The organism is Arthrobacter sp. T572 (assembly GCF_056780115.1).
In genome coordinates this window covers 961,053-1,017,956 of the sequence record NZ_JBRAZQ010000002.1, presented here as the reverse complement: position 1 = coordinate 1,017,956, position 56,904 = coordinate 961,053, and the positions used below count along the sequence as shown (strand labels likewise).

The 56,904-nt window shown below is 65.2% G+C and carries 53 protein-coding genes, 1 tRNA gene and 2 riboswitches (2 of these 56 running past the window's edge); of the genes, 24 read left to right on the top strand and 30 right to left on the bottom strand.

Features of this window, described 5'->3' with window-relative positions; all coding sequences use genetic code 11:
* The 3 genes in view from ACUYMZ_RS05975 to ACUYMZ_RS05965 are tightly spaced (at most 33 nt apart) and all read right to left on the bottom strand, a layout consistent with a single transcriptional unit that may run on beyond the window.
* Positions 1–315 carry the start of a hypothetical protein gene (locus tag ACUYMZ_RS05975; RefSeq protein WP_481602423.1) on the bottom strand. Its footprint begins 366 nt before the window's first position, so 315 of the gene's 681 nt are visible here — the first part of the coding sequence; the start codon lies at positions 313–315; the stop codon falls past the left edge of the window.
* 23 nt (positions 316–338) lie between these two features.
* Complete coding sequence (pcrA, locus tag ACUYMZ_RS05970; protein ID WP_481602422.1) at positions 339–2,873, bottom strand: DNA helicase PcrA; 2,535 nt, start codon at positions 2,871–2,873, stop codon at positions 339–341.
* Positions 2,874–2,906: 33 nt separating this feature from the next.
* Positions 2,907–3,575 (bottom strand): response regulator, encoded by a 669-nt coding sequence (locus ACUYMZ_RS05965; RefSeq protein WP_481602421.1) that lies wholly within the window; start codon positions 3,573–3,575, stop codon positions 2,907–2,909.
* Positions 3,576–3,689: 114 nt separating this feature from the next.
* On the opposite strand from ACUYMZ_RS05965, the gene ACUYMZ_RS05960 reads away from it, so the two are divergent.
* From ACUYMZ_RS05960 to ACUYMZ_RS05950, 3 genes are read left to right on the top strand one after another with little or no spacing between them, the layout of a single operon-like run.
* The gene (locus tag ACUYMZ_RS05960; RefSeq protein ID WP_481602420.1) at positions 3,690–4,874 is read left to right on the top strand and encodes a sensor histidine kinase; all 1,185 of its coding nucleotides are present in this window, start codon (positions 3,690–3,692) and stop codon (positions 4,872–4,874) included.
* Positions 4,871–6,001 (top strand): hypothetical protein, encoded by a 1,131-nt coding sequence (locus tag ACUYMZ_RS05955; RefSeq protein ID WP_481602419.1) that lies wholly within the window; start codon positions 4,871–4,873, stop codon positions 5,999–6,001. The genes ACUYMZ_RS05960 and ACUYMZ_RS05955 overlap by 4 nt, the downstream gene beginning before the upstream one ends.
* Positions 5,998–6,663, top strand: a complete 666-nt coding sequence (locus ACUYMZ_RS05950; protein WP_481602418.1) for a LuxR C-terminal-related transcriptional regulator — start codon at positions 5,998–6,000, stop codon at positions 6,661–6,663. The genes ACUYMZ_RS05955 and ACUYMZ_RS05950 overlap by 4 nt, the downstream gene beginning before the upstream one ends.
* Here ACUYMZ_RS05950 and wsfD read toward each other — a convergent pair.
* The 8 genes from wsfD to ACUYMZ_RS05910 all read right to left on the bottom strand — a co-directional run bounded on the left by wsfD (position 6,637) and on the right by ACUYMZ_RS05910 (position 13,669).
* The gene (gene wsfD / locus ACUYMZ_RS05945; protein WP_481602417.1) at positions 6,637–8,253 is read right to left on the bottom strand and encodes a glycan biosynthesis hexose transferase WsfD; all 1,617 of its coding nucleotides are present in this window, start codon (positions 8,251–8,253) and stop codon (positions 6,637–6,639) included. The genes ACUYMZ_RS05950 and wsfD overlap by 27 nt on opposite strands.
* Positions 8,246–9,115, bottom strand: coding sequence for a septum formation family protein (locus ACUYMZ_RS05940; protein WP_481602416.1), 870 nt, complete (start codon positions 9,113–9,115; stop codon positions 8,246–8,248). The genes wsfD and ACUYMZ_RS05940 overlap by 8 nt, the downstream gene beginning before the upstream one ends.
* On the bottom strand, positions 9,105–9,698 hold the full coding sequence (gene xrtS / locus ACUYMZ_RS05935; RefSeq protein WP_481602415.1) for an exosortase S: 594 nt from the start codon (positions 9,696–9,698) through the stop codon (positions 9,105–9,107). The genes ACUYMZ_RS05940 and xrtS overlap by 11 nt, the downstream gene beginning before the upstream one ends.
* On the bottom strand, positions 9,698–10,336 hold the full coding sequence (locus tag ACUYMZ_RS05930) for a glycosyltransferase family 2 protein (protein WP_481602414.1): 639 nt from the start codon (positions 10,334–10,336) through the stop codon (positions 9,698–9,700). Before ACUYMZ_RS05930 ends, xrtS begins: the two co-directional genes overlap by 1 nt.
* Entirely contained in the window at positions 10,333–11,058 is a 726-nt protein-coding gene (locus ACUYMZ_RS05925; RefSeq protein WP_481602413.1) for a glycosyltransferase, read from the bottom strand. Before ACUYMZ_RS05925 ends, ACUYMZ_RS05930 begins: the two co-directional genes overlap by 4 nt.
* Before the next feature lie 88 nt (positions 11,059–11,146).
* Positions 11,147–11,329 (bottom strand): hypothetical protein, encoded by a 183-nt coding sequence (locus ACUYMZ_RS05920; protein WP_426006199.1) that lies wholly within the window; start codon positions 11,327–11,329, stop codon positions 11,147–11,149.
* A gap of 40 nt (positions 11,330–11,369) precedes the next feature.
* On the bottom strand, positions 11,370–12,686 hold the full coding sequence (locus ACUYMZ_RS05915) for a PVV-CTERM domain-containing choice-of-anchor G protein (protein ID WP_481602412.1): 1,317 nt from the start codon (positions 12,684–12,686) through the stop codon (positions 11,370–11,372).
* A 137-nt stretch (positions 12,687–12,823) separates the two neighbouring features.
* Entirely contained in the window at positions 12,824–13,669 is an 846-nt protein-coding gene (locus tag ACUYMZ_RS05910; protein ID WP_426006197.1) for an inositol monophosphatase family protein, read from the bottom strand.
* Positions 13,670–13,702: 33 nt separating this feature from the next.
* Here ACUYMZ_RS05910 and ACUYMZ_RS05905 point away from each other — a divergent pair, with 33 nt between their 5' ends.
* Positions 13,703–14,326 carry a hypothetical protein gene (locus ACUYMZ_RS05905; RefSeq protein WP_481602411.1) on the top strand — a complete coding sequence of 208 codons (624 nt, stop codon included), beginning with the start codon at positions 13,703–13,705 and terminating at the stop codon, positions 14,324–14,326.
* A gap of 28 nt (positions 14,327–14,354) precedes the next feature.
* Here the strand turns inward: ACUYMZ_RS05905 and ACUYMZ_RS05900 are convergent, their stop codons facing one another.
* Positions 14,355–15,140, bottom strand: coding sequence for a DUF998 domain-containing protein (locus tag ACUYMZ_RS05900; RefSeq protein ID WP_481602410.1), 786 nt, complete (start codon positions 15,138–15,140; stop codon positions 14,355–14,357).
* 109 nt (positions 15,141–15,249) lie between these two features.
* On the opposite strand from ACUYMZ_RS05900, the gene ACUYMZ_RS05895 reads away from it, so the two are divergent.
* From ACUYMZ_RS05895 to ACUYMZ_RS05885, 3 genes are all read left to right on the top strand, one after another.
* A tRNA-Arg gene (locus ACUYMZ_RS05895) sits at positions 15,250–15,322 on the top strand.
* Position 15,323: 1 nt separating this feature from the next.
* On the top strand, positions 15,324–15,767 hold the full coding sequence (locus ACUYMZ_RS05890; RefSeq protein WP_481602409.1) for a DUF6314 family protein: 444 nt from the start codon (positions 15,324–15,326) through the stop codon (positions 15,765–15,767).
* A complete protein-coding gene (locus tag ACUYMZ_RS05885) occupies positions 15,764–16,162 on the top strand; it encodes an NUDIX hydrolase (RefSeq protein WP_442423910.1) in 399 nt (132 codons plus the stop codon). The genes ACUYMZ_RS05890 and ACUYMZ_RS05885 overlap by 4 nt, the downstream gene beginning before the upstream one ends.
* A 59-nt stretch (positions 16,163–16,221) precedes the next feature.
* Here the strand turns inward: ACUYMZ_RS05885 and ACUYMZ_RS05880 are convergent, their stop codons facing one another.
* Together ACUYMZ_RS05880 and ACUYMZ_RS05875 are read right to left on the bottom strand one after the other, a co-directional pair.
* On the bottom strand, positions 16,222–18,135 hold the full coding sequence (locus tag ACUYMZ_RS05880) for an ABC transporter ATP-binding protein (RefSeq protein WP_481602408.1): 1,914 nt from the start codon (positions 18,133–18,135) through the stop codon (positions 16,222–16,224).
* Positions 18,132–19,799: an ABC-F family ATP-binding cassette domain-containing protein gene (locus ACUYMZ_RS05875; protein WP_481602407.1), complete on the bottom strand. Its 1,668-nt coding sequence runs from the start codon at positions 19,797–19,799 to the stop codon at positions 18,132–18,134. Before ACUYMZ_RS05875 ends, ACUYMZ_RS05880 begins: the two co-directional genes overlap by 4 nt.
* Before the next feature lie 201 nt (positions 19,800–20,000).
* Here ACUYMZ_RS05875 and ACUYMZ_RS05870 point away from each other — a divergent pair, with 201 nt between their 5' ends.
* The 7 genes from ACUYMZ_RS05870 to ACUYMZ_RS05840 all read left to right on the top strand — a co-directional run bounded on the left by ACUYMZ_RS05870 (position 20,001) and on the right by ACUYMZ_RS05840 (position 25,979).
* Positions 20,001–20,723 carry a hypothetical protein gene (locus tag ACUYMZ_RS05870; RefSeq protein ID WP_426006190.1) on the top strand — a complete coding sequence of 241 codons (723 nt, stop codon included), beginning with the start codon at positions 20,001–20,003 and terminating at the stop codon, positions 20,721–20,723.
* A complete protein-coding gene (locus ACUYMZ_RS05865) occupies positions 20,720–21,427 on the top strand; it encodes a hypothetical protein (protein WP_426006189.1) in 708 nt (235 codons plus the stop codon). Before ACUYMZ_RS05870 ends, ACUYMZ_RS05865 begins: the two co-directional genes overlap by 4 nt.
* A 250-nt stretch (positions 21,428–21,677) precedes the next feature.
* Positions 21,678–22,496, top strand: coding sequence for an amino acid ABC transporter substrate-binding protein (locus ACUYMZ_RS05860; RefSeq protein WP_426006188.1), 819 nt, complete (start codon positions 21,678–21,680; stop codon positions 22,494–22,496).
* Positions 22,497–23,156 carry an amino acid ABC transporter permease gene (locus ACUYMZ_RS05855; RefSeq protein WP_481602406.1) on the top strand — a complete coding sequence of 220 codons (660 nt, stop codon included), beginning with the start codon at positions 22,497–22,499 and terminating at the stop codon, positions 23,154–23,156. It begins immediately after the preceding gene.
* On the top strand, positions 23,143–23,949 hold the full coding sequence (locus ACUYMZ_RS05850) for an amino acid ABC transporter ATP-binding protein (RefSeq protein ID WP_426006186.1): 807 nt from the start codon (positions 23,143–23,145) through the stop codon (positions 23,947–23,949). The genes ACUYMZ_RS05855 and ACUYMZ_RS05850 overlap by 14 nt, the downstream gene beginning before the upstream one ends.
* Positions 23,950–24,044: 95 nt before the next feature.
* Entirely contained in the window at positions 24,045–24,947 is a 903-nt protein-coding gene (locus ACUYMZ_RS05845; RefSeq protein ID WP_481602405.1) for a hypothetical protein, read from the top strand.
* 3 nt (positions 24,948–24,950) lie between these two features.
* Positions 24,951–25,979: a hypothetical protein gene (locus tag ACUYMZ_RS05840; protein WP_481602404.1), complete on the top strand. Its 1,029-nt coding sequence runs from the start codon at positions 24,951–24,953 to the stop codon at positions 25,977–25,979.
* Between the two features lie 48 nt (positions 25,980–26,027).
* On the opposite strand, the gene ACUYMZ_RS05835 is transcribed toward ACUYMZ_RS05840, so the two are convergent.
* The 10 genes from ACUYMZ_RS05835 to ACUYMZ_RS05790 form a co-directional block, all read right to left on the bottom strand.
* Positions 26,028–29,054, bottom strand: coding sequence for an alpha-mannosidase (locus ACUYMZ_RS05835; RefSeq protein ID WP_481602403.1), 3,027 nt, complete (start codon positions 29,052–29,054; stop codon positions 26,028–26,030).
* A 119-nt stretch (positions 29,055–29,173) separates the two neighbouring features.
* The gene (gene fdhD / locus ACUYMZ_RS05830; protein ID WP_481602402.1) at positions 29,174–30,037 is read right to left on the bottom strand and encodes a formate dehydrogenase accessory sulfurtransferase FdhD; all 864 of its coding nucleotides are present in this window, start codon (positions 30,035–30,037) and stop codon (positions 29,174–29,176) included.
* Between the two features lies 1 nt (position 30,038).
* A complete protein-coding gene (locus ACUYMZ_RS05825) occupies positions 30,039–32,345 on the bottom strand; it encodes an FdhF/YdeP family oxidoreductase (protein WP_481602401.1) in 2,307 nt (768 codons plus the stop codon).
* Between the two features lie 55 nt (positions 32,346–32,400).
* A complete protein-coding gene (locus ACUYMZ_RS05820) occupies positions 32,401–33,759 on the bottom strand; it encodes a molybdopterin molybdotransferase MoeA (RefSeq protein WP_481602400.1) in 1,359 nt (452 codons plus the stop codon).
* Positions 33,756–34,694 (bottom strand): NTP transferase domain-containing protein, encoded by a 939-nt coding sequence (locus ACUYMZ_RS05815; protein ID WP_426006179.1) that lies wholly within the window; start codon positions 34,692–34,694, stop codon positions 33,756–33,758. The genes ACUYMZ_RS05820 and ACUYMZ_RS05815 overlap by 4 nt, the downstream gene beginning before the upstream one ends.
* A gap of 43 nt (positions 34,695–34,737) precedes the next feature.
* Positions 34,738–35,238: an HNH endonuclease gene (locus ACUYMZ_RS05810; RefSeq protein WP_426006178.1), complete on the bottom strand. Its 501-nt coding sequence runs from the start codon at positions 35,236–35,238 to the stop codon at positions 34,738–34,740.
* 248 nt (positions 35,239–35,486) lie between these two features.
* A complete protein-coding gene (locus tag ACUYMZ_RS05805) occupies positions 35,487–36,260 on the bottom strand; it encodes an NlpC/P60 family protein (RefSeq protein WP_481602399.1) in 774 nt (257 codons plus the stop codon).
* A 99-nt stretch (positions 36,261–36,359) separates the two neighbouring features.
* Positions 36,360–37,103 carry a C40 family peptidase gene (locus ACUYMZ_RS05800; protein WP_426006176.1) on the bottom strand — a complete coding sequence of 248 codons (744 nt, stop codon included), beginning with the start codon at positions 37,101–37,103 and terminating at the stop codon, positions 36,360–36,362.
* Between the two features lie 4 nt (positions 37,104–37,107).
* A riboswitch (cyclic di-AMP (ydaO/yuaA leader) is annotated at positions 37,108–37,267 on the bottom strand.
* A gap of 146 nt (positions 37,268–37,413) precedes the next feature.
* Positions 37,414–38,244, bottom strand: coding sequence for a M23 family metallopeptidase (locus ACUYMZ_RS05795; protein ID WP_481602398.1), 831 nt, complete (start codon positions 38,242–38,244; stop codon positions 37,414–37,416).
* Positions 38,245–38,248: 4 nt separating this feature from the next.
* Positions 38,249–38,488, bottom strand: a riboswitch (cyclic di-AMP (ydaO/yuaA leader).
* A gap of 202 nt (positions 38,489–38,690) precedes the next feature.
* Positions 38,691–39,386, bottom strand: coding sequence for an iron-dependent transcriptional repressor DtxR (locus ACUYMZ_RS05790; RefSeq protein WP_426006174.1), 696 nt, complete (start codon positions 39,384–39,386; stop codon positions 38,691–38,693).
* 302 nt (positions 39,387–39,688) lie between these two features.
* Between ACUYMZ_RS05790 and serC the strand changes: the two genes are divergently transcribed.
* A complete protein-coding gene (gene serC, locus ACUYMZ_RS05785) occupies positions 39,689–40,819 on the top strand; it encodes a phosphoserine transaminase (protein ID WP_481602397.1) in 1,131 nt (376 codons plus the stop codon).
* A 79-nt stretch (positions 40,820–40,898) separates the two neighbouring features.
* On the opposite strand, the gene ACUYMZ_RS05780 is transcribed toward serC, so the two are convergent.
* Together ACUYMZ_RS05780 and ACUYMZ_RS05775 are read right to left on the bottom strand one after the other, a co-directional pair.
* Positions 40,899–41,546, bottom strand: a complete 648-nt coding sequence (locus ACUYMZ_RS05780) for a DUF3027 domain-containing protein (protein WP_481602396.1) — start codon at positions 41,544–41,546, stop codon at positions 40,899–40,901.
* Positions 41,547–41,553: 7 nt separating this feature from the next.
* Positions 41,554–41,937 carry a cold-shock protein gene (locus tag ACUYMZ_RS05775; protein WP_216926040.1) on the bottom strand — a complete coding sequence of 128 codons (384 nt, stop codon included), beginning with the start codon at positions 41,935–41,937 and terminating at the stop codon, positions 41,554–41,556.
* 262 nt (positions 41,938–42,199) lie between these two features.
* Here ACUYMZ_RS05775 and ACUYMZ_RS05770 point away from each other — a divergent pair, with 262 nt between their 5' ends.
* From ACUYMZ_RS05770 to ACUYMZ_RS05750, 5 genes are all read left to right on the top strand, one after another.
* Positions 42,200–42,415: a hypothetical protein gene (locus tag ACUYMZ_RS05770; protein ID WP_442423921.1), complete on the top strand. Its 216-nt coding sequence runs from the start codon at positions 42,200–42,202 to the stop codon at positions 42,413–42,415.
* Between the two features lie 116 nt (positions 42,416–42,531).
* A complete protein-coding gene (locus ACUYMZ_RS05765) occupies positions 42,532–44,985 on the top strand; it encodes a helicase-associated domain-containing protein (protein ID WP_481602395.1) in 2,454 nt (817 codons plus the stop codon).
* Between the two features lie 38 nt (positions 44,986–45,023).
* Entirely contained in the window at positions 45,024–46,700 is a 1,677-nt protein-coding gene (locus ACUYMZ_RS05760; protein ID WP_426006169.1) for a DNA repair helicase XPB, read from the top strand.
* Between the two features lie 186 nt (positions 46,701–46,886).
* The gene (locus tag ACUYMZ_RS05755) at positions 46,887–47,360 is read left to right on the top strand and encodes a hypothetical protein (protein ID WP_426006168.1); all 474 of its coding nucleotides are present in this window, start codon (positions 46,887–46,889) and stop codon (positions 47,358–47,360) included.
* Between the two features lie 11 nt (positions 47,361–47,371).
* Positions 47,372–49,651, top strand: a complete 2,280-nt coding sequence (locus ACUYMZ_RS05750) for a multicopper oxidase family protein (protein ID WP_481602394.1) — start codon at positions 47,372–47,374, stop codon at positions 49,649–49,651.
* Between the two features lie 102 nt (positions 49,652–49,753).
* Here ACUYMZ_RS05750 and ACUYMZ_RS05745 read toward each other — a convergent pair whose 3' ends face one another.
* Positions 49,754–49,996, bottom strand: coding sequence for a hypothetical protein (locus ACUYMZ_RS05745; RefSeq protein ID WP_426006166.1), 243 nt, complete (start codon positions 49,994–49,996; stop codon positions 49,754–49,756).
* Positions 49,997–50,083: 87 nt separating this feature from the next.
* Positions 50,084–51,007 carry a LysR family transcriptional regulator ArgP gene (locus tag ACUYMZ_RS05740; protein ID WP_481602393.1) on the bottom strand — a complete coding sequence of 308 codons (924 nt, stop codon included), beginning with the start codon at positions 51,005–51,007 and terminating at the stop codon, positions 50,084–50,086.
* A 69-nt stretch (positions 51,008–51,076) separates the two neighbouring features.
* On the opposite strand from ACUYMZ_RS05740, the gene ACUYMZ_RS05735 reads away from it, so the two are divergent.
* From ACUYMZ_RS05735 to ACUYMZ_RS05720, 4 genes are all read left to right on the top strand, one after another.
* Positions 51,077–51,727 carry a LysE/ArgO family amino acid transporter gene (locus tag ACUYMZ_RS05735; RefSeq protein WP_481602392.1) on the top strand — a complete coding sequence of 217 codons (651 nt, stop codon included), beginning with the start codon at positions 51,077–51,079 and terminating at the stop codon, positions 51,725–51,727.
* Between the two features lie 80 nt (positions 51,728–51,807).
* Positions 51,808–52,518, top strand: a complete 711-nt coding sequence (locus ACUYMZ_RS05730) for a response regulator transcription factor (RefSeq protein WP_426006163.1) — start codon at positions 51,808–51,810, stop codon at positions 52,516–52,518.
* A 2-nt stretch (positions 52,519–52,520) separates the two neighbouring features.
* Positions 52,521–53,966, top strand: a complete 1,446-nt coding sequence (locus ACUYMZ_RS05725) for a sensor histidine kinase (protein WP_481602391.1) — start codon at positions 52,521–52,523, stop codon at positions 53,964–53,966.
* Between the two features lie 105 nt (positions 53,967–54,071).
* Positions 54,072–54,362 carry a WXG100 family type VII secretion target gene (locus ACUYMZ_RS05720; protein WP_481602390.1) on the top strand — a complete coding sequence of 97 codons (291 nt, stop codon included), beginning with the start codon at positions 54,072–54,074 and terminating at the stop codon, positions 54,360–54,362.
* Between the two features lie 94 nt (positions 54,363–54,456).
* Here ACUYMZ_RS05720 and ACUYMZ_RS05715 read toward each other — a convergent pair whose 3' ends face one another.
* Complete coding sequence (locus ACUYMZ_RS05715; protein ID WP_481602389.1) at positions 54,457–55,536, bottom strand: RNase H family protein; 1,080 nt, start codon at positions 55,534–55,536, stop codon at positions 54,457–54,459.
* 189 nt (positions 55,537–55,725) lie between these two features.
* Positions 55,726–56,904, bottom strand: partial view of a chaperonin GroEL gene (groL, locus tag ACUYMZ_RS05710; RefSeq protein ID WP_426006159.1) — the 3' portion only. The gene runs 447 nt beyond the window's last position; only the last 1,179 of its 1,626 coding nucleotides appear in the window; the start codon falls outside the window, past its right edge; its stop codon occupies positions 55,726–55,728.

Genomic DNA, 56,904 nt, shown 5'->3' with positions numbered 1-56,904 from the left:
GCAATGGACCACGGGCACCACAGGGAACTTATTGTTGGCCGCGTCCGAGTACGTGTTGGGCAGGTACGGGACGTTCAGGTGCCCACCCTTGGATGAGGTCATGGCGCACACCACGTTTCGGTCGGCCGTGATGAAAGCGGTGACATCTTCCCCCGCGGACAACGTGGTCTGTTCCGTGACCGGTACCTGGGTCAGCTGCTCGAGCGGCGGCAGCGGGTCCGGCGGCACGTAGTGGGGGTCCTTGGCCGAGAACGAACAGGCTGTGCTGACCACCAGGAGCAAGGCGGCAAGAATCCCCAATACAGTCTGTCGCATGGGTTCAATTATGCCGTGGGTCTTCAGGCGTCCAGTTTGGTGAGCGGCGCGTAGCGCAACAGCAGGCGCTTCTCGCCGACGTCGAACTTCACCTTGGCGACCGTCTTGTCTCCCGCGCCTTCAACACCGAGTACCACCCCGTTGCCAAAGCTGGTGTGGTTGACTTTGTCCCCCACCGCCACCGCAATGACTTCCTTCTGCGGCTGGACACGGTTGCGCGCGACGGCGGCAGGCACGTCGGCGTCGAACCCTGCGGTGGGGCTGGCAGCCGCCCCGCGGGAGGTGCCGGCACCCCAGAAGGACCCGCCGTAGCGGTTGGAACCGATGGGCGCACTGCCCCATCCCCCGGCCTGGCGGCTCATGCCCTCGCGCTTCCAGTCCACGAGTTCCGAAGGGATCTCTTCCAGGAACTGGCTGGCCGGGTTGTACTGGCTCTGACCCCACATGTTGCGGACCTCGGACCGCGTCACGTAGAGGCGCTTCCTGGCCCGGGTCAGGCCGACGTAGGCAAGGCGGCGCTCCTCGGCAAGTTCCTTGGGATCGGTGGCAGAGCGCTGGTGCGGGAAGATCCCGTGTTCCATGCCTGTCAGGAACACCACCGGGAACTCCAGGCCCTTGGCCGTGTGCAGCGTCATCAGGGTAACAACGCCCAGGCGCTTGGCTTCCGCGACGGCGGCATCGATGTCCGCTCCCGGAGCGTCCGGGATCTGGTCGGCGTCTGCCACCAGGGACACCTGCTCCAGGAATTCACCGAGCGATCCCTCCGGGTTGTCGCGTTCGTATTCACGGACAACGGCCACGAGTTCAGCAAGGTTCTCCACGCGGGACTCGTCGTGGGGGTCGTTGCTGGCACGCAGCCCGGCCAGGTAGCCCGTCTGCTCAAGGACGGCTTCCAACGCAGCGGCAGGGCCCGAGCCCGCGGCTACCTCGGCGAGGTCGTCCAGCAGTTTCACGAACCCTTGTACGGCGTTGACCGAACGGGTGGCCATGCCCGGCGCTTGGTCTGCGCGGCGGGCGGCCGCCATGAACGACGTCCGGTCCCGTTCCGCGAGGGCGGCCAGGGCGCCTTCGGCACGGTCGCCGATACCGCGCTTGGGTTCGTTGAGCACCCTGCGGAGATTGACGTCGTCATCCGGGTTGACCAGTACCCGAAGGTAGGCCAGGGCGTCCTTGATTTCCTTGCGTTCGTAGAAGCGTGTTCCACCGACCACCTTGTAAGGCAGGCCCACACGCACCAGAACATCTTCGATGGACCGGGACTGCGCGTTGGTGCGGTAGAAGATGGCGACGTCTCCTGGACGCAGGCCTTCCTCATCCTGGAGGCGGTCGATTTCCTTGGCGATGAACTGGGCTTCGTCGTGTTCGTTCTCGCCCACGTAGCCAATGATTTTCTCGCCGTCCCCTTCAGCCGTCCAGAGCCGCTTCTCCTGGCGGTTGGGGTTGCGGGAGATGACGGAGTTGGCTGCGCTGAGGATGTTCTGTGTGGAACGGTAATTCTGTTCCAGTTTGATGGTGCGGGCGCTCGGGTAGTCGTGCTCGAACTCCACAATGTTGCGGATGTCTGCGCCGCGGAAGGCGTAGATGGATTGGTCGGAGTCGCCTACCACCGTCAGTTCGCTCGGCTCCACGCCACCCTCCGCGCTCAGGCCCACGATCTCCCTGACCAGCGCGTACTGAGCATGGTTGGTGTCCTGGTATTCGTCCACCAGGACGTGACGGAACCGGCGGCGGTAGGACTCTGCGAGCGCGGGGAAGGCTCGGAACATGAAGACGGTCTGCGCAATTAGGTCGTCAAAGTCCATGGCGTTGGCCTGGCGCAGCCGTTGCGTGTAGCCCTTGTAGACCTCTGCCACGGCGGTCTCGAAAGGATCGTTGTAGTTGGCTCCGGACGCGAAGGAGTCGTCATCCACGAGCTCGTTCTTCAGCGCCGAGATCTTGTGCTGGATGGACTTGGGCGGGAACTTCTTGGGATCCAGGTCCAGGTTCTTGGCCACCAGCGTGATGAGCCGCAGTGAATCGGCGGAGTCGTAGATGGAGAAGTTGGAATTCAGCCCGACATTGGCCGCTTCCCGGCGCAGGATACGGACGCAGGAGGAGTGGAACGTGGAGATCCACATGGCTTTGGCACGGCCGCCCACCAGGGCCTCGATGCGCTCCCGCATCTCAGCGGCGGCTTTGTTGGTGAAGGTGATGGCGAGGATCTCGCCGTGGTGGGCCCGCTTGGTGGCAATCAGGTAGGCGATCCGGTTACTGAGCACACGGGTCTTGCCGGAGCCTGCACCGGCCACGATCAGCAAGGGGCTGCCCGCGTGCTTGACGGCCTCTTCCTGCTGCGGGTTCAGGCCCTGCAGCAGGGCATCCGCACCGGGTAGTCCGGAATGGCCCTCCCCGGACCAACTGTTGGGTGCCGTGCCGTCCCCGGTCCCGGCGTTTGCGCCCCCAACTGAGGTGCGGGAGCCGCCGCTTCCGGCGTGCGAAAGCTCCGGGGCAGCTTTGGCTGCGGCTCTGGAGCCAGCGTTGAAGGGGCCGTCGGCATAGGGATCGAACAACATATCCATGGTGCCTACCAGTCTAGGCGGTGGGTGCGACACTCATTGATCGGAGTCGTTGAGCAGCCATCCTCCGGCCACCAGCCGCTCCCGCAGTGCCAGGCGGGTCAGTGGTTCCTGGTCCTCCTGGAACTTCCGGCGCACGGACGCCAGGTGTTTCTTCACCCCGTCCACCGAGATGCCCAGCATCCGTGCCGTGTCAGCCATGGTGGCCGCCACGCCGCCGAGGTAGACGGACACCACCTGGTGTTCCCGTGCGGAGAGCTGGGGCCCGGCCTGTCCGTCCGCGATGGCGGCGGCCACCTCGTCCGTGATGCACGGCAGCCCCTTGGCTGCGTTCCGCACCGCCATCTCCACCACGTCGGCCGGTGCGGTCTTGGGGATGTAGGCCAGCGCACCGGCGGACATCGCCTGCCTCATGACCGCCGGTTCAAGGATGGAGCTGCAGACCACCACCTGGGGGCCGGCCGAGATGATGGCCTGGATCTTGGCGCGCAGGGGCACCTGGTCTCCCAGCAGGACATCGAGGATGACGACGTCGGACAGCGCGCCGATGTTTGCCGCAGCCTCGGCCCAGGAAGCAAACCGCCCCACCACCTGGATCCCGGAAGAATTCGTTTGGAGCCACTCGGCCAGGCCCTCGCGCAGCACGGCGTGGTCTTCCACAATGTCCACCTCGATGGTGGGCCGGGACAGCGGGTATCGCGTCAAACCTTGCCTCCCCCTTTTATGATGTGGCTAGGTCGTCATCAGTTTAAGCGACACGTTTCGGGGGGAACATTCATGGGGGCATGGTTGGGCGGGGCCGCCATACGGCGGTTGGACATGGATCATTCGGGCCTGTTGGCCCGCGCTGGTGCTGTCATCAGCTTCTCTTTCGTCGCGGGTGCGTGGCTGTACTTGCGGCCGGCCGTGGGCGGGCCCGTGTGGCACCGTGTGGCGGTGACACTGCTGGTGGCTGTGGTGTTCGTGTGCCTGGCAGCCATGTTGAAGACGGACGCCTGGCCGTTGCGCCTGATCATCGTGTTCAGCCTTACCCCGCTCTCGGAACTCGCTGCCGGCGTGGACTTCCGCCTGGACTCCGAGTCCTTGTTGGTTGCGCACTCCATGCTGATGGCTGCGAGCGCTTCGGTGGTGCTGTCTTTGCGCGGTTCGTGGCAGTCCGCGGCCTTCACTGCCTTCCTGGGTGCCATGGTGTTCGGCCATACGGTGGCTACGTCCTTGGTCCACGGGCTGGGCCCTACTACCGTCCTGACGCTTCTGGCGGCCTGGTCCATCATGTTGGCGATCCGCTGGGCGGTTCCCCCGGCCTTGGCGCAGTACCGGCGGGACCAGGATGTTTGCCGGAAGTCGCTGGAGGCCCAGGCTGCGGCCCATCAACGCATGAGTGCGCGGCAGCAGGACGCACGGACGCTGCATGACACCGTCCTGCGGACGCTGGCCGTCATTGGACGGGGCGGCGAGGGTGCCACCCCGGACGAACTGCGGGAGCTGGTTTCCGCATCAGCGTACGACGGCGGCAGCCCGGGCTCCGCTGCCAACGGCAGCGCATCGGCGCGCGAGGCGGGTGACGCCCAGGGTGACGGAAAAACGGTGGCGCCGTCCGCCGTCGTGGTTGGCTCCAACGGTGCAGACGCAGTGGGGATGCTGGAGCGCATGGCGGAACGCCGGAGCGGAAACGGTTGTACCGTGGAGGTCTTCGGCGAGGCCGGGACGTTGCCGGAGGGCTTGGCCGCAGCGATTTGTGATGCCGCCGACGAATGCGTAGTGAACGCGGTCCGGCACTCGGGCACTGAACGCGTGGATGTTTTGCTGTCCCGTACCGGGTCAAGGGTCTGCGTGGTCATCAGCGATTCCGGGACGGGGTTTGATCCGGGCGCGATTCCGGCGGACCGGCTGGGCGTCCGGCATTCGGTGGTGGAGCGCATGCGCGCCGCCGGAGGGGCGGCCAGGGTGATGTCCAGCCCGGGACGGGGAACCACTGTGGTCCTTGATGCGGAGGTTCCTTGAGGTCCCCGCTCCTGGCCTCCGACGCGGCAGGGCCCTTGTTCATTTCCCGGTCCATCCTGGTGGTCACTGCCTTGGCCACTTGGATACTGTCCTTCGTTGCCACCACCGGTTCTGTGGACGGGAGCCCGGCCGACCACGCCCGTCTGGGCGCGCTGACGTTCGATTTGCTGGGTTTGGCCATGGCCCTTTTGGCCTCCGACCCCCGGACACGGCGTCGTGCCCTTCCGTACCTGCGTCTGCTGTGGCTGGGATCCTCCATGGTCTCTGGTGTCATGACCGCTTCACTCGTGACGCCTACGTCCGGTTATTCGGCCCTGACTTTCAACGTGTTGCTGGGGACGTCAATGGTGTTCCTGGTGGCCATGCGCTGGGACCTGCCGGGGTTTTTGCTCCTGGTGGTTCTCAACGCAGTGCTCAGTGGTTTCTACTACTCCCTGACGCCGCGGTTCGGGTCAGGCGAGGGAGCACTGATCTTCTTCCTGTCCCTGATGCCGGGCCTGCTGGGGGCCGCCGCCGTGGTGGTCCTGCGCAGGTACCTGACGGACGCGGACGCGACGGAATCCGCCCACCTTGAGGGGGCGGAAGCCGGTGACGGCGCAGGCGGTCAGGGCACCGGGGACGATCTTGCCCTGCTCCACCGCCAGATCCAGGACCTTTACGCGCAGGTGGCCGCTGCCCCCTCCGTTCCCTTGGCTCCGGAGCTGTCGCAGCAGGCCCAGCGGTTGGCCGGGCAGTTGAGGGCCCGGCTGCTGGTGGCCGGTAGCAAGGACTGGTTGACCGAGTCCCTGACTTTGGCGGACATGGACACCGTGGTGGCCGTGGTGGCACAACCTGACGTGGTGGCACGGATTCCGCACGCGTCAAGGCCACGGATCCTGGCAGTTACCATGTTGCTTGCGGCTCCGGTGGACCATGACGCCGCCGGCGAAGAGCTCTCCCGGCAGCTCCACATCTTCGTCGAACCGCATCTGGAACGGACCGTGCAGGTCACCTGGAACGTGGCCGGACTCCGGCCCAGCCGCTGCACGCCCGCTTTGTGGAGCGAGATCGAAGCCCTGGGCGTGCCCCGGGTCCTGTCCACCCCTGGCGGTGCCAGCATCACCATCAGGATTGAGGCAGAAGCATGACATCGGCCCGTGTGCTGGTGGTCGACCAGCATCAACTGATCATCGACACCCTGGATGCCTGGCTGCAGGCCAACGCCCCCGACCTCGTGGTGGAGGACGGATGGCGGGCAGTCCCTTTCGCCCAGGACCCGGCTGCCGTGCGGCCCCCCGCATGGTTGCCTGCCGGAAAGGGGGCGGCCGTTGCCATCCTTGGCACTCTTGACCACCACTCGGAGTTGATTCCTGCCGTGCAATGGCTGATAGCCGCAGGCTTCCGCGTGGTGGTCCTCGCGGCAACCGCAGACGGTTGGGAAGCGGGGGCCGCCATGGCGGCCGGAGCCCACGCCTACGTCCCCAAATCCGCAGGCCCGGTAACCATCGAAGAGGCCATCAGGGCGGCAGTGGATGGACAGCAGTATCTCCACCCGGAGGCCGCCGGAGTCATCCTGGACACCCCTCCGCAGCGGGTCAAGTTGTCACCTCGTGAACAGCGTCTTGCCCAGCTGTACCTTGGCGCCGACGCCCTGTCCGTCCGCGGGGTTGCGGACGCCCTGGACATCAGCGAACAGACCGTCAAAGCCCACCTGCACCGCATCCGCCAGCGCTACGCTGCGGCGGGAATCAAGGTCGGCAATGTGATCAGCATGCGCAAACAGCTACATCTTGACGGCTGGATCACTTGACCCGCGATCGGAGGCAAGGATGCTGATGAGCGCAACCAGCAGGGGCACGCAGAGTGCCGCCAGGAAAGCCGTCACGATCAGCTGGCGGTAGATCTCCGGCTGCCCGGAACCCAGCACCACCACCCAGAACTGGAGCCATCCCCCGGCTACCATGACTACCGCCAGGCGCCCGATCGCAGCGCCTCGACGGAAGGCAACGGCCAGGCCCAGGAGCATGGTCAGCAGTTGCATGGCCACGAGGACCACCGGCGCCGCCTTCATTGCCGTCAGGAGCCCCAGCATCACCGGGAAGCGCCGGTCCTTGGCAAACGGTTCCTCCCCGGAGTCCTCCATGAAGGAGCCTACGTAGCGCAGTTCGGGTGAGAGCATCGCGGAGATTCCCCGCTCCCCCATGCCAATCAAGCGTTCAGGGTGGGTCGCGTAAAAGCCGGCCAGCTTCAGCGGTGTCACCTGTTCCCTGAACTGGTGGAAGTTCGGGTTGGTGACTGCTGAACCCGCGGACGCTGCCGTGGTTCCGCCGGCAGTGGCGAAGCTTTCGTCCAGGCCCAGCCAGGCAAGGTCTTCCTCCGGCGTGAGAGAGTGGGGCAGCAACTCGGCGAAAACGGCATTGTAGAGGTTCAGGTCCGCCGTCCGCCCTGGTTGGGCAGCGACCACGGCCGCGGAGACGCCAACCAAAGCCACCGCCGCCACGAGCGGCAGGGTCCTGCGGCGCCACCACCCCTGTTGTCCCGGGTTCCTGGTACGCGTTGCACCCCTACTCCGCCCGGAAGGCACCCACAGCAGCGCCAGAACCAGCACAGGAAGCCAGGACACCATGGAGGGTTTCGCGGAGACCAGGAAGGCCCCGGCCACCACCACCCCTGCCACGGCCAACCAGCGGACTCTCCGGCCATTCCAGTAGTGCAGCAAAGCCACGGCCAAACCCAGGATCCCCAGGAAAGCGGCAGGTTCCGGATACGGCGAAATGAAGAATGCAGCAAACACCCCGTCTGCCATCACGGCGACAACCAGCCCGGCCACCAGGAGCCGGAAGTTGGTGCGGCCCGGCAGTACCAGGACCAGGGCGGCGATCAGCGCGCCGAACACCACACAGCCCACCAGGCCCACGGCCCGCATATCCAGGCCCGGACCCCAGCCAAGGACCGGAGTGAGCAGCTTGCCAAGCCACAGGAGCACAAGCTGCGAGGACATCACCGGTTCGCCGCTTCCGCCGGCGCCGCATGCTTCCCCAAAGAATTCGTGCGGGACCCAGCGGGGGTAGATGTACCGGGTGAAATCGGAATAGTCCCACGGGCGGACATTGGTGACGCCCAGGAAGCACGCCAGGCCGTGGCCGTCGCCTTGATCGGCCATCCCCGAGGGCGAGGGCACGAACAGCCGCACCACCATGGCCACGGCTGCCACCAGACCTGCAAGGATCGCCGGGAGCAGCGCAGGCCGGCTGCCCAGGTCACCGGGGCCCAGCAAGCGGGCAAGGAAGCGGGCAATCCGCCGCACGGGGCCCGGTGATGTTCCCCTGGCGGGACGTACCCTCAAGGGCGCGAATTCTCCAGTTCCGCTGCTTTGTTCTTCAGTCCTTGCCTCAACCATTGGTGACACCTCCGACCGGGGCCAACGTTCCCGTCCACGGCGCGGGTACTTCCTGGCGGGGTGCCACGCCGCAGCGGATCGCGCGTGCACCGCCGTCGATCCTGACGATGGGCCGCACTTCCACGTTCTCCGGCAGGGTATCCACCTTGAGGAACTCCAGGACGAACGGCAGGCACCGTTGCACTTGGGCTTCCCTGCCCACCAGGGACGCGTCCTGACCGAACCAGGCGCTGACGTCCTCCGTGGTGTGGGGCTCGGAACAGGTGGTGTCCGTGCCTTCCGTAGCCAGCACCCCGTCCTTGATGTCCTGCGCATAGCACAACCGGATGGTGGCAGAACCGGGCGCGGCGAGCGCACCCTCCAAGTCCATGGTGCTTTCCCGCGGACTCCCGTCAGGGGCGGTCAGCAGGACGTCGCACCTGACCGTCCGTTCTCCGGCAGCCCATCCGGCACGGCTCGGGTAGTACGCCGTGATGGTCATGCCAGCGGTGGCATCCCGGTCCACACCGCCCAGGTACTTCCGGAGTTCAGAGGCAGGGCACAGATTGCCGGTGGCGTCCTGCAGTTGCTCTGGAAACGGGCGTTCCGGGTAGGTGGCCAGTGCTGCCGGGACCTGGGCCGTCAGGAACGTCTGTGATGTATGCGGCTCGGTGCAGGGCACCGCCGGCGAACCGTCACTGGGCGAGGCGAACTCCTCCGGCGTGGTCAGGCTGTGGCAGAGTCCCACCACCGCGGTTTGGTCCGTCGAGGCAGTAACCACCGCGGCTCCGGATGCCCCGCCGCTCCGGGCATCGCCGCAGCCGGACCCGGCGAGCAGCACTCCCAGCCCCAGGGCCGCGGCCCGAAACAGGTTACGCGGCACGCTTGCCCTTCCCGCCGGCCTGCTTGTCGTGGCGGACGACGGCGGCACGCACCAGCACGATGATGGCGGCCACGAAGCCAAGAATCACCACGAAGGAACCGAGGAAGTGGTGCATGAGGTCGAATCCCTGCTGCCCCCAGCTCTGCTGCGCGGCGGCGATCATGAAATACCTGGTGGCATTGCTGATGCACACGATGACCAGCGCCAGGAAGGCTGCGGGCAGCAAGCGTGACACCGGGATGCGGCCCATCAGGAACAGGATTCCTGCCAAAGCGGCGATGGGTGTCAGGAGCACGGCGCTGGAACACAGTCCCGTGACCATCAGCGCGTAGGGCTGGCCGCCCCCGACGTTGTGGAAGATGATGTCGTCCACGCTGTAGGAGGCGCCCCCCAGGATCCCGTCGAAGACCGTGGCCATGAGCCAGGCCTCTGCCGCCCTCACGGTTTCCTGCTGCAGCATGGCCACGGCAGCGGCAGCCAGGAACAATAATCCGGGTATTCCCCCGCCGCGTCCGCCACGGACGGGGAGGGCACGTGGTCCGAGTGGAAGTGCGGGGCCGCTGGTTTCTGCGCTCGTGGCCATCAGGCTTCCTTCGCTAGGAGTTTGGCGTCGTTCTCATGGTTGCGCCGGGTCTTGGCCCAGCCTTGGCGCCCGGTGATCAGGCGGTAGGTGGCCCGGAGCACGGTGACATAGTTCTGGTACATGTAGATCCAATAGCCAAGGCCCCACCCGACACCGAGCAGGAAGTTCTTCTCCGGCGTGACCTGCCTGCGGTAGACAAGTCCCCAGAGGGCAAACGGCAGCACGCCAGTGGCAAAGATCAAGGGGATGATGTACCAGGCCTCCGTGATCCACGCCTGGAAGCTCCCCATGGTCAGTGACCCTTGCGCCACCATGGTGACAAACAGGGTGGGCCAAAGGACCAGCCCGATGATCTGGATGAAGGGCTGGATGAGGAAGTAGCTCGATTCGATGGCGCCGACATTACTGAAATACGGCGATTCGAAGATCCGCTTCAGGTAGGTGCTGCACTGCATCCCCCCGTGGCACCAGCGGGTCCGCTGCGTGAGGAGTCGCCGGACATCCGGCAGCGCTTCCTGGGCCACATGGGTGTCGTGCATGTAGACCGTTTTGTAGCCGCCCAGCATGATGTGGATCGCCAGCTCGTAGTCCTCCAGGAGGGCGCCGTGCCACGGTTGCCCGGACGTTCTGGCGATCACGTCCAAGGCGGAAAGCCGGGTGAACTGTCCATTTCCTCCAGGCCCACCGTCAGGGTGTGCCTGCGCAGGGACTGCATGGCGGCGATGGTGGTGCGGAACTCCATGTCCTGCATCAGGACGAGGTAGCGGCCGAAGGCCCGCTTGATGCGGTCCCGGCCCTTGCCTCCCACCAGGTCGGGGTCGTCCAGGTTGGACATCCAGACGGCGGTCTGCGCGGCGCCGACTTCCGGGTCGCCGAAGGCGAGGGGACCGGCCGCCTGACGGAAGGCGTTATCCGCAAGGTGACCGTCGGCGTCGACCACCAGGACGATCACCGAGGAACGGTCGACGCCGGGCGGCAGCCACCGGTCCAGGGTCCGGTAGGCGGCGTTGAGCGCATCGCCCTTGCCGGTGCGGGCCAGGGGCCTGCGCCGCCGGACGAGGTGGACCATGCTGTCCCGGTCCGCAGCGGCCTCCACCAAGGCGGCGGTGGCGTCGTCGCTGTCGTCATCGACCACCCAGACATGCGCCCCGGGAAACTTTCCGCGGAGCAGTTCCAGCGTTTTTCCAATCACCACTTCCTCGTCCCGGCACGGAACGAACACATGCCACGAGAAGGCGGAGGGGTCACCCTCGGGGTCCGGCTTGCGCCGCAGGAACGGCACCAGGATCACCAGGATGTAAAAGAGAAATACCACCAACAGCACAAAAGCCAGTGCCTGTGCGGACTCGAGTACCGACATTTACTTCCGATGCTTGGGCATGGCCTGGGGTCAGGCCAGGGAAATGGGTGGCGGGACGGCCCTTGCAGGGGCCGCCCCGCCGATGGTGCTACGGGTTGGGGCCCGTACCGCGCTTCGTAGCCTTGAGCCTGCTGTTGCGCAGGACCACGAAGCCGGTTACCAGCAGGGCGATGCCAACCAGGATGACCCAGCCCAGTGCGGGCGCACCCGTCACGGCAAGGGCGGTTCCTCCTGCGGCGGTACCGCCTGCAGTCCAGTTATGGCCGTACATAGCGTGTTCTCCTTTCGCTGCTGCTGATGCGCCGGAGCGATCAGGCAGCTGCTGCCGCGACCTGGCGGCGCGAGCGGACGAACAGCCAGGTGAACAGCGCCAGGAGTCCCACGCCACCGCTGATGGCCAGGGTGTCCGCGTTCACCAGCGGGATCGCTGCCGCGTCGAGGTTCGGACCAACGGTGGCGCTGGCCAGATCCACGGTGGCGATGGAGCCGCCGGCCACGCCAACCTGCAGCGCGGTCTGGGTAAAGGCGCCCGACGGTGCCGTCTCCTGCACGTTGACGCGGGCTGACACCAAGGCGGTCAAAGCGTCGCCCAGCGGGGTGACGAGGCTGGCAGTCAGGCCGCCCACCAGGGTGTTGATGGCGGTTTCCAAGGTGCCCACGGCAAGGAGGGCCGTGGTCTTGGCGATGTTTGGCAGTCCAAGCGGCGGAATGGTGTCAGGCAGTGCCTCCACGGCGCTCCGGGTGGTGGCCAGCGTGGTGGCCAGGATGCTTTGGATCTTGGTGGACACCGCTGCCGGGAGGAAGGAGACCAGGTCCGTGCCGGCAGGCAGCGAGTTCAGGTCGGAGACGCCTGCCGCAGCCAGCAGATCCGCTTCCGTGATCTCGATGACGCCGCTTGCCAGCGGGTTGGTGATCGGCAGTCCTACGGCGCCCAAGGCAACGTTGGCGGTGGTCAGCAGCGGGTCCACGGCGCTGGCCACACCCTGGACAATCGTGCCGCCGACTTCGGCCGAAACCCCGGCAACCGAGTAGGCGCCCTGCGGTGCGGCGCCCTGGTCCTTCCTGGCGGCTGCGGCGAGCGTGTCGATGTCCAGGGTAACGTTCACCAGGTCAGCGCCGCCCAGGATAGCGGCCGTGCCTGCGGTGATGCGCGCCGCCGGGATGGCCGGGTCACCGGAGGTCGGCAGGCCGGCCGGCAAGGTTACCAGGCCGGGTGCGCCACTGACGGTCCCCGAGAAAGCTTCCGAGGAGCCGTCGTTGACGGCCTTGCCGTACTGGCTGACGGCACCGACCTGGATGATGCCGTTGTTCTGCAGCAGCGGGATGTTCCCCGCGCCCACATTCACTACGCCGAACACGGCGCTGAGGTCCAGGGGCGTGCTGTTTTCGATGACTGCAGGACCGCTTGGCGGCGTACCGATCTGCTCGGCCGTTGCCGCACCGTTGGCGGCAAGCCCGGCGAAGTCCGGTATGGCTACGACGGTGCCGTCAATGATCTGGCCGCTGCCCACCGAAATGACATCGGTGGGGGCGGCATTGGCGGCAGGAACCGCTACGAGGCCCATGGCCAGCACCGATGCGGCAGTAGCGCCGACGGCAGCAGGCCAGAGCTTGCTCTTGTTATTCAAGTATTTCCCCCTTGCGAACGCTGCAGGACAGGGACCGGCAGCTGAGATTGCGGGGCACAATCACCCCCGGTGCAAACTAACAAGGGCGGACGGCCCTGCCCGGGGAGGTACCCGAAGGGGTTAACGCGTTCCGGTGCCTAAGCGAACTGCGGAACAGAGGTGAGGGCGGCACGCAACTCGCGGACCGCCGTCGTACCTCCTGCCATGAACCAGTTCATTCCGTTGACCTGCACGACGGCGGTGTCCCCGCCTGCCGCGCGGACGATCGCCTTGCCGGGGAGCCAGTCCCACTCCGGGCAGCTGTGCTGGAACCAGCAGCCCAGCTCGCCGTCGGCGACGCGGCCAAGGTCGCAGGACCCGGAACCGAACATTCGAAGGGACGCTGCCGTAATTGCTGCGGCATGCCACGGCATGGCGGTCCTGGGGTCGGCGAGCCACGTGGGGTGGATGTACGTGGCCGCGCACAGTTCAGCCACGGAAGTCTCCCCCGCGCCGGAAATGGGTTCATCGTTCAACGTGGCAGGCCTGTCTTCGCCGCCCAGCCACAACTTGTCCGGTTCAGGCTGGTAAATGGCGCCCAGGATCACTGAGGGGTCCGCCACCGGGTTGCCGCCGCGATCGGAATCGTCGCGTTTGAGCGCAATGGCAGAGCACCAGTAGCTGGAACCGTGCAGGAAGTTGTAGGTGCCGTCCACGGGGTCGATCACCCAGGTCCGGCCGCTGGTGCCGGCCACGGATGCGCCTTCCTCGCCGAGGATGCCATCATCCGGGCGGCAGCGGCGCAACTGTTCCAGCACATACGCCTCGGCCGCGCGGTCGGCCGCCGTGACGACGTCGGAAATCGATGTCTTGCGTTCGCCCTGCAGTCCACCCATCCGCATCAGCAGCGCCAGTTGGCCTGCCTCACGGACCAGGGCGCTGGCCAGTTGGTAATCGTCAAGCGAAGGGTCGAGTTCAGTAGCGGTGTGCCTGCCAGTGGTCATGGCTCCAGCTTATGTGGCGGGATAATGAATGGCATGGCCAAGACACCAGCACAGCGCATCAAGAAGCACGGGGCCAAAGCAGTGGTTCCCCAACACTCGCTGCCGCCCGTCATCAACCCCACTACCCAGCGGACGCCGCAAAAAGCGCAGGGCAATTCGAGGCTGATCGTGATCGCGGGAGTGGTGGCCAGCCTGTTCCTGTTCTGGTACCTCCACCTGCTGACACTCAACCAGATGACCCAGCTTTCCGACGGCATGGCCATGCCCGACTCCCTGATTGGCGGTTTCTCCCAGGACTACGTGGCCCAGCTCCGAGGTGCCATGGACGACAACGACCGGGGCCAGCTCAATTACATCCATAAGACGGCGGGCACCCTGTTCCCGCTGATCTTCGGCTTTACCTGGCTGCTGCTGATCGGCAGCAACGTGGCCCGCAAGGCATTGCGCTGGGCCATGTGGGCTGCTCCCCTGCTGTTCGCCGTGGCGCACTTGTGGTCCAACGCCGCGATCGACTCCATGCTCACCCCGGAAACGCCCGACGCCGGTTCGGTCGCCTTGGCCTCGGGCCTCACCGTGGCGTCGTGGGTGCTGTTCTTCGTCAGCCTGGCCTGCGGGGTGGCGGCGGTCTTTCTGGGCCGGAAGCGCGCCAATAAATAATTCGCAGCGCCAGACGCGGCAGCCGCCGTCATGTCCGGCTGCGCGCGGCCTTCCGTTCCGCAGACACCCGCTGGGCGATCACCAGGCCTGCGGCTGACAGGCCGATCGTTACCGGGTAGCCCATGAGCCGCTCCAGTGTTCCCGGTTGCGGCACCTCCATCCGGGTCAACCCGCCTACCACCAGGGCCCCAATGCACAGCGCCCCGCAGGCTGCGATGAACCAACTCATGGGCGTCTGCCGGAACCACAGTATTCCCAGCAACAACAGGGCAAAACCACCGCCGATGAAAAACATCAGCGCACCCGCGAAATGCCACGGTGAGGCGTAGTCCTCCGGCACGAGGCCCACTATGACGGTTCCCGCCCCTGCCACGGCGGTCAGGATCCGCACAGCGACGGCGAGGACCCAGGACTTGGACAACACGCGGGCGGATCCGTTGCCGGCAACTTCCTGGAAACGGCGGGCACGGGCACCTGGCCTCGCGGCTACGCACAAGATCCCGGCCCCCAGCAATGCCGCGCCCAGGAGCAAGGCCAGCCCCTGGACCACAAAAGAGGCGTTCATCAGCAGATGCAACGGCGAGCAGACGTCCCGGTCCTCGTAGACCCCGCAGGAAACCGCGCCGAGGTCGCTGATGAAACCCGTTGCCCGGCTGTACGGTTGGGGACCCGCCCATGCCTCGATGACGGCGGCCTCCGCCACGAAATACTGGACGACGCTCAAATGCGCCCAGCCGCCGATGTTTGCCCGGATGCTGCGGACATCGGGAAGGAACGTTCCCGCTGCTGAAGGTGCTGTGCCGTGCCCATTCATGGTGGCCAGCCTAGCGGTGTTCGGGGAGCGGCCCCGCAGCTTGTATGCTTGTAGTCGTGTCCGGGCCAGGGAGCTCCAGCAGTGGGATTCATGCGCCAAGGACGCACAGGCCCTCGTAGCTCAGTGGATAGAGCACGGCTCTCCTAAAGCCGGTGTCGTTGGTTCGATTCCAATCGAGGGCACTTGAACCACCAGCAGCCTCCCCGGGACCTGCAGGCCTACCTGGCCGGCAGCTGGAGTGTGGAGCGGACACTCGTAGACCGCGCCACCGGCACCCGCGGTACCTTCACCGGCGTCGTACGTTACACCAGGAACCCCGACGGCGGGCTGGATTACCGCGAAGACGGCACCATGCACTGGCCTGCCCATTCAGGGCCGGCGTTCCGTGAATACCTCCTCAAACCCGGAGCCGACGGCCAGACCATGGACGTCTTCTTTCCGGACGGACGGCCTTTCCACGTGATGAGCTTCGCCGCCCACGCCAACCAGGACAAGCACTGGTGCGACCCGGATGACTACTACGTCAACTACACCTGGCAAGGTCCGGACGCCTTCAGCTTCACCTGGGATGTCCGCGGCCCGGCGAAGGACCTGCTGCTGGAATCGCAGTTGAGGAGGACTGTATGAACGTAATCGTGGTCAGCGCAGTGTGCGTCTACAACCAGGCCGGTCAACTGCTCACCGTCCGCAAGCGCGGCACGGACAAGTTCATGCACCCCGGCGGGAAGCCGGAACCGGGCGAAACAGCCGCCCAGGCGGCATCACGGGAACTGGCGGAGGAAGTCGGCATCGACGTACCGCCGGCGGAGCTTGAGCCCATGGGTGTGTGGCATGCCGTTGCCGCCAATGAAGCAGAAACCACGATCGAGGCGACGGTCTTCACCGCGCCCGGCACTTGGGAGGCGCATCCCTCGGCGGAAATCGCCGAGATCCGCTGGCTGGACCTGCACGCGGAACTTCCGGGCGATCTCGCCCCGCTCCTGACGGACCACGTCCTTCCAGCCCTCGCCTCCCCCAACTAGGTCGCAGTTGTGCGCGTTTTGAGCTCTCAAAACGCGCTTAACTGCGACCTACTTGGGTGCTAGTGGTCGGGGACTGCCTCCTGGGCGACTGCGGCTGCTTCCGCGAACTGGGTGCGGTACAGCTCTGCGTACCGGCCGTCGGCCGCCAGCAGCTCGCTGTGCGTACCCCGCTCCACGATCCTTCCGTCCTCCACTACCAGGATCGCGTCTGCCGCGCGGATAGTGGACAGGCGGTGGGCAATCACGACGGCGGTACGCCCCTCGAGTGCCTCCCCCAGGGCCGCCTGGACAGCGGCCTCGTTGGTGGAGTCCAGCGCTGCCGTGGCTTCGTCCAGGATGACCACCCGCGGTTGCTTGATGAGCAGGCGGGCGATGGTCAGCCGCTGACGCTCCCCGCCCGAAAGCCGGTAGCCCCGTTCCCCCACCACGGTGTCAAGGCCGTCGGGCAGGGACCGGATCATGGGTTCCAGGCGGGCCCTCCGCAGCACGTCCCACATGTCGTCCTCGGTGGCGTCCGGCCTGGCAAGGCGCAGGTTGGAGGCGATGGTCTCGTGGAACAGGTGCCCGTCCTGGGTCACCATGCCCAGGGTGTCCCGCAGGGAGTCGAACCGCGCATCCCGGACATCAACGCCCGAGCCCGGCCCGTCGCCACCCAACCGGACAGCGCCGGAATCCACGTCATAGAGGCGCGAGAGCAACTGGGCCACCGTGGATTTGCCCGCGCCGGAAGAACCAACCAAGGCAACGGTCTGGCCCGGCTCAACCCGGAAGGCCACACCGTGCAGGACTTCCTCGCCGCCACGGGTGTCAAGGGTGGAGACCTCTTCCAGCGACGCCAGCGAGACCTTGTCGGCGGCGGGGTAGGAGAAGCGCACGTCGTCGAACTCCACGGCCACCGGGCCTGCGGGGATGGCGACGGCGTCCGGCTTCTCGCTGATGAGCGGCTTGAGGTCGAGGATTTCGAACACCCGCTCAAAACTGACCAACGCGCTCATGATTTCCACCCGCGCGTTGGACAGCGCGGTCAGCGGCGCATACAGGCGGGTGAGCAGCAGTGCCAGGACCACGACGTCGCCGGGAGCCAGCTGGCCCCCGATGGCAAGCCACCCACCCAGGCCGTACACCAAAGCCAGCGCCAAGGCCGATACCAGGGTCAATGCGGTGACGAACGTGAACTGCAGCATCGCCGTGCGGATACCGATGTCCCGGACCCTTCCGGCCCTGGCGGCGAACTCACGTGACTCCTCGTCGGGCCGGCCGAAGAGCTTCACCAGCGTGGCACCGGGCGCGGAGAACCGCTCCGTCATCTGCGTACCCATGGCAGCGTTGTGGGCGGCGGCTTCGCGGCGCAGGTCTGCCAGCCTGGACCCCATGCGCCGGGCCGGAATGAGGAACACCGGCAGGAGGATCATGGCCAGCACAGTCACCAGCCACGAGGTACTCAGCATGACAGCCAGGGTAAGGACCAGCGCCACGACGTTGCTGACCACGCCGGACAGCGTTCCGGCGAACGCGGACTGGGCTCCGATGACGTCGTTGTTCAACCGGCTCACCAGGGCGCCGGTGCGTGTCCGCGTGAAGAAAGCCACCGGCATTCGCTGCACGTGGTCGAACACCCGCGTGCGCAGGTCCACGATCACGCCCTCACCGATCGTCGAGGACAACCACCGGGTGAGCAGTCCCACCCCCGCCTCGCCGACGGCAACCACAGCAATGAGGACGGCCAGCCAGATGATCGTTCCTGCTCCGGCCTTCCCGATGATCGCGTCAACAACCTGGCCGGCGAGCACGGGGGTGGCCACAGCAAGGATTGCTCCGGCAACCGAGGCCACCACGAAGGCTATGAGCTTGCCTTTGTGCGGTGCCGCAAAGCCGAGGACCCGCTTGAGGGTCGCCTTGGAGAAGGGCTGCGAGCCGCTCTGGGCCCGCGTCAGTTTGTACAGCGAGCTCCAGGCCACGCCATCCATGCTCATCGTTGCTTCTCCTGACCGGGAACGTGGTGCAGCTCCTGGACGCGTCCCTGGTCCACGTGCCACCGCGAATCCAGCCGCACGTTCTCCAGCAGCCGACGGTCATGGGTCACCAGCAGCAACGCACCCTCGTAGCTTTCCAAAGCCTCTTCCAATTGTTCGATCGCCGGCAGGTCCAGGTGGTTGGTAGGTTCATCCAGCACCAGCAGGTTCACGCCACGGGCCTGCAGGAGCGCCAGGGCCGCTCGCGTCCGCTCCCCCGGCGACAGCGAGTCCACGGTCCTGGACGTGTGGTCCGCCTTGAGGCCGAACTTCGCCAGGAGGGTGCGTACGTCGGCGCTGGCCCAATCCACCAGCACGGCTTCCACCGCATCGCCAAGCCGCCGCCCGCCGTCGAGCAGTCCGCGCGCCTGGTCGATTTCGCCGATGGAGACGGAGGCACCCAGGGTAGTATCGCCGTCGTCAGGTGCCTGGGTCCCCAGCAGCAGGCGCAGCAGAGTGGATTTCCCGGCCCCGTTGGGGCCCGTAATGCCGATCCGCTCACCGCCGTTGAGCTGCAGGCTGACAGGACCCAGCGTGAAGCTGCCTTGACGTGCGACGGCGTCCCGCAAGGTGGCGACCACGGCGCTGGAGCGGGGCGCCTGGCCGATGCTGAACTGGAGCTGCCACTCCTTACGGGGCTCCTCCACCTCGGTGAGCCGGGCGATCCGCGACTCCATCTGCCGCACCTTCTGTGCCTGCTTCTCGGAAGATTCAGTGTTGGCCGCGCGCCTGATTTTGTCATTGTCCGGACTCTTCCGCATGGCGTTGCGGACACCCTGGGAGCTCCACTCCCGTTGCGTCCTGGCCCGGGAAACGAGGTCCGCCTTGGTGGCCGCGTATTCCTCAAAGCGTTCCCGGGCATGGCGTTTTGCGATGGCCCGCTCTTCGAGGAAAGCTTCGTAACCGCCGTCGTAGACCGCCACGGAGTTCTGCGCCAGGTCCAGCTCCACGATCCTGGTGACGCAGCGGGCCAGGAACTCACGGTCATGGGACACCAACACCATGCCACCCCGCTGGCCCTGCACGAAGGCTTCCAGCCGGGCCAGGCCGTCGAGGTCGAGGTCGTTGGTGGGTTCGTCGAGGAGGACGACGTCGAAGCGGCTCAGCAGGAGGGCGGCGAGCGCCACCCGTGCCGCCTGGCCGCCCGAGAGCCCGGTCATGAGGGCGTCGGCGCCCGGTTCAAAGCCCAGGTCTGCCAGCACTGCGGGAATGCGGTCTTCGAGGTCGGCCGCGCCGGACGCCATCCAACGGTCGAACGCTGCCGAGTAGGCGTCATCTGCACCGGGCGCGCCGGAGCCAAGCGCCTCGGCACTGGCTTCCATCTCTGCCGTGGCCCGGGCGCATCCGGTGCGCCGGGCGATGGACCCGGCCACAGTCTCGCCGTCGATCCGCTCGTGCTCCTGGGGCAGCCAGCCGACGAATGCGTCCGACGGCGCCAGGCTGACCGTGCCTTCCTGCGGACGGTCGACGCCGGCCAGGATGCGCAGCAGCGTGGACTTCCCCGCGCCGTTGGCACCCACCACGCCCACCACGTCCCCGGGCGCCACCGTCAGCGACAGTTTGGAGAAGAGGGTACGGTGGCCGTGTCCGCCGGCCAGGTCCTTGGCCACCAAGGTTGCAGTCATGTGTCTGTCCTCTCGCGGCCCGCGCTCAGGCGGGCATGGAAAAACCCGCTGGTCCGGACTTGGGGGGTGTACGGACCAACGGGTTCAAGCATCAAGCATAATTCAATGTGGCCTCCGCGTAAAATCAAGATGTACCCCACCCGCCATCCTCCTTGCAGCCCTGCGGGGAACCGCCAGTTTGAAAGATCCAGAAAGCTCTACATGCCCCTTCAGTCCAAGGCATTCCAACGATGGCTCCAAGGCGTTGCGCCCGACGCCAGCACGGCCGACGTCTGCAGGATCTCCGGGATCAAACGAACAACCTTGGCCCAGCAGCTGGTCCGGGGAAAGGTGGCGGAATCCACGCTGGTCAGCATCAGCCGCGCCTACAACATCAACCCGGTGCAGGCCCTGGCCACGTTCGACCTTTACGCGGACCTTCGCGGAGAACCGGTTCCGCCGACGTCATGCGAACTGGTAAGCCAGGTGGCCACCACGGACCTGTTGCGTGCGGTGGTTGAACGGAGCGAACCGGGATCGATTCCGCCGGGCCGCCTGTCTGATCCACCGCACCCCACCGCTGTGCGGAACTGGGTGGACGCGATCGACGACGGCGAGTTGCGGCACCGCGTCAGCGAAGCCACCGGCATCGCCCCCCAGAACTTCTCGGCACATCTGACGGCCAACAGGCTTCCCCCCGAACTGGCGATCGCAACGTCCCGGGCGGCCGGCGTCGGACCTGCCGGCGGGCTCGTAGCCAGCGGGCTGATCACCGAAGCGGAGGCCGGATGGCCGTTGCGCGGCCGTCAGGAAGCGTTGGACAGCATGACCTTGGGCGCCTTGGTGACGCTGGCCGGTGAACGGCTACAGGCCCTCGGCAAGACCCTTCGAAGACAAGAACAAGACCAGGAACACACGGAACGGATTTGGGAGAACCTCGGATGACAGCTGTCCTGCCCTGGGCAACGCTGATTGTTTGCCTGGCCATCACGGTGGCGCGTATCCCCAGCCTGCTGCGCGGGGAGAACCGTGTGGTCTTCTACATCTTCGCGCTCATCACGCTCGACATCTTCCTCAGCATCGAAGGCCCGTACATGGCCATCGACGCCGTGCTGGGCGGCATGAACGTGACAAACCTGATCCTGCGTTTCCTGCTCTACGGGACGTTCCTGCTGATGGGCTACAAGATTGCCACCGGCTTCGACTCCAAGTCGGCGGTCCAGGCCATCAGGGGGCCATGGGGGCTGGCGGTCCTTGCCCTTACGGCGGCACTGACCACTTACTTCTTTGTCATCACGGACACCCGCGGTTCCACTGTGGGCATGAACGGCCTGACGTGGGGCCCTTCCATGGAGGCCTACGCGGCCCTTGGGCGTTTCTATCCGGGCTACGTTTCAGCGTGCCTGCTTCCGGCCATCTGGCGCACCATTACGGGCCGCGCTCCGGGCCTGCTGAGGGCTGCGTCAGTGTCCCTGTTCGTGGGCTTGACCCTGCTCCTGGTGTCGCAGCTTTTCCCCCTGATCCCCGCGGTGCACCTGTGGCTGCGTTCGCTGATCAATTACTCGGCGGTCCTGGCAACAGCGATCGGGCTGGCGGGGATCTGGTTCTCAAAAACCGTGGCAAAGCGAAAAGCACGACTTACGGCGTAAGACTTTCACAAAACCATAATTTCGTGGCACAATCATGAATGTGTGAAAGAGGCCGCAGCCTGACACCGGAATCAGAGAACGGGTTTCCGGTGGATGTGGCGCCCACGGGATCACAATTGGGGGGATGAGTGGTGGCGGGCTGTTGGGGACCGCCCCCACTCAGCCTTTTTAACGGCCGTTTCTGAGCGTGATAATACAGCCGGGCGGTGTTACCCGCTGGTACTTTCCCGCCCGTGACTAAGATGGCTCCATGAACAGCCTTCGCAACCGCCGGTCCGTCCTCGCAGCCACCCTGGCTTCAGTTGCCCTTGCACTGTCGGCATGCGGCGGTGGTTCAACTCCCGCTCAGTCCGGTGGAGGGGATACCTCCCTGTCGGACGTGAAATCCAAGGGCGAACTGGTCATTGCCACGGAGGGCACCTACCGGCCCTTCAGTTTCCATGCCGACGGCGCAGGCGAGCTGACCGGATACGACGTAGAGATTGCCAAGGCAGTCGCAGAGAAGCTCGGCGTCAAGGCCACCTTCCAGGAAACCCAGTTCGACGGCATCTTCGCAGGCCTGGACGCCAAGCGGTTCGACACCATTGCCAACCAGATCTCCATTAATGACGAGCGCAAGGCCAAGTACGACTTCTCGACTCCGTACACTGTGTCCACCGGCGTGGTGGTCACCAAGTCCGATACCTCGGACATCAACAGCTTCGCCGACCTCAAGGGCAAGACCACCGCGCAGTCCTTGACCTCGAACTTCTACAAGATGGCCGTTGACGCCGGCGCCAACGTCCAGGCGGTGGAAGGCTGGGCGCAGGCAGCCACGCTGGTGCAGCAGGACCGCGTGGATGCCACCGTTAATGACAAGCTGACCTACCTCGACTACGCCAAGACCACGCCGGACTCCGGCCTGAAGGTCGCCGCAGAGGCACCGGACAAGACCGAGAGCGCGTTCGTCTTCCGCAAGGGTTCCACGGAACTGGCCAATGAAGTCAACAAGGCACTGGCCGACCTCCAGTCCGACGGAACCCTGGCAAAGATTTCGGACAAGTACTTCGGCGCGGATGTCACCAAATAGATGAACTGGGATCTCGTCTGGAGTTCCTTCGGCCCGCTCGTCACGGGCGCCGTCACCGGCACCATCCCCCTGACCCTGCTGTCCTTCGCGTTCGGCCTCGTGCTGGCGCTCGTGGTCGCGCTCATGCGGCTCAGCCCCAATATCGTGCTCTCCGGCATCGGACGTTTCTACGTCTCGGTGATCCGAGGCACTCCCCTGCTGGTGCAGCTCTTCGTGATTTTCTACGGCCTGCCGAACCTTGGCGTGAAGCTTGATCCGTGGCCCAGTGCCGTCATCGCGTTCTCGTTGAACGTAGGCGGGTACGCGGCCGAGATCATCCGCGCGGCCATTCTGTCGGTCCCCAAGGGACAGTGGGAAGCCGGACACACCATCGGCATGTCCGGCGGTCAGACCCTGGTCCGCATCATCCTTCCCCAGGCTGCACGCGTGTCCGTACCGCCCCTGTCCAACACCTTCATTTCCTTGGTCAAGGACACGTCACTGGCCTCGCTGATCCTGGTCACGGAACTCTTCCGCAACGCCCAGCAGATCGCGGCCTTCAGCCAGGAATTCATGATCCTCTACCTGCAGGCAGCCTTGGTTTACTGGGTCATCTGCCTCGTCCTCTCCACAGCGCAAGCTGCCGTGGAGCGGAGATTGGACCGCTATGTCGCCCACTGACGCACCCCCGCCTTCACAGCCTGCCGCGCTGGTCCTGGAAGCCCGCAACCTGGCCAAGGCCTTTGGCAGCAACGTGGTCCTCCGGGACATCGACCTGCAGATCCGCCGTGGTCAGGTGGTGGCCTTGATCGGACCTTCAGGCTCCGGTAAAACCACGGTTCTGCGGTCGCTGAACGGCCTGGAAATTCCCGACGCCGGCACTGTCACCTTTGGCGGCAACGGCGCCGAAGCCGGACTCGCCATCGACTTCGGCTCCAAAGTGGGCAAGAAGGACATCGCCGCCCTCCGTGACCGCAGTGCGATGGTGTTCCAGCACTACAACCTGTTCCCGCACATGACCGTGTTGAAGAACGTCATCGAGGGCCCGGTGCAGGTACAAAAGCGCCCCAAAGCCCAGGCTATCGAGGAAGCCGTGCGGCTGCTGGAAAGGGTTGGCCTGGGTGACAAGCGCGACGCCTACCCCTTTGAGCTCTCCGGGGGCCAGCAGCAGCGTGTAGGGATCGTCCGCGCCCTGGCGCTGAAGCCTCAGCTGCTCCTCTTCGACGAACCTACCTCCGCCTTGGACCCGGAACTGGTTGGCGATGTCCTGGGTGTCATCAAGGAACTCGCCGAAGAAGGATGGACCATGGTGATCGTCACCCACGAGCTGGCGTTCGCCCGGCACGTGGCGGACGAAGTCATTTTCATGGACGGCGGCGTGGTGGTTGAACGCGGACCGGCGGCCGAGGTTTTGCGGGCACCCCGCCAGGAACGGACCAAGCTCTTCGTCAAACGGCTCCAACACGACGTCTAGGCGCTGGACTGGCGTATCCTCGAAGGGGCTGCACAGCAGGGGAGCCGCGCTTCTTCGGTGCCCAGGTGGCCGCAACAGTCAGCAATGTGGGGGATGTGAAAACTGTGGATGCGACACAGCAACCGGCAGGAAAGACCAGCCGGCGTACGCCGATCATCATCGTGGTGGTGGCCCTGGTCCTCGCCGCCGGAGGCCTTGGCACCTGGTGGGCACTCTCCCGCCCGGAAGGGGCGCAGCGCGCCGATGTAGCCCGCCTGGACAAGCAACGGGTGATCGTGGACACCTCCATGAACCTCTACGACCCGTTGGTGCAGGACTTCACGGCCCGGTACACCAACGTGGTCTCCGAGAGCGCGGATGACCAGGAGAAGGAAACAGTTCTCCAGCAGGAGACGGAGCGGCTGCAGCGCGAGTCCCGCACCAACAGGGCACGGCTGGACCAAATGGCGGAGTCGCCGGCGCTTGGCGACGGCAGCCTTGCCGATGCCTTCAACCGCTTTAAGGAGCATTACGGAGCGGTGGTGGATTACAACGACCAGCGCATTACCAATACGGCCAACATCACCCGCTCGGTGGGAGGCCCCTGCGCACCCCTCCACGCTGACTTGAACGTCACAAGCCCGACATACGCCGAGGACTACGTGAAAACTGCAGATGCCTGCCTTGGGGCGCTGGCGGACGCGAAGGACACCTCGGATCCGGCCACGGTGGAGCTCCTGACGGGGATCGAAGGCGTTATCAAGGGCCAGCGCGATAAGCAGCAGGAGGTCCTGGACGCCACCAGCGAGCTCGAGCGCCTCGCCAAGCGGACCACCGCAGGTGTGGCCCTGCTGGACATCAACGATGCCCTGGGCAAGGTCAGGACCACGTATGAGACAGCCGTCAAGGAAAGCTCCAAGAAGCTTGTTGACGAGGCCAACAGCTCCAACGAGGAACTGGGGCGGGTCCTCAAGGAGCGGCTGGAACGGTTCGATGCCGCCGGCCAGGAGGGGAAATAGGCCATGACCATGGAACAGCCGGACACCACCACGGCACCCGCCCGCCGCAAGCGCAATCCTGCCCTTCTGATCATCGGCATTGCCGTAGCACTGCTGGTCATCGCCGCCGGCACCATAGTCGGCGTCACCCACTTCGCCGGAGAGCAGCGGAAAGAGAGCCTGTCCCTGCTCAAGGATGACCGGCTCAACGCACTCAGTGACGCGCGGGCAAAAGTCTCCCCTGCAGTCAACGCGTATTTGGCCGCTTACAAGGAAGCACGGAACGCGCCGGCGTCCCGTGCCGATGCGGAGAAGGCCAGCCAGAAGCAACGGGATGAATTCAGGCAGGCCTCCGATGCCGCGCGCGCCGCACTGCAGGACGTGAAGTCCAGCCATGGTTCCGGTGAAGATCCGGTGGGTGTGGCCTTACAGCAGCTGGTGGAGTCACACGAGGGCTACTTTGACTACATGGAAGGACTGGTCGACTCCTATCCCCTGTTCGAAGGTCTCTTCCGGGAAGGTGACGAGGCCGGATGCAACGGTCTGTTCGTGGGGTCCAAAGCGTCCAGCCTCCGTGAGCGCCAGACGCTGCTCGCCCAGGCAGCCGGCCCCTGCCGGAAAGCAGCAGGCGATCTGAAACAGTCAAAGAACGCAGCGTATGTAGAGTTTGCCCGAACGTTCGATAACCGGGTGGCTGAGCTGGAGGCCCACGCCGAAGTAACGGCGAAGTCCGAGGAAAGCTACACAGAATTCGTCCGGATCAAGGACGAATTCGAGACCAAGCTCGACGACGCCGAAGCACGCAATGCATCCGATGAGGAATACCGGAAAATCGCTGATGAGGCCAAGGCCGTGAACGCCCAAATACGCGCCAACAGGTCGGAGTTCGACTTTGCCGCGGACCGCTACCTGGACAGGGTACGGGAGATGCCTGACCTGGTGGGGGATGTGTTCTCCAAGAACGTGGCAGCCGACATCAAGCATTTTGACGCGGTCATCCCCTTGCGGGTTCAGGTCCTCAAGGATGTGGTGGACACCGAGCTGGTGGAGTAGCCCGCCGGTGGTTCCGGCGGGCCGTTCCTGCACTGCGAAGCGCCGTTCCTAGACTGCGAAGCGGAGCGTTACCAGCTGGAAGGGCCGGAGCTCCAGTTCGGCCGCGCCTTGGACCTCCTTGACCCCCGGGGTTTCCGTTGGCCTCTCCAGCAGGTCGGTGGCCGTCACGCCGGTTGAACCGAAGTTTGCCCGGACAATACCCTTGGAGCGCTGGCCCAGCGACTCGTACAGCCGCACGATCACATCCCCGCTACCGTCCTCCGCGAGCTTGACAGCCTCCACCACCAGCGCCGGGTTGGACACGGACAGCAGCGGCTCAACGGGCCGGGAGCCCCGGATGAAGCGCGGCTTGAGGTTGGTCCGGTAGCCCTCTTCCACGGCGTCGGCAATTCCCGCGCCCGGCCTGATGGACACGTCCAGGGTGTGCTGGCCCCTGTCCGCTTCGGGATCGGGGAACCGGGCCGAGCGCAGCAGCGAGACGCGTACCGTCGTCGTGGTTCCCGCGTCGTCCCGGACGGCGCGGGTGACATCATGGCCGTAACTCGAGCCGTTGCTGAGCGCCACACCGTAACCGGGCTCGGCCACGTGGATCCAGCGGTGGGCGCAGATCTCGAACTTGGCTGCATCCCATGACGTGTTGGTGTGGGTTGGCCTGAACACGTGGCCGAACTGTGTCTCGGACGCCGACCTGTCCGCGCGCACGTCCAGGGCGAAGGCGAGTTTGAGCATTTTCTCGCGCTCCTGCCAGTCCACGTCCGTGGAGATGGCCAGCGATTCAGCCCCGGCGTCGAGCGTGAGGCGCTGCGTGATGGTGGAGGAACCCACCCGCCGTTTGACGACCACGACGGCGCCCGTCGCCGTGCGTTCGAGCCCTACGGCGTCCGCCGTGGCCAGCGGAGTGACGTTGTGACGGTAGAACTCCTCAATATCCCAGGCATCCCACTCATTGGGGGTATCGCGGTACAGTTCCAGCAGGTTTCCGGCCTGGCCGGGTGCAATCGCGTCGCGGCCGCTCGCGTGGTCCACCAGGGACGTGAGCAGGCCGTTCCCGTCCAGGACCGCCCGGATCACGCCGTTGTCCAGCACAAAACCGCCATCGGTTTCAGTGCCGGAAACGGGAGCCCCGGCCCGGCCGGCCTGCCCCACTGCCAAGGGCGGAACCCCGAGGCGTTTGTGGGGAGCGGCATTGAGCAGGAACTCCGTGCCGCCCTGCCCCACCAAGGCCTGGGCGGCGTCGTTGATGATGGCTTCAAGGTCCCGTGAGATTGCCTCGTAGTTCCGCTCTGCGTCCTGGTGTACCCACGCGATGGAGCTGCCCGGAAGAATGTCATGGAACTGCTGCAGGAGGACAAGCTGCCACAGCCTCTTCAGCTCCTGCGTTGGATAGGTGTACTGCTCCCCCACGCGGATTGCGGCGGTGGTGCACCAAAGCTCGGCTTCGCGCAGCAGGTGCTCGCTGCGACGGTTGCCCAGCTTGGTCTTTGCCTGGCTGGTGTAGGTACCCCGGTGCATCTCCAGGTACATCTCCCCCACCCACACCGGCAGGTTGGAGTATTCAGCCTCCGCGGCCGTGAAGAAGTCCCTGGGGGTACCGATCGTGACCTTCGGTGAGCCTTCCAGGTCTTTGGTGCGGTGCGCAGCGGCCACCATTTCACGCGTAGGTCCGCCACCGCCGTCGCCATAGCCGAAGGGAACCAGGGACATGGTTCCCCGGCCATGCTCCCGATAGTTGCGCTCAGCGTGGGCGAGTTCCCGCCCATGAAGTTCGGCGTTGTAGCTGTCCACCGGCGGGAAGTGCGTGAACAGGCGTGTACCGTCGATGCCTTCCCACGAAAAAGTGTGGTGCGGCATGCGGTTGACCTTGTTCCAGGAAATCTTCTGGGTCAGGAACCACCGGGAGCCCGCCGCTTTCACGATCTGTGGCAGCGCGCCGGAGTAGCCGAAGGAATCGGGCAGCCATGCTTCCTGGCATTCGACGCCAAACTCCCGCTGGAAGAAGCTCTTCCCTTCCACGAACTGGCGGGCCATGGCCTCGCCGCCGGGCATGTTGGTGTCCGACTCCACCCACATGCCGCCTACGGGAACGAACTGCCCGGCTTTGACCTTCTCGCGGATCCGGACGAACAGTTCCGGGAAGTACTCCTTGATCCACGCCAATTGCTGGGCGGAGGAACACGAGAAGACAAACCCGGGGTCCTCGTCCATCAGGGCCACCACATTGGAGAAGGTCCGGGCACACTTGCGGATCGTTTCACGGACCGGCCACAGCCAGGCAGAGTCGATGTGCGCATGGCCGGTGGCCACCAGCTGGTGAGCAGAGGCGTATGCGGGCTGGCTGAGGACACCGGCCAGGGCCTCACGGCCGGCGGCGGCAGTCCCGGCGACATCGTCCGGGTCCATGATGTCCATCATCCGTTCCAGGGCGCGAAGGATGTCGTGGCGCCGGGGAAGCTCCATGGGGAGTTCGTGCATGAGGCCGCTCAAGGTCCAGATGTCCTGGTTCAGTTCCCAGACGGTCTCATTGAGTTCGGCGATGGCGATCCGGCCAAGGCGGTACCGCGGCTCATCACCCGAGGTTGCCTTGTCCCCCAGGGGTGTGGGCACGAAGGACCAGCCTTGCGCGACATCCGGGTTGGCCGCAGCCTCCACATAGAAGTCCACGGAGAGTCCGCCGCCGAGGAGTTTGAGGGGCACATGGTAGTTGCGGGGAGAGATGGCCTTGATGATGTTGCCGTCAGCCCGCCACGCGGTTCCTTCGCATTGGAACCCGGGGACATCGCTGTTGAAGCCGAGATCGACCACGATCTCCACCGCGGTGCCTTCCCGCGAACCCCAGCCTTCCGGGACCTCGCCCTGCAGGCGGAGCCACTTGGTGCTCCAGGCCTTGCCCCACTCAGCGCCGTGTTCCTGCGGGGTGAAGAGCTGGCGCATGGCTTCCGAAGCCGGAACGGGCTCCCCCGGGGCTTCCCAACTGCTCAATTCAAGGGGGACTGACCTGCCATAGACAGCAGGAAGGATGCGGTCCCGCACAAACCGGTCAAGACGCTGTTCAGTGATCCGGCGGTTGTCGTGCAATTAGTTCCCCTTAGGCTTTGCGGGCGTGGCTGGGCAGGGTTTCGCGTTTCCATTCGATGGATAAAATCTACGTCGTTCCAGCCCTATAGCCAAGTGACAGTGAGCTCTTCCAGCCCCCATCAGGCCGGATCACCGAGGATCCGGTCCCTTCCGGCGTAGACGTTGAGGCTCTTGCCGCGGCTGAAGCCCACCAGGGTTACCCCGGACTCTTCAGCCAGTTCGGCGGCAAGGCTGGAAGGTGCGCTGACGGCGGCCAGGACAGGAATCCCTGCCATGGCTGCTTTCTGCACCAGCTCAAAGGAAGCACGCCCGGACACCTGGAGGACGGTACCCTTCAGCGGAAGCAGGCCGGCACGCAGGGCCCAGCCCACCACCTTGTCCACCGCATTGTGCCTTCCCACGTCTTCCCGAAGGCAGAGCAGCTCGGACGTGCCGTCGTCGTGGATCCTGAAGAGGCCGGCAGCATGCACGCCGCCGGTTTTGTCGAAAACGGCCTGGGCCTCCCGCAGCCTGTCCGGAAGGGCGGCGAGTGCACGGACCGGAACGGTGACGCCGTCCTCCATCGGCGAGTGTCTGGATGATTTACGCACTGCCTCGATTGAATCCGTGCCGCAGATACCGCACGAGCTCGAGGTATAGACATTCCGGCCCGTTTCGGGGCGTACCACATCGGGCCTGAGCTGGGCATCGACCACGTTGAAGGTCTGCACCCCGTTTTCGTCCTCACCGGAACAGAAGCGTTCGGAAACCAGCTGGCCCGGCTCCCACACCACCCCTTCCGACACCAGGAACCCTGCCACGAGGTCGAAGTCGTCACCCGGTGTCCTCATGGTCACCGAAAAGGACATATCCCCCAGCCGGATCTCCAAGGGCTCCTCCACCGCCAGGACGTCTTCCCTGAAGCGCACAGGATGCTCCAGCGCCTGCGGCGAGCCGTCCAGGACGAACTTGTGCACCTTGCGGCGCTGGGTCACGCGTCCCACGTCAGGCTCCCGCCTCCTCATGCGGAATGAACCGGACCGTCATGGCCTTGTAACCGGGCGTGTTCGATTCGCGGGCCACCAGCTCGCGGTGCACCAATGCATTCGCCTCCGGGAAGTATGCAGCAGCGCACCCCCTGGCCGTGGGATAGGCCACCAGGCGGAACCTGTTGGCCCGGCGTTCCGTACCCGCGAACGTGGAAATGACGTCCACCAGGTCCCTGTCCTTGAAACCCAGCTCCACCAGGTCGTCCTCATGGACCAGGACCACGCGGCGGGCATCGGAAACGCCGCGGTACCGGTCATCCAAACCGTAGAACGTGGTGTTGTATTGGTCGTGGCTGCGGACCGTCTGCAGGATCAAGTGACCCTTGGGGGCCTCAAGGTACTCGAGTGGGCTGACCGAGAACCTCGCCTTGCCGATGTCCGTGGCAAACGTGCGGGTGTCGCGCGGCGGGTTGGGCAGCACGAACCCGTTCCTGCCGCGGACCCGGGTGTTGAAGTCCTCGAAGCCGGGGATGACACGGGAGATGTGGTCGCGGATGACGTCGTAGTCCTCGGCCATGGCCCGCCAGTCGACAGGGTGGTCATCGCCAAGGGTGGCCTGGGCCATGCGCGCCACGATCACAGGCTCGCTCAGCAGGTGTTCGGACACCGGATCGAGGCGGCCCTGCGTCTTGTGGATGACGGACATCGAGTCCTCCACGGAGAGGAACTGGCGGCCGGTGGGGTGTTTGTCGTCAGTGTCCGTGCGGCCCAGGGTTGGCAGGATCAGGGACGTCCTGCCGTGGACCACGTGGGCCCGGTTCGGCTTGGTGGATATGTGGACCGTGAGGTCTGCCCTCTTGAGTCCGGCCTCAAGGGCATGGGTGTCCGAACCCGCCGCGGCAAAGTTTCCACCCATGGATACGAACACATCAACCTCGCCCTTTTCCAAGGCGTGCTGGGTTTCCACGGAGTCGTAGCCGTGGTCCCGGGGCATCCGGAACCCGAACTCGGCATCCAGTGCGGCGAGGAACGATTCCTTGGGCTTCTCCCAGATCCCCATGGTGCGGTCGCCCTGGACGTTGGAGTGCCCGCGGACAGGACACGCACCGGCGCCGCGCTTGCCGAAGTTGCCCTGCAGCAGCAGGAGATTGATGATCTCCTTCAACGTATCCACTGAATGCGGTTGCTGGGTCAGTCCCAGCGCCCAGCAGATGATGGTCGCCTTGGACCGTGCCAGCATGCCCGCAATCCTGGTGATTTCATCGCGGGAAAGCCCGGTGGCCCGTTCAGTTTCGTCCCAGTCGAGCACCGAACGTGCCCGCGCATACGCTTCGAAGCCCTCCGTCTGCTTGCCGATGAAGGATTTGTCGACGACGGTTCCCGGGTTGCGCTTCTCTTCCTCCAGGAGCAGGTGGCCCAGCGCCTGGAACAGGGCGAGGTCGCCGCCTACCTTGATCTGGAGGAATTCGTCGGCGATGGTGGTACCCCCGCCGATCACGCCGTTGAGGGATTGCGGATCCTTGAAGTTCAGCAGGCCTGCCTCCGGAAGCGGATTCACCGCCACCACCTTGCCGCCGTTGTTCTTGCAGTCCCGCAGTGCCGACAACATGCGCGGGTGGTTGGTGCCCGGGTTCTGGCCCACCACGAACACGAGTTCGGCGTGGTGGATGTCTTCGAGCGAAACGGTCCCCTTGCCGATGCCGATGGTGGGGTTCAGCGCGCTGCCCGACGATTCGTGGCACATGTTGGAACAGTCCGGGAGGTTGTTGGTGCCCAGGCTGCGTGCGAACAACTGGTACATGAACGCTGTCTCATTGGCTGTCCGGCCCGAGGTGTAGAAGACGCAACGATCAGGAGTGGTGGCATTGATATGCTCCCCGATCAGGGCGAACGCCTCAGTCCAGGTGATGGGTGAGTAATGCGTTTCCCCGGGTCTGATGACCACCGGCTCCGAGATCCTGCCCTGGCTGCCCAGCCAGTATTCGGTTTTGTCTTCCAGCTCCGCGAGGGAGTGTGCTGCCCAGAAGTCCGCTCCCACCGTTCGCGTGGTGCTTTCCTCCGCGATCGCCTTGGCACCGTTTTCACAGAACTCGGCGGGGCTGCGGCGCCCTGTGATGGATTCGGGCCATGCGCAACCGGGGCAATCGAAACCGTCGCGCTGGTTCACCCTGAGCATGGAACGGACAGTCCGGGCGACCCCGGCCTGGGAGTAACCCCGTTCGAGTGCCACGGAAACGGCTTTGAGACCAGCCGCGGCGCGCTTGGGTGGATGGATCTGCAGGTCATCCTCGTTGATGTCCTGTTCTGGGGCATGCCTGTTCATACGTCCATCATGTCAAGGCTTCGGGCCCTGTGACCACCCGCGTCCGCCGGACGACTCAATCGTCCAGGGCACTCCAGTCGACGGGGCCGGAGGCAGCCTTCCTCTGCTGCCGGACGGGGGCCTTGCGGGGCTTGTCACCCGGCGGTTTGGGCACAGGCAGCGACTTTCCCCACGGCAGCGGGAATGCCGGCACCAGCTCACCCATCTGCACTCCGTGCGGCGGCACCACCATCACGCCATCGGCAGCAGCGAGGCCGCGCATCATTCCAGGGCCTGCGTGCTGCGCTGGCGATGCAAGGCCGTACACCAGCTTGAAGGGCATCAGCCGCGTCCGGCCGGGGTCGGCGTCGATCATGGCGCCGCACGGAACCTCACCGATGTCAGCAAGCTGCCCATGGCCCAGGGCCGCAAGCAAGGGCCCGCCGATGGTGAACAACGCCATCATGGCCGCCAAGGGGTTGCCCGGAAGGCCCAGAATATACCGTCCGTCCGGCAGTTCGGCAAGGACGGCAGGGTGTCCCGGGCGCATGGCGATGCCATCGATGAGCAGGTGTCCACCCAGCTCCGCCACCGCGCGCCGGAAATGGTCCGTTCCGGAGCGTCCGGTCCCGCCCGTGGTAATTACGACGTCGGCAGGCGGCTCCGGCGCTCCGCCCACCTCTGCTGTGACTTCGGCGGCGGTACCTGGCTCAACTTCCCGCAGCGCGGCCAGCCACTCTTCATAGCTGTCGCCCACCCGGACCTGCTCCCCCGGAATTCCGCCCAGCAGGCCCACCACGGCGCCCAGTTGGGGTCCGAAGGTGTCCCGGACCTCGCCTGGTCCGGGAACTCCGGCCGATACGACTTCCGAGCCCGTGAGCAGGAACCGCACCAGGGGTTTGCCGAGGACCACCAGCTCATCCAGGCCCGCGAGGGCCGCGAGGGCAAGATGCGCAGGGTTCAGGATGGTGCCTGCCTTAATCAGCACATCACCTTCCGCGGCCTCTTCCGCCGCTTTCCGGATGTGCTGCCCGTTGCGCGGCTCCCCGGGCTTGGCCCCTCCCCCGACGGTGAGGATCGGAAGGCCGTCCTCATCGGCGGTGATGACGCCGTTTTCACTGCGGAGCACCGCCTTGGCTCCGGGAGGAATAAGGCCTCCGGTGACAATGGGACTTGCCTGGTGCGGGGCCAGCCGCTGGCCGGGCTCATTCAGGATCCATGGACCGCTTCCGTTGACGGCCCAACCGTCCATGGCTGAGGACGCGTAGTGCGGCATATCCTGTAAGGCCACGGCGTCCTCGGCCAGGGTCCGCCCCAGGGCCGCGGAAAGAAGCACGGGGCCGGCAGGTATGGGAACAGCGCCATCGAAGGCCCGCTCGCGGGCCTCGTGCCAGGTGTGTGCTGCGTGGTGGCCCTGGTCCGGGGCCTCGGTCACTCCGCCTCGGTCCCCGTGCCGCCGCTGGTTTCCTTGGCGGCTTCAGGGTCCGCATACTGCTTGGCCACCTGGCGCGCGAGGTTCAGGGCAGCGGCCATCGCGGCGTCATCATCGGCCTGCCCGATACCCCGGGCCATGCCGGCAGCGTATCCGGCAATGAAGGTAGCCAGCGGGGCGGCCGGCCGGACCACGGAATGGGCCGCGACGCCTGCCACCGCAAGGACCTCGTTGACGTCCACCTCTACACCCTCAAGTTCAAAAGCCTGCAACAGCGCACGGCACCATTCCTCAAGCGTCTCGTCCTGGCTCTTCATGTCCGCCTCCAGTTTCTTGTCACGGTCCGGGCCTGTGTCCACGCCCAGGGCAGCCGCGTCCTCCCAGGTGTCCACGTCGTCGGTGGAACCAACAGGGACGGGCACTGCCAGCAGGTTCAGCCTAGCAAGCAGCCGGAATACCGAGGCGTTCGTTAACGTGCCGCTATCCGCGGCGGAGGCAATCTCCACCGCCAAGGCGTCCGTCCTGTAAATGCCCAGGAGGGGTTGTTGCCGCCCGTCCGCCGACACTGCCATTGCACCCTGCTTTCCGGAAGCCCGGGCGACCTGGTCGAGCAGTGTTCCCACGCCCCTGGCGGCATGCGGCATGTCGCATGCCAGCACCAACGTCCACGGAGCGGACCCACCCCCCGACTCCAACGCCGCCAAACCCGCAGCTATCGCAGCGGCCGGTCCTGCATACGCGGGTTCCTCGCGCGCCCTCAGCACCCCTGGAGGAAGGTCGGGGCCCGGCGGCCCAACCACTACTACCGAGCCCGCACCAGCGGCAGCCCGCAGTGCCAGCGAAAGGAGGGTGGCGCCGTCGTACGTCAATCCCTGCTTGGGCACGCCACCGAGGCGGGTGGCCCTGCCACCCGCCAGGATCACGGCATTGAACTCCATCCGGCCAGACTACCGCCACTGGCGGGAGCCCGGCGGAAATCGATCAGGCAGCCGACTCCGGCAACAAGAACGGATCCCAGTCCGGTGCAGGTTTCTCGAGTTCCTTGATCTGCCACGTAGTTCCTGTGGGAACGCCGGGCGTGAAACGGAGTTTCCATCCCATCTCGGCGAGTGTGTGGTCGCTCTTGGCGTTGTTGCATTTCAAGCACGCCGCAACCAGGTTTTCCCAGGAATCCGCGCCGCCCCTGGACTTGGGGTGGACGTGGTCTATGGTGTGTGCTGTTTTGCCGCAGTAAGCGCAACGGTGTCCGTCACGGCGGAGGACTCCGCGGCGGCTCACAGCTGTGATCCTGTTGTAGCGGGGACGGATGTAGCGGTTAAGGAGAATCACGGTGGGGCGACCCAGGATTTCCTGCGGCCCGACGACAGGCTCGTCGCCTTCGGCCACTACGCTTGCTTTTCCGGCCAGCACAAGGACCAGCGCCCGGCGGAAAGTCACTACCGCCAGCGGTTCATATCCAGCATTCAGAACGAGTGTGCGCATGCACGTACCTCTTCACGGCCGCACCCGTCAGGGGCACGAGGGCCGGCTGCCCTCTGCATGTACGGGCTGTGGATCGACAAGACAAGGGTAAGCACTTATATGCCATATCAACGAATTATTCTGTTGATTCCCCTGTGGTGTCGGTCAATGTTCACGTGCGGGACACCTGTTCCCGGGCAAACGTGGCGGCGTTAAAACGAGGAAACCCCGCAGGCGTTGTGCCTGCGGGGTTCCCTTGGGATGATCGATCAGCCGTTGACCCGGATGAAAACGGGGCCTGAGCCGACATTTGCACTGAACAGTGCGGTGGTGGATCCGTTCCATCCGCCGTGCACTGCCATGCCGTTGCCGACGTAAACGGCAATGTGTGCCATTCCGCCGTAGCCGCCGTTGGCGTAGTAGATCAGGTCTCCCGGCTGCGCTTCAGCTGCGCTCACCGTGCGTCCCAACGAAAGGTAACCGGCCGGCCAGTCGTGGAAGTTGATTCCCACAGCCGCAAGGGAGTTGGTCACCAGCATGGTGCAGTCCTGCGTGACACCCAACTGTGCGTAGGCTGCCGCGGCGATCGCGGCACCCAGGCCGCTGGAGGCGGCGGGAGCCTTGGTGGCAGGGGCCGCAGTGCTGACCGAAACATTGGCCGCACCGGACTGCGTGGTGGCACCGGAAGCGGCTTTGGTTTCAGCCTTTGCGGGAGCCTTCTCCACCACGGGAGCCGGAGCTTCAACCGTCGTGACGACGGGGCGCTCGTAGGAGATGGCCACGGTGGAATCGGCTGCAATGGTTGCCTGGGCAACGGCCTGCACGTCGAGTGTCGTGGTGGCGGTGGACTCGCGCTGGATGTTGGTGTCGGCCGCGTTGGCAGCAACACCACTGGTCAGGACCAGGCCTGATGCAGCGGCGATAACGGCTGCCTGGCGGCCAACGCCGCCTGCATTGCCGCTGACGGCCTTGGCGATGACGGCGATGGAGCTGGTCTTGGGGGCCTCAGCGCGGTGCCGTGCATTCTTGTTTGCACTCGTCATGGTTACTCTCTTTTGTCGTATCCGGACGCGGTTGGGGACGCGTCCGGTTCGGCAGGCCAGCACTTGGGGGGCATGCTGGCTTGCCCCGAACGGGATGTGCTAGCCGAGGGTGTAGAACGAGGAGCTGCCGGTGGAAGCCACCGAGTGGAGCAGCGTGCCCTGGCTGGGGTTGAGGGCGCTGATCATCATGCCGTTGCCAACGTAGATGCCCACGTGGGCTCCACCGTTCTGCATCACCAGGTCACCGGGAGCCGGCGTGCTGGTGGGCTTCATGGCGGTCCATGCGTTGACGCGGGGGATGCTGATGCCGGCCTGGGCGTAAACCCACTGGGTGAAACCTGAGCAGTCCCAACCGTTGGGGCTGGTGCCGCCCCAGACGTAGGGGTGGCCAATGCCGGTGTAGGCAATGGCGGCGAGGCCCGAAGCGGCTGCGCTGGAAGCGGAGTCCTTGGCCTTGGAAGACTGGGCCGTCACTGCAGCACCGCTGGTGGAACCACCGTTGCCGGCCTGCGTGCGGGTGGTCTGGGAAGCGCGCTGGACCTTGGGGGCTTCCTTGGTGGCCACGACGGGGCTTTCGAAGGAAACCGTGGCGGTGGGCTCGGCGGTAACCACTGCGGTGGTCACGAGCTGCTGGGTGCTTGACGATTCCGACTTGGAGACGTCGGTGTCAGCTGCCTGGGCGGGCATTCCAACGCTGAGGACAAGTCCTGAAGCTGCGGCCAGAACGGCGGCCTGGCGTCCTACGGTGCCTGCATTGGTGGAAACAGCCTTGGAAAGGTTGTTCAAAGGGTTCGTGCGAACCGTTTCGGCGCGGTGGCGCGCAGGGGTAGTGCGTGAAGACACGAAGGTAGCCTCTCCCAATGCCTGCGAGGTGAGCTGTCGGATTCGGATGGGAGTCATCCGGCCGCTCCGCTTCAAGGAAGCTTTGCGACTTAACCCCTAGGCCTTCAAAAAAGGCCGGAAGTGGTTCCCCCGCCCCTGCCAGACGAATTTTGCGAACGGACCCTGGATGGTGGCAGAGCTAGGCAATCCACCCAAGTGCATCGGCTCCCTGGAAGCCGATGCGATTTAGACGGTACAACAGAAGTGCTTCAATGTCACATTCAGATCACGGGGCGTGTCACAAATGCGAGAGACGACCATCAGCTCTGGCTCAGAGCCAACCCATGGGGTCAACGACTTCGCCGTTGACCTGGACCTCGAAGTGGAGGTGGCAGCCGGTGGAGGCGCCGGTGGTGCCGCTCAGGGCAACAGTGTCTCCGCGGCTGACGGTCTGGCCGACCTTCACGCTGAACGACGACAAGTGGTTGTACGTGGTCTCGAGGCCGTTGCCGTGGTCTACCACCACGCGGTTGCCTCCACCGTACTCGTGCCATCCGGCGAACGTGACCTTGCCGGCTGCTGCCGCATGGACAGCGGTGCCGCACTGGGCCACAAAGTCCTGCCCGCGGTGGAAGTCGCCGGCGCCGCCCGTGAGGGGGCTGATGCGGTAGCCGAACGGAGAAGCCGTGCTGAGCGTGTCCAGCGGGCTGCCCAGGCTGCCGACGGATGAGGCACGCTGGATGCTCTCGGCAGATTGTGCACTCAGGAGCTGCTTGAGCTTGCCGTCAGGATCCGCCGCAGTAGCAACGGCTGCGCGGCTGAAATCGATCTTGGCCGACGCTTCCGCGGAAACCTCGGGCTGGCTGCCGCCCGCGAGTGTCAACGCGGCCTCGGTCTGGCCCGACTCGGAGGTGGCCATCACCGGACTGGTGGCCGGCAGACCGACAGTCAGGGCAAGGCCGGTGGCGGCAAGCGCTACACCGGCTTTCTGCCCGACGCCACTGGCTGCGGCGAAGTCGGCAACCTGGCGCAACGGGCTCTTACGGCGGCGCACCTGACGCTGGGTGTCGCGGGGCCGGATCTCCGTTACGACGCGGGCTGGCCGCAGCTCAGTAGCGGGGCCGGTCGCGCGTCGGCGGCCCCTGGCGTTCTGCGATGTCAAACTCTGTTCCTCTCTGAAAAGCCTGCGAAGTTAGCTGTCGGATTCGGATCAGAGAGTTCAGACCCGGCCCGCACAAAGCGCACACGGCACACAGGTATCCCAGGAGGGACTTGCGTCAGTAGGCACTTCTGCTGCGGGCTTCACCCCAAGGCTGCTTCTTTAGACAGCCGCTTGTGGTTCCCCCGCCTCTGCCAGTGGTGGATGGCACACCTGATCTGCTGGCAGAGTTCGGCTCCAGATCAGGTAACGCTTTGGTATCAGCGCTAGTAGATAACTATAGGGGATTAAAGCCCGCAGTAATAAATTCGTTATCTACAGAAACGGGGCGTGGCGGAGCGAGCCCATACCACTTCCTGCGGAAAAGTGCAGGTCACACGCTGGCGCTGATCCCAAAGGTGAGATCCGCCACCCCGCCGGACGCACCGGGCGGCGCCCCGGGCATGAGTTCAGTTGACGGCGACGAAGACGTGCGCTGCGACTTCCGGCGGCAGCTCCAAGGCGCCTTCGATACCGGGTACGCGGACCGAGATGTATTCACCCACGCGTTCGAGCGAGACGGCAGCGCCAGGGCGGATGCCGCCCTCGTCAAGCTGGGTCAGGAGCTCGGGCTCCACCTGGATGGGCTCGGCCAGGCGACTCACCACGACACGGGAGTCCGAAGCGTATCCGTCCATGGCCTGCAGGAGGTTGACATCACCGCGTTCCAGCGGCTGGCCACCCAACCCGCCCAGTGCTTCCAGGCCGGGAATCGGGTTGCCGTACGGAGATTCAGTGGGGTGTTCCAGGAGTTCGTAGAGCCTGCGCTCCACCCGCTCGCTCATGACGTGCTCCCACCGGCACGCTTCATCGTGGACGTAGGCCCAGTCCAGGCCGATCACGTCGGCAAGGAGGCGTTCAGCCAGGCGGTGCTTGCGCATGACCTCGGTGGCGCGCTTGCGGCCGACCTCCGTCAGTTCCAGGTGGCGGTCATTGGAGACAACCACCAGGCCGTCGCGCTCCATGCGGCCAATGGTCTGGGAAACCGTGGGGCCTGAGTGGCGGAGGCGTTCGGCGATGCGTGCGCGAAGAGCAACAATGTTCTCCTCTTCAAGCTCCAAAATGGTCCGAAGATACATCTCAGTGGTATCGATCAGATCCGTCATCCAGCTCAGCTCTCCTCGAACGCAGTTCTTGCGTAATCTCCACCGTACCGCGTCCCGGGCAAGTCCGTCGGTGCACAACCTCCGGCTCAGGAACGCCAAACCTTAGCCTAGCTTATTTGGAATTACTCTTGATAATTTCACTCTGCGACCGGGCCTTCGGAGCCGGCGCCGTTCCACGTGGCGGACTATGACAACCGGAGGTTAGTGCCCGCCCTCCCCGTCAGGCAGAATTGGGGAGTCGAAGGGGCAGCTGATGCCACCTGCCACCTCCCCATCTTTGACCGAAACACATTGGAGCCACCGTGAGCGACAACAGCATCACCATTCCCGCCGACCTGCTGCCCAAGGACGGCCGCTTCGGTGCAGGACCGTCCAAGGTCCGCCCGGAACAAATAGAAGCCTTGTCCGCTGCAGCGAAGAACATCCTCGGCACCTCCCACCGCCAGGCTCCGGTCAAGAACCTTGTGGGCTCGGTCCGCGAGGGCCTCAGCCAGTTCTTCCGCGCGCCCGAGGGCTACGAGGTTGTCCTGGGTGTGGGCGGATCCACTGCGTTCTGGGATGTTGCTGCGTTCGGCCTGGTGGAGAAGAAGGCCCAGCACCTCTCCTTCGGCGAATTCGGTTCCAAGTTCGCTTCGGCCACAAACAAGGCCCCGTTCCTGGACGAGTCCTCCATCATCAAGTCCGAGCCCGGAACGCGTCCCGCGCCCAGGGCAGAGGCCGTCGTGGACGTCTATGCCTGGCCACAGAACGAGACCTCCACGGGCGTTGCCGCGACGGTCAAGCGCGTGGACGGCGCCGATGAGGGCTCACTGGTGCTGGTGGATGCCACCTCCGCTGCCGGCGGCCTCGACGTTGATGTTGCGGAGTCGGATGTCTACTACTTCGCACCCCAGAAGAACTTTGCCTCGGATGGCGGCCTGTGGCTGGGCCTCTTCTCCCCCGCTGCCCTGGAGCGGGCAGCCCGCATCAAGGCCGGCGGCCGTTGGATTCCCGACTTCCTGGATCTCCAGACGGCCATCGACAACTCCAAGCTGAACCAGACGTACAACACTCCGTCCCTGACCACCTTGGTCACCTTGGACGCGCAGGTCCAGTGGCTCAACAGCAACGGCGGCCTGGACTTTGCCAGCAAGCGCACGGCCGATTCCGCCAGCCGCGTGTACTCCTGGGCCGAAGCCTCCGAATACGCCACGCCGTTCGTCGCCAACGCCGAGGAACGCTCAAACGTCATTGCAACCATCGACTTCGACGATTCGATCGATGCCGCTGCCATCGCCAAGGTGCTGCGCGCCAACGGAATCGTCGACACCGAGCCTTACCGCAAGCTTGGCCGCAACCAACTCCGGATTGCCACCTTTGTTGCGATCGAGCCGGACGACGTTTCCGCCCTGCTGGCGAGCATCGACTACGTGGTCGGGGAACTGAAGAAGTAAGAGCACACAAAAGCGGCGCTGGCCAGGATCTCCCGGCCAGCGCCGCTTTTGTGTTTATGGGCGTCAGGTTTGCTGAGCGTCAGTTTTGCTGGCCTTGCGGCGCGGCTTCAACGTCCTCAAATGCCGTGTCCGGCTCGTCGGACTCGTCGTCGTCGTCTTCGTCCGACTCAGCCTGGACCGCCTCGTCCTCGGCTGCCTGGACCGACTCCTCGGAGATTTCGTCGGTGGTCTCCTCCACCAGCGGCGTTTCATCTTCGGGCCGGACCCGTTTGGCCCAGGGCACCCACTCCGGCGCCAGGATGGAGTTGTCGGAGGGCAGGAGACCGAGTTCGCTGACGGTGACAACCTTGGAACGCGAATTGCGGGTCACCACTGCGAACCACTGCCAACCCCCATAACCGGGAAGCCTTGATTCGAAGAGGTGGGTCACCACGCGTTCACCTTCGGACTTTGCTCCCAGATGCTCACCGATCTCAGCCGGCTTTGCGATGGTCTGCACTGCCTCCCGGGCAACCCCGACGGCGGCAGCCAGGAAGGCGTCCGGCTTGCCTGTGCGCCACACCGGTACGCCTGCGCGCGGCTTGGCCGCGGCCGGCCTCCGCCCGGCGGCTGCCCCGTTTCCGGGAGCCGTCACGGTCCCAGGAGCCTGGCCGTCGGCAGCGGCGTCCACGGCGGTGGCCTGGACGTCCTCTCCGGACGTCGTGTCCTGCGCGGATTCCGATGTCATGGCGTTCCTAGGCTTCCAGCTCGTCGGCAACCTTGCGCAATGCCATGCCGATGGCCTTTGCCTTGTTGCCTTCGGGGTACTTGCCGGAGGACAACGTACCGGACAGGTTGTCCAGGACCGTCACAAGATCCTGCACCAGGGGTGCCAGATCCTTGGCGTTCATGCGCTTTGCCTTGGCAATGGAAGGAGTCTTGTCCAGGACACGCAGGCCCAGGGCCTGCGCGCCGCGGCGTCCGTCAGCCACGCCGAACTCCACACGCGTACCGGCTTTCAGCTCGGTGACGCCTGCGGGCAGGGACGTCTTGGGCAGGAAAACTTCCTGGCCGTCTTCGGCCGCGAGGAATCCGAAGCCTTTTTCCTTGTCATACCACTTGACCTTGCCGGTGGGCACCTAATCAACCTTCTTCGTTCTTGCAATGCGGAGACACGCCCAGCCACCACCGCATCCACAGGGTTCTGCGGGATCAGGAGTGACGGCTCGGTCCGTGTTGGTCTGTTCCTTCAAGGTTATCCTGCCTGGCCCCCTATTCCCGCTTCCCCGTGCCCGAACGCCGCCTGTCCCGGCCGGGCCACCGTCATGCCGGCGTCACAGTAGGCGCGGGATGCTGCGCTGACGGGGCGTGTGAAGTGGCCGCTGCTGCTAGCGTTGGGGTATGACTTCCCCGGGTTACCGCCGCCCTTTGACGATCATTGCCGCCGTGGTGGCAGTGCTTTCCCTGGCCGCTGTCGGAGCCGTGATGGCCATTGCATCAAGCGGCGGGCAGGCTCCCGCCTGGATCATGTCAACGGCCCTGTACGGCCTTCCGGTTGCGTTCATGCTGGCAGCAGTGATCCTGGTGGACGCCGTCCGCCAGCGCCGCCGCCACTAAGTTCCGCTGTCTGCCGGACACGGGCCGGACAGTTCGTAACCAGTCCCGTGCCGGGCGGCTGCGACCAGTAGCCACAGGACAGGCAGGACCGGCCCCATGGCGGTAACGTTGGATTGATGTCCCTCATTCGCGCGCTCAGCAAGGAACTGGAAGCGCGCAGCGACAATTCGCTGCGGGCTCTGTTTGCCGCGCGGCCGGACCTCATCACCCCCATGGCACCTGATTTCGCCGCCCTGGCTGCCCGGGCCAGCGCCCGGGTCAGCGTCCAGCGCGCCCTGGAGCGGCTCACCAAACCCGAGATGCAGGTCCTCGAGGCGCTGCACCTGTGCACCAACACCGACACGGGGCACAGCGTCCCGGCAGCCGGGCTGAAGAAAGTCATCGCCGGGTCCACGCTCTCGGCGCTCGAACCCATCCTGCTGAAGCTGCAGGAACTAGCCCTGGTTCACCGGGCCGACCCGCCCGCCGGATCGAACGGCAACCCGCGCCAGCGTTTCTACCTTCCTGTCGGCAGCCTGAAGGACGTGATCGGTATCTACCCGGCCGGTTTGGGCCGCAGTTATACCGAACTGGTCCGGCTCCAACCGGCCTTTGCACAGCGGGCGGTCCAGTTGGTGGGCGAACTCCACCAGCACGGCCTGGGGATCCAGCCGGCCAGCACGCCCATGGATGCGGCCCTTTCCCTGCAGCGGTGGACATCGACGCCTGAAAGCGTGCACGCCATCCTGTCCACAGCTCCGGAGCGGACGGCCGGCCTCCTGGAAAAGTTCGGCAGCTGGGCCATGGGCGCGGTTCCCCAAGCGCAACGGCGGGCCTCCGTGACCCACGAAAGTGCCGACGTCGGACCCGTTGACTGGCTGCTGGCCCGCGGTCTGCTGGTCCCGTTGGATGCCGGCCACGTTGAGTTGCCCCACAGCGTGGGGCTTGCCCTCCGGGGCGGCGCGATCGTGAACGACTTCACCTTGACTCCACCGGTCCCCGAGCTCGGGCACACCAGTGCGGCCCTGCGGCGGAACGCTGCGCTCGGCGCGATTGCCGAGACCTTGCGGTTGACCGGCGAGATCCTGTTTGCCGTCCGGGAGCAGCCCTTGGCCACGCTGCGCAGCGGCGGCGTGGGGGTGCGGGAACTGCGCAGGCTCGCCGAATCCATCCGCTGCGGGGTTCACGAGAGCGCCATCCTGCTGGAATTCTGTGCCCTGGCCGGCCTGTTACGGCTGGATGTGGACAGCTCCACGTGGGTGCAGCCGCCATCGCTCGAATGGCTGGCGCTGTCCCGCCAGGAGCAGTGGCTGTGGCTCGTGAACGCCTGGCTGGCCAGCGAGCGCGCCCCGTCCATGGTCGGCCAGCCAATCGGGGGCTCGGGAGGACACCAGGGGTCGGCCGCCACCACCATCAATGCCCTGTCCGCTGAGGCCCAACGGCCGGACGCACCGGTGGTCCGCCGCAGGGTACTGGAGATCCTCAACGAACTCACGGTGGAAGCGGCGGCCCCCGACGGGAAGGCACCCGTTCTGGACGCCCGGGCAGTTCTTCAACGGGCCGAGTGGGCGCAGCCGAGGATGTCACGGCGTTTCAGTTCGCTGGTGCGCGGCATTCTCGAGGAAGCGACGCTGCTGGGCCTGATGGGGTCAGGGGCCTTCACCCAGCCCGGGTCGGCAATCGCCAACGGCCAGCCCGAGGAAGCCCTTGCGATCCTCGGCGAGCACCTCCCCGCTGCCGTGAACCACATCCTGCTGCAAGCGGACCTCACCGCAGTGGCGCCGGGCTACCTTGCGCCCGAGCTCAGTGAAACCCTGCTGCTGATGGCTGACGCTGAAGGACAGGGTCCGGCATCCATCTACCGTTTCTCTGCCGGATCCATCCGCAGGGCGCTCGACGCCGGCCAGGACGCCGAATCGCTGTTGACGTTCCTTCGCGAGCACTCGGCCACCGAGGTGCCCCAGCCGCTGGCGTACCTCGTGCAGGACACTGCCTCACGCCACGGCCGGCTGCGGATCGGCAGCAGCGCCAGTTTCATCCAGAGCGATGACGAGTCCGCGATCGCCGAACTGCTGCTTGAGGCCCGGACGTCAGTCCTCAGCCTGGTGCGCATTGCCCCGACCGTGCTGACGTCCTCGGCCAGCCCCCGCGAAACCGCCCGCGTCCTCCGCGAGCTGGGACTCTCACCTGCCGTGCAGGAGGCCGAACCCGCCGTCGTGCGCTTCAAGCGGACCACCGCGGTGCCAGGCAGCGGCCGCCCGGTCTACAATGCTCCGCGGACGGCTCCGCCGGATGACGACGTCGAAGCGCAGTTGTCGGTCCTGCGGCAACATCGCGGGGTCCCGGCTGACGGAACGGGCGAAGCGTCCACCCAACTGGGCCTGGAGACCCTGCGGAAGGCGATCCGGCTCAAACAGGCCGTCACCATGAACGTGGTGGACAGCTTGGGGAATGCCAACACGGAGACAGTTGTTCCTGTTTCCGTCTCCGGTGGGCGCGTCAGGGTCTTCGACCCGGGCAAGGACACCGAGCGGGTACTGTCCATCCACCGGATCATTGATGTTGAACCCGCAGGAGACCTGCACACCTAACAGCGCTCCCGGGATGCCGGGATAGTGAGGAACCAAGAGTGACCGACGGTCCGCTGATCGTACAGAGCGACAAAACCATCCTGCTGGAAGTCGACCATGAGCTTGCCACCGAGGCGCGGCACGCCATTGCGGCCTTCGCGGAGCTCGAACGCGCGCCCGAACACATGCACAGCTACCGGCTCACGCCCCTGGGCCTATGGAACGCGCGGGCGGCAGGCATCGATGCCGAGCAGGTCCTGGACACGCTGCTGAAGTATTCACGGTTCCCGGTTCCGCATGCTTTGCTCATCGACATCGAAGAGACCATGTCCCGCTATGGCCGGCTGCGCCTGGAAAAGGATCCCCAGCATGGGTTGGTGATGCGCACGGATGACTACCCGGTGCTGGAGGAAGTGATCCGGGCCAAAAAGATCGCGCCGCTGCTGGGACCCCGTATCGACGGCGAAACCGTGGTGGTGCACTCCTCCCAGCGCGGCCAGTTGAAGCAGCTGCTGTTAAAGCTCGGTTGGCCCGCCGAGGACCTGGCCGGCTACGTGGACGGGCAGCCGCACCTGATCATGCTGGACGAGTCCGGTTGGCAGCTGCGGCCCTACCAGAAGGTGGCCACGGAAAACTTCTGGGCCGGCGGCAGCGGCGTCGTCGTCCTTCCCTGCGGGGCGGGCAAGACATTGGTGGGCGCCGCAGCCATGGCGACGTCCTCCACTACCACGCTCATCCTGGTAACCAACACCGTGTCGGCGCGCCAATGGAAGGATGAACTCCTCAAGCGCACGTCCCTCACGGAGGACGAGATCGGCGAATACTCAGGGGCTGTCAAGGAAGTCCGGCCCGTTACTATCGCCACGTACCAGGTACTCACTACCAAGCGTGGCGGCCTTTACCCCCACCTGGAACTGGTGGACGGCCACGACTGGGGCCTGATCATCTATGACGAAGTCCACTTGCTCCCCGCCCCCATCTTCCGCATGACAGCGGATCTGCAGGCCCGGCGCAGGCTGGGCCTCACCGCGACGCTTGTCCGCGAGGACGGGCGGGAAGGCGAGGTATTCAGCCTGATCGGCCCCAAACGCTACGACGCACCGTGGAAGGACATCGAATCCCAGGGTTACATCGCCCCTGCCGACTGCGTGGAAGTGCGGGTGGACCTCCCCCGGGATGAACGCGTTGCCTACGCGATGGCCGATGATGCGGACAAATACCGGCTCTGCGCCACGTCCGAAACCAAGACCGGCCTGGTGGAACGGATCGTGGAAGCCCACCGTGGGGAACAGCTGCTGGTGATCGGGCAGTACATCGACCAGTTGGACGAGATCGCCGAACGGCTGGACGCACCGCTGATCAAGGGCGAGACCAGCGTCAAGGCGCGGCAGAAACTCTTCGATGCTTTCCGTGCCGGAGAGATCCAGACCCTGGTGGTTTCCAAGGTGGCCAACTTCTCGATCGACCTTCCCGAGGCCTCGGTCGCCATCCAGGTATCCGGTTCGTTCGGATCCCGCCAGGAAGAAGCCCAGAGACTTGGCCGGCTCCTGCGTCCCAAGAAGGACGGCCGTGCCGCGCGGTTCTACTCCTTGGTGGCCCGTGACACCCTGGACCAGGAATTTGCCGCGAAACGCCAGCGCTTCCTGGCCGAACAGGGCTACGCCTACCGGATCATGGATGCCAAGGACATCGGCAACGACGTAGGGACCGGGCGCGATACAGGAACGGATGAATAACCCGCTTCCCCTTGCCAACAATCTCCAGCAACTTTACGATTCGGAATGTAGCTCTCCGCCCGAATGGGCTGCCCCTGGTCCAGGCAGCCCGGCGGCCAGTCGTCGGCAGTGGGGGTAGCCCGCAGCCAGGGTGCCGGCGATTCAAGGCCTTGAAGAATCTGTGAAGTCATTGCCAGAGGATTCCCCATGCGTAAGACCCTCCTGGTCCTTGCGGCCATCATCTTGTTGTCATCACTTGCCCAATTGTTGTTTGCCGGATACTTCCACTTCCAAAACACCATCGAAGCCCAGCGTGAAGCCGGGGTCTACCACGTGGTGAACGGCCAGTATGTGCTGCGCTATACGGCCCTGCTGGCGGTCATCGTTGCCGCGATCGCCCGGCTGGGTTCCAGGACCATCTGGCTTGCTGCCGGGATCTTCCTGCTGACCTGGTTCCAGTTGTTCATCTTCATCATCGGCGGAATGCTCACCGGTTCCTCCGAAGATTTCATTACGCCGTCAGGCTCCTGGGTGGCAGCAATCCACCCAGTCTCCGGATTGCTGATCATCTTCATGTCCTACTGGCTGTTCAACCGGGCACGAGCCGCTGCGCTCAACCCGCAACCACTGCCGCCGAGGACCACGTCACCTGATGCTTCGGCATCGTCCGCTGCTTCCTGACCTGCGCGGCAGTGAACACCGCGCAGTTGCTGGCAGCTGACCTGGTGCTGGCGGTCGCGGCCGCCGCCACCTGGACGGCCGCTGCTTGGCAGACGGTCTCTGCCACCTCACCACGACGCCCCCGCCTGCCCCTTGCGGCGGACGATGGGCCGACGGTGGGGAACCGGCCGGTGCCGGCCGGGCCGGTGACGTCCGGGCCGGCAGTGGGGGCCCGGCCGGCAGTGGGGGCCGCGCCGAGGGCGGCGAACCGGCCGGCGGACATTGCCCTGCTGCTGACTGCCGCCGCCGTGATTGCCACGACGGCCCGGTATGCCCTGCTTCCCGCCTTGGCGGCGGGCGGCTGGTGGTTTGCGAACGAGCGCATCACCATCAGCCTGCCCCTGACCGCCCTTCCCGCGGCTTGGGCCGCGATGGCCGGTGTTCCGTACTTGCTGAGGAGACGGAACACCGGCTCGGACTCTCACGAAGGCGCCGCCCCACCTGCCATCGACGGCGCCCCGGGAAAGGAAGCGGCAGTCCTCTCGCTGACAGCGGCGGCCGCTTCTGCCCTGGCTTCCCTGGCCGTGATCCTGGTGCTGGGCCCGTTCCCGGCTCCATGGACGGTGGTCGTACTGCTGCTGCTGACCGCAGGGGTGGTTCTGCTGGTGCGGCTTGCCCTCTTCAGCGGCACATCCCGGAAGAAGAACACGGGCCTTGCGGCCCACACATCCGTTCGGCGACCTGTTGGGGCGCGGCGTGAACTGGGGTGGGGTGGATTTGGGCGGCGGGGCCGCCCCAAGCCCGCTGCAGCCCTGGCAGGACTGATGGCCTGCACCCTCCTGGGGTCCGGTGTCTTCGCGTGGCTTGGCAGCCGCTCGGCCGATGGCGCCGTGATCGCGGCAGCCGTGGGGCATCACGACGGCGGGACGGCACCGACCTTCGTTGGTCCCACGCCGGTGACTGCCCTCCTGGGCAACGCGCCCACTGACGCCGTGGTCCGCCGTTACGAGGTCACCGCCCGGACGGAAACAGTCACCTTGCCATCCGGGCAATCCACCGAAGCGTGGACGTTCGGAAGCCTGCCGGGCCCTGCCCTGGAAGCAGACCTCGGCGACGTCATGGAAGTCGAACTCAAGAACCGCGACGTCGCTGCCGGAGTGACGCTCCACTGGCACGGCTACGACGTTCCCAATGCCATGGACGGCGTAGCCGGGGCAACGCAGGACGCTGTGGCTCCGGGAAAATCGATGACCTACCGTTTCGTGGCCGCACAACCGGGTACGTACTGGTATCACACGCACCAGGATTCAGCCGAGGGAGTCCGCAAAGGGCTCTATGGCACGTTCGTCGTGCACGACCCGACCTTGCCGCGCGCAGACAAGGACATAGTGGTGGCCGGACACGACCTCGACGGTCTGGGGATGCTGGGCTCCTCAGACCGTACCAGCGAACATGGGGCGGTGCCGGGCTCCACCGTCCGGGTCCGCCTCATCAACACCGACTCCCTGCCGCAGCGATACCTGGTGGAGGGCACTAAGTTCAAGGTTTCGGCGGTGGATGGTACTGCCGTGAACCAGCCACCAGACGTCTCAGGCAAGCTCCTGCGTATCGGCGCCGGTGGCAGGATCGACATCGACTTCACGATGCCCGCTGCCGCGGTGACCATCCGTTCGGACTCTGCGGCCAGCGCCGCCGTCGTCGTTTCACCAGGGCCTCCCGCCGGCAGTCCTCCCGGGGAGCCGGCCGGCAGTTCTCCCGGTCAGCCGGCCGCGGGGCAGCCGGCTGAGGCGATTCCGGCCTCAGTGTTTTCCACGACTCCCGTGCTGGACCTGCTCCATTACGGAGTCCCTGCGGCGGACGCCAAGACCATTCCGGATATCACCCGGGAGGAAGTCGTGGTGCTGGATCGTCAGTTCCGGTTCGTGGACGGCGTGCCGCGGTACGCCTTCACTGTCAACGGTGCTGCCTATCCCCTGGTGCCTGCCATGGAAGTGGCCATGGGCGACACCGTCAAGGTCACGGTGGTCAACAGGACCGCCGAACCCCATCCCATGCACCCCCATGGCCACCACGTGCGCGTCCTCAGCAGGAACGGCCAAGCTCCCACCGGTTCGGCGCTTCATCTGGACACTGTGGATGTCCAGCCCGGCGAGGTTTGGGAACTACTCCTGGAGGCCAACAATCCCGGCATCTGGATGGACCACTGCCACAACCTGGAGCACGCCGCAGAAGGCATGATGATGCTGCTCAAGTACGAGGGAGTGTCGTCGCCGTTCGTGCACGGTGGGCACGCGAACAACCGCCCCGAGTAGGCAGCCGATCGCTGCGGCAACCGCATCTTGGGCTGGTCACCGATCAGCGCGCAGGCGGCCGTCAGGCGACGGCCGTCAGGCGACGGCCGTCAGGCGCGGCCGTCAGGCGACCAGGCGAAGGTGCCCCTGGACGGCTACTTCCTCAACCACTGCCCAGCACTCATCGTCATGGAGCTGGAGGTTGGCGAAGCGTTCGGCGGAGGCCTTGTCTGCGAACTCCTCCACCCGCGTGAGGCGGGAGTGGCAGTCGAAATAGCACACGTGGTACTCGTAGGCTTCCGAACCGGCCGGTGTGGTCGGCGCGTTCTTTGATGCTTTGTTGTTGGGAACTGTTTGCTGTGCCATGTCTTCAGTGTGGATGGGGGCACTGACATTTTTTGAAGCATCCGTGGGCGTGTTCAAAATTTGGCGGGATTTACCCGCCTGGCCCCTTCAGGCCTTGCGAAGATACCGGCCGGACACCTTCCGGACAGTCTGGCTCAGCACATCAAGCACCACTGATTTCGTCTTCCATCGCTGCCAGTAAAGCGGTACGTCAAACGGACGTTCAGGGGCAAGCTCGATCAACCGGCCATGGTCGATGTCCTGCCGGCATTGGACCTCCGGAATGAGTCCCCAGCCCAGGCCCAGCCGGATGGCATCACCGAAGTCCTGCGAAGCCGGCACGTAGTGGCGCGGGCCCCGGCGCTCCATCCGTCCTGCACCGGGTGCCGTGGGCCACGAAGATACGAAGGCCCACTGGTAGGTGTCCTTGCGGTCAAAGTCCACCGCCGGGACTGTGTTGAGGACGGCACCGTCCAGGCCGCCGGGAAAGCCAGGAAGCCAGCGCTGGATGTAGCGGGGAGCCGCCACAGCCCGGTAACGCATCACACCGAGGCTTTCCACACGGCAGCCCTGCACGGGGTCCGCCGTCGCAGTGACAGCTGCCATGACGGTTCCCGAGCGCAACAACGCCGTGGAGTGCTGTTCGTCGTCCCGGTGGAGGTCGAAGGTCACCCCAAGGTCTTCGGGTACCTCGGCCAGGGCCTGGAGGAACCATACGGCGAGGGAATCTGCGTTGACCACGATCGGCAGGGCGGGTTGGGGACCGTCGGAGGCCAGTCCCAGTTCTGCTCCGGCATCGGCTTCCAACTGCGCCACGTGGTGGGCAAGCCGCAGCACAACCTCCCCCGCTTCCGTGGGCCGGGCAGGGTTGCTGCGCTGGAGCAGAACCCGCCCCGCCGACTGTTCCAAGGCCTTGAGCCGCTGGGAGACCGCCGAGGGCGTGACGTGGAGCTGCCGGGCAGCGGCATCCAAAGTGCCTTCCGCAATCACGGTGGCGAACGTCAGGAGCTGTTCCGATGGAAAGTGTGGCACAAGAATATCTTATGTTGCTGAAGTTTCTTTAGCTGGTCTAATGAGTGGGTGCTGCCTAGCGTTGACAACGTGATAGCTCCGGAACTCCTTCATGCAGCAGGCCTCGGCCTTGCCACAGGTCTTGCCCTCATCGTCGCCATTGGCGCACAAAACGCCTTCGTCCTTCGCCAGGGGATCCTTGGTCAACACGTCGGAGCCATCGTGGCCGCCTGCGCACTGTCCGATGCCGTCCTTATCGCCGCCGGAGTCTTCGGCACAGGTGCGCTGATAACGGCAGCGCCTGCCGCCGTCGTGGTTTTGCGTTATGTGGGCGCGGCGTTCCTGGTGACCTACGGCCTCATGGCGGCCCGGAGGGCATTGCGGCCGCAGGCCCTCACCGCTAAAGGCGACCCCGCACAGGACGGGAAACCCGCCACGGGGTCAGCGCGTTGCGGACTTGCCGCGGCCCTCGGGACGGTCCTCGCGCTGACGTGGCTCAACCCGCACGTATACCTGGACATTGCACTGCTCGGTTCGCTCGCGAACGCGCAGGGCAGCCCGCTGCAATGGTGGTTCGGCGCAGGGGCCATGGTCGGAAGCATCCTATGGTTCTGTTCGCTGGGCTTCGGTGCCAGGTTCCTGCGGGGATTCTTCGCCAAACCGCGGTCGTGGCGGTTCCTTGACGGCGGCATCGCCGTGACCATGGTTGCGCTTGGCGCCGGATTGGCTTTGGGCGGTTAGGGCGTCCGGCAGGCGACCACGCAGTTGCCTCACATACAGCATCCAGATAACTCACAGAAACTGGGAGCATCATGGGTGTCATGAAAAAGAACGGCCCCGAAGCCAAGCTCCTTGTCGTGGATGACGAACCCAACATCCGCGAGCTTCTCTCCACCTCCCTGCGGTTCGCAGGCTTCGAGGTCGTGGCTGCGTCCAACGGCCGCGAAGCCCTGACCGCAGCAGACACCCACTCCCCCGACCTCGCTGTCCTGGACGTGATGCTTCCCGACATGGACGGCTTCACGGTCACGCGCCGGCTCCGGGCAGCGGGGAAGCACTTCCCCGTCCTCTTCCTGACGGCCAAGGACGACACCGAAGACAAAGTCACCGGCCTCACCGTGGGCGGCGACGACTACGTCACCAAGCCGTTCAGCCTGGATGAAGTAGTGGCCCGCATCCGCGCGGTGCTCCGCCGTACCCAGCCACTGGAAGACGACGACGCCGTCATCCGCGTCGACGACCTTGAACTGGACGACGACGCCCACGAGGTCCGCAGGGGCGGAACGGTGATCGAGCTTTCGCCCACCGAGTTCAAACTCCTGCGGTACCTCATGCTGAACCCCAACCGGGTGCTGTCCAAGGCACAGATCCTGGATCACGTATGGGAATACGACTTCAACGGCGACGCCTCGATCGTTGAGTCCTACATCTCCTACCTGCGCCGCAAAGTGGACATTGACCCAGACGCCGCAGCCCTCATCCAGACCAAGCGTGGCGTTGGTTACGTGCTGCGGACGGCAGAGAAGCGCTGACCTTGCTGCAACGCTGGAAATCGGCGTCGCTGAGGTCCCAACTCGTCGCCATCATCATGGGATTGCTCCTGCTCGCCCTGGCGGCAACGGGAGCCGGTACACTGACGCTCGTCAAGAGCTACCTGCAGGGCCAGGTTGACGACAAACTGAAGGCCGCGGTGGCGCTGGCACAGGACCAGCAGTCGTTCGACAAACTCTCCGAGCCCAATCCCGCCGTTCCCACCGATTACTCGCTCACGCTCTACGTGCCCGGGCTCGATCCCTACCCGTTCGGCGGAAGGTCCAACGACCGCCCCGCGATCGCCAGTATCACTCCCGCCGAAGCGAAGGCCCGCGGCAACACCCCGTTCCAGGTCGCCGGTACTACCGGAAGCAACTGGCGCGTGGTGGCAGTGGGCGTCGTTGCCAACGGCCAGAACGGCGTTGTCATCATCGGGCTGCCACTGACGCCCGTGGACAAAGTCATGGAACACGCCGTCCTCGTGGTGGTCGGCGTGGGGCTCCTTACTTTGGTGGCAGCCTTCTTCATTGCCACCTGGACTGTGGCCAGATCGTTCCGGCCCTTGGCCCGGGTGGAAAAGACCGCTGCCGCCATTGCCGCCGGCGATCTGTCCCGGCGTGTGGAAATCGATAATCCAAACACTGAGGTCGGACGCCTGGGCGGCTCCCTGAATGCCATGCTGGCCCACATTGAGGCGTCCTTCGCAGCACGCGCAGCTTCCGAGGCGCGCATGCGGCGCTTTGCCGCCGATGCATCCCACGAACTCCGGACTCCACTGGTGACCATCCGGGGATTCTCCGAGCTGTACAGGCATGGCGCCCTGGCCACCCCCGAGGACATCTCAACCGCGATGGGACGCATCGAGAGTGAAGCCAAACGCATGGGTTCCATGGTGGAGGACCTGCTGTTGCTGGCCCGGCTGGACGAACAGAGGCCCTTGCAGCTCAAACCGGTGGACCTGCAGCTATTAGCCCACGATGCCGTAGTGGACACCCGGGCAACCTCGGGCGCCCGGACCATCACGCTGGTGGGCCTTGACGGCTCGTCCCCGGCACCGGCACCGGTCCATGGCGACGAAGCCAAGCTCCGCCAAGTCATCGGAAACCTGGTGGGCAACGCCCTGCGCTACACGCCGGAGGACAGCCCCATCGAACTTGCCGTCGGGGTGCGGACCACCCAGGACGGCGCCGCATCCGTGATCGAGATCCGCGATCACGGTGCCGGCATCCCTGATTCGGAAACCAGCAAGATCTTTGAGCGCTTCTACCGCGCCGATACCTCCCGCACACGGGATACCGGCGGAAGCGGGCTTGGCCTGGCGATCGTGGCTGCCATCGTGGGCAGCCACGGCGGGACCGTACGGGTCACAGAGACCGACGGCGGCGGTGCCACCCTGGTGGTCAGCCTCCCCTTCCGGGAAGAGCCGGCAGAGCTGTTATCCACATAGCGGCGAAAGCTGGTTCTGCCGTTATGGAGTGGTGCCTAGGCTCGTTGATGTGGCCCACGCATTCCTTCCGCATCAGCGGACCATCTTCGTCGAAAGGCACTGCCCATGAGCGTTATCTCCGTAGACACAGAGCTGCTCCAGCTCAAGTCGTCCAACGTCAAGGCCACCGTGGATCGCATCAGCGCGGACGTACAATCCATGAGGCACGGGTTGGAGGAACTCCAGGCAACGTGGAAGGGTTCGGCAGCTGCGAACTTCCAGGCGCTCGTCCTGGAGTGGTCCCTCACGCAAAGCAAAGTGGAGGCCTCGCTCGCGTCCATCAATATGGCCCTGGCCTCAGCGGCCACGAGCTACCTCGAGGTTGAACAGGGCAATACCCAGCGGTTTGCGTATTAGCACCAGCTGCAAGCCATGAACTCCTGCGGGGCCGGCCGTCTTCCCCCTGTGCGGCCGGCCCCGCAGGTCTGCCCTCAGGACAACCTGACAGGACTCAGCTTTCCGGGGTTCCCTGATGGAACCGCAGCCGCCACTGGCCACGGTCCAGGAGCCAGAGGGAACTGCGCAACGAGGAGCCGGTCGGGGTAGCACCGGAATGGCCGGAACTTCTGTAGTTGAGCAGGATGCTGTCCTCGCTGAGCCTGTCTGCACTGATCAGCTCCAAATCCACAGGTTCGCCCGGGTCTTCCTCGAGGGCAACCATCATCGCGTCCCGGGTCCAGAAGCGCCCTGAGCTGCCGATCTCCGCAAAATCAGGATGCAGCAGGACCCCTATGCGTCCAATGTCGGCGCGAACATCCGGCCTAAGCAACTCGCGTTCCAGTGCCACCACCAGTTCCTCCGCGGGAAGCTCCCGGGCGGCCGCTTCATCCTCCAGCTCACTGAACAGGTCCGGCTGGCCGAAGAATCCTGACTCGCCGAACAGTGCAGGCTCAGGGTGCGGCTGGGCGGCGGACGCGGGGCGGGATTCCGTGACGGTACCCGTGGCGGCACTTGCTGCCAGGGGCACCTGTGCGCCGCTGGACACCGCCTCTGCCGCGCCGGGGGCGATCTTGGATGCCTTCCCGGCGGCCTCAGTAGGAGCTGGATTGCCGGTCTTCGGGAATGAACCACTGAAACCCGGGCCGCTGGGGGCAGCGGTGCCCTGCTGATAGGCCGTAGCAACAGCCCGGGCACGCTCATCCGCGGCTTCGTTGAGTTCATGGCCTGCGTGGCCCTTCACCCACTCGAAGGTGTACTTGCGCCCTGCGATGGCTTGGTCGATGTCCTTAAGCAGGTCCACGTTAAGTACAGGCTTGCCATCGGCCTTTCGCCAGCCTTTGCGCTTCCATCCAGGCATCCATTTGGTGATGCAGTTGATGACGTACTGACTGTCACACAGGATCCGCAGGTCCTCCTGTGGAATATGGGCCGTCGACCGGAACAGGTCGAGGACTGCCATGAGCTCACCCATGTTGTTGGTGCCGTGCGGCCAACCTCCTGCGCGCCAACAGGAATCGTCAACATACCAGGCCCATCCGGCCGGCCCAGGGTTGCCGAGGGCGGAACCGTCGGCGGCAGCAATAATCGTCATGCGTTTAATCCTGCCAGACCCCACAGACACTGAAACCGCGCCAGCACCCAAGTAAGTAGCAGTAGATGCCGTTTTGGGCCCTCAAAACGGCATCTACTGCTACTTGGATGGGACGCAGAACGGCGGCCCCCACCCGAAGGTGAGGACCGCCGTCGTACGTGCTAAGCGTGACGCTGCAGTACAGGAGGCTTAGAAGCCGCCCATGCCTGCCATCTCGTCGCCGCCCGGAGCCGGAGCGTTCTTCTCAGGCTTGTCAGCAACAACAGCCTCGGTGGTCAGGAAGAGACCAGCGATGGAAGCAGCGTTCTGGAGTGCAGAGCGGGTCACCTTGACGGGGTCGTTGACGCCTGCGGCCAGCAGGTCCTCGTAGGCACCCGTTGCAGCGTTCAGGCCGTGGCCGGAAGGCAGTCCACGAACCTTGTCAGCAACAACGCCCGGCTCGAGGCCGGCGTTGAAAGCGATCTGCTTGAGCGGAGCGTCGATGGCAACCTTGACGATGTTGGCACCGGTAGCTTCGTCGTTTTCGAGGCTCAGGTTGGCAAATGCCTTGGCACCGGCCTGGATGAGGGCAACGCCACCACCGGCAACAATGCCTTCCTCGACTGCAGCCTTGGCGTTGCGGACTGCGTCCTCAATGCGGTGCTTGCGTTCCTTGAGCTCAACTTCGGTTGCGGCACCGGCCTTGATGACTGCAACGCCACCGGCCAGCTTGGCCAGGCGCTCCTGCAGCTTCTCGCGGTCGTAGTCGGAATCGGAGTTCTCGATCTCGGCGCGGATCTGGGCAACACGGCCCGCGATCTGGTCGGCGTCGCCTGCACCCTCAACAATGGTGGTCTCGTCCTTGGTGACAACAACCTTGCGGGCGGTACCGAGGAGTTCCAGACCGGCATTCTCCAGCTTGAGGCCAACTTCTTCGGAGATGACCTGGCCGCCGGTGAGGATGGCGATATCGGCGAGCTGGGCCTTGCGGCGGTCACCGAAGCCCGGAGCCTTGACGGCCACGGACTTGAAGGTGCCACGGATCTTGTTGACGATCAGGGTGGCAAGAGCCTCGCCCTCGATGTCTTCGGCGATGATCAGCAGCGGCTTGTTGGACTGCATGACCTTCTCCAGGACTGCAACGAGTTCCTTCACGTTGGAGATCTTGGAGTTGACGATCAGGATGTACGGGTCTTCGAGGACCGTTTCCTGGCGCTCTGCGTCGGTGACGAAGTAAGCGGAGATGTAGCCCTTGTCGAAGCGCATGCCTTCGGTGAGCTCGAGTTCCAGCCCGAAGGTGTTGGATTCCTCGACCGTGATGACGCCTTCCTTGCCCACCTTGTCCAGGGCTTCGGCGATCAGGCTGCCGATTTCCGGGTCGCCGGCGGA

Excerpts from the sequence above, each read along its gene's own strand:
- pcrA (WP_481602422.1), bottom strand. The coding sequence starts at position 2,873 with ATGGATATGTTGTTCGATCCCTATGCCGACGGCCCCTTCAACGCTGGC.
- ACUYMZ_RS05960 (WP_481602420.1), top strand. The coding sequence starts at position 3,690 with ATGGATCATTCGGGCCTGTTGGCCCGCGCTGGTGCTGTCATCAGCTTC.
- ACUYMZ_RS05950 (WP_481602418.1), top strand. The coding sequence starts at position 5,998 with ATGACATCGGCCCGTGTGCTGGTGGTCGACCAGCATCAACTGATCATC.
- wsfD (WP_481602417.1), bottom strand. The coding sequence starts at position 8,253 with ATGGTTGAGGCAAGGACTGAAGAACAAAGCAGCGGAACTGGAGAATTC.
- xrtS (WP_481602415.1), bottom strand. The coding sequence starts at position 9,698 with ATGGCCACGAGCGCAGAAACCAGCGGCCCCGCACTTCCACTCGGACCA.
- ACUYMZ_RS05925 (WP_481602413.1), bottom strand. The coding sequence starts at position 11,058 with ATGTCGGTACTCGAGTCCGCACAGGCACTGGCTTTTGTGCTGTTGGTG.
- ACUYMZ_RS05920 (WP_426006199.1), bottom strand. The coding sequence starts at position 11,329 with ATGTACGGCCATAACTGGACTGCAGGCGGTACCGCCGCAGGAGGAACC.
- ACUYMZ_RS05910 (WP_426006197.1), bottom strand. The coding sequence starts at position 13,669 with ATGACCACTGGCAGGCACACCGCTACTGAACTCGACCCTTCGCTTGAC.
- ACUYMZ_RS05905 (WP_481602411.1), top strand. The coding sequence starts at position 13,703 with ATGGCCAAGACACCAGCACAGCGCATCAAGAAGCACGGGGCCAAAGCA.
- ACUYMZ_RS05900 (WP_481602410.1), bottom strand. The coding sequence starts at position 15,140 with ATGAATGGGCACGGCACAGCACCTTCAGCAGCGGGAACGTTCCTTCCC.
- ACUYMZ_RS05885 (WP_442423910.1), top strand. The coding sequence starts at position 15,764 with ATGAACGTAATCGTGGTCAGCGCAGTGTGCGTCTACAACCAGGCCGGT.
- ACUYMZ_RS05880 (WP_481602408.1), bottom strand. The coding sequence starts at position 18,135 with ATGAGCATGGATGGCGTGGCCTGGAGCTCGCTGTACAAACTGACGCGG.
- ACUYMZ_RS05875 (WP_481602407.1), bottom strand. The coding sequence starts at position 19,799 with ATGACTGCAACCTTGGTGGCCAAGGACCTGGCCGGCGGACACGGCCAC.
- ACUYMZ_RS05870 (WP_426006190.1), top strand. The coding sequence starts at position 20,001 with ATGCCCCTTCAGTCCAAGGCATTCCAACGATGGCTCCAAGGCGTTGCG.
- ACUYMZ_RS05865 (WP_426006189.1), top strand. The coding sequence starts at position 20,720 with ATGACAGCTGTCCTGCCCTGGGCAACGCTGATTGTTTGCCTGGCCATC.
- ACUYMZ_RS05860 (WP_426006188.1), top strand. The coding sequence starts at position 21,678 with ATGAACAGCCTTCGCAACCGCCGGTCCGTCCTCGCAGCCACCCTGGCT.
- ACUYMZ_RS05855 (WP_481602406.1), top strand. The coding sequence starts at position 22,497 with ATGAACTGGGATCTCGTCTGGAGTTCCTTCGGCCCGCTCGTCACGGGC.
- ACUYMZ_RS05850 (WP_426006186.1), top strand. The coding sequence starts at position 23,143 with ATGTCGCCCACTGACGCACCCCCGCCTTCACAGCCTGCCGCGCTGGTC.
- ACUYMZ_RS05840 (WP_481602404.1), top strand. The coding sequence starts at position 24,951 with ATGACCATGGAACAGCCGGACACCACCACGGCACCCGCCCGCCGCAAG.
- ACUYMZ_RS05825 (WP_481602401.1), bottom strand. The coding sequence starts at position 32,345 with ATGAACAGGCATGCCCCAGAACAGGACATCAACGAGGATGACCTGCAG.
- ACUYMZ_RS05815 (WP_426006179.1), bottom strand. The coding sequence starts at position 34,694 with ATGGAGTTCAATGCCGTGATCCTGGCGGGTGGCAGGGCCACCCGCCTC.
- ACUYMZ_RS05810 (WP_426006178.1), bottom strand. The coding sequence starts at position 35,238 with ATGCGCACACTCGTTCTGAATGCTGGATATGAACCGCTGGCGGTAGTG.
- ACUYMZ_RS05805 (WP_481602399.1), bottom strand. The coding sequence starts at position 36,260 with ATGACGAGTGCAAACAAGAATGCACGGCACCGCGCTGAGGCCCCCAAG.
- ACUYMZ_RS05790 (WP_426006174.1), bottom strand. The coding sequence starts at position 39,386 with ATGACGGATCTGATCGATACCACTGAGATGTATCTTCGGACCATTTTG.
- ACUYMZ_RS05780 (WP_481602396.1), bottom strand. The coding sequence starts at position 41,546 with ATGACATCGGAATCCGCGCAGGACACGACGTCCGGAGAGGACGTCCAG.
- ACUYMZ_RS05770 (WP_442423921.1), top strand. The coding sequence starts at position 42,200 with ATGACTTCCCCGGGTTACCGCCGCCCTTTGACGATCATTGCCGCCGTG.
- ACUYMZ_RS05765 (WP_481602395.1), top strand. The coding sequence starts at position 42,532 with ATGTCCCTCATTCGCGCGCTCAGCAAGGAACTGGAAGCGCGCAGCGAC.
- ACUYMZ_RS05755 (WP_426006168.1), top strand. The coding sequence starts at position 46,887 with ATGCGTAAGACCCTCCTGGTCCTTGCGGCCATCATCTTGTTGTCATCA.
- ACUYMZ_RS05745 (WP_426006166.1), bottom strand. The coding sequence starts at position 49,996 with ATGGCACAGCAAACAGTTCCCAACAACAAAGCATCAAAGAACGCGCCG.
- ACUYMZ_RS05730 (WP_426006163.1), top strand. The coding sequence starts at position 51,808 with ATGAAAAAGAACGGCCCCGAAGCCAAGCTCCTTGTCGTGGATGACGAA.
- ACUYMZ_RS05720 (WP_481602390.1), top strand. The coding sequence starts at position 54,072 with ATGAGCGTTATCTCCGTAGACACAGAGCTGCTCCAGCTCAAGTCGTCC.
- ACUYMZ_RS05715 (WP_481602389.1), bottom strand. The coding sequence starts at position 55,536 with ATGACGATTATTGCTGCCGCCGACGGTTCCGCCCTCGGCAACCCTGGG.